Origin of the sequence: Pigmentiphaga sp. NML030171 (assembly GCF_002188635.1) — a bacterium.
GTDB lineage: Bacteria > Pseudomonadota > Gammaproteobacteria > Burkholderiales > Burkholderiaceae_B > Pigmentiphaga > Pigmentiphaga daeguensis.
The window spans coordinates 112,687-169,395 of record NZ_NINX01000033.1; the positions used below are offsets into that span (position 1 = coordinate 112,687).

A 56,709-nucleotide genomic window follows, 5' to 3' on the forward strand; every position below is an offset into this window, starting at 1 on the left:
CGTCGGCCGTCTCCAGGCGCGCCTCGAACCCCATGAAAGCCAGCTTGGCCTTGAGCGCCTCGGCGTCCTCGATCACGCGATAGGCACCGACCTGGAGGAAATAGGTGCCCGACGCCCCCGCCGCCGGGGCGGGTGGCTGGGAAGGCGCGGCCGCCTGCGGCGCGGAAGGTTGCGCGCCCTTCTTGCTCTTGTCGACGTTCTGGCTGGCCAGGAAATCGCCCAGCGGATCGCGGGTGGCCTGCGGCACCGGCGCGGGCGCCGGCTGCGTGGCCGAGGGGCCCGAGGCCGACGGCGCGCCGGCGGGACCATCCTTGCCGTAAAGGCTGCGGTTCGGATCGGGAGCGTTGGCCGGATCGGGCGGCTGCGCGGGCGAGGCCGGCGGCCGGGTTCCCTTGCTGACGAAGGGCACCGGCGCCTTGGTGATGTAGAACGCCACCAGCACGGCCACCAGCAGGCCGACCAGCAATCCGGCCATCAGGCCGAACATGGTGCCGCCCACCGCGCGCTTGGGCGCGGCCTGGCGCTGGGCCGTGCCGGCCGGTTTGCCGCCGCGGGCGGACTTCGTCTTCGCTGTGGAGGCCATGAATCGTTACATCCGTTGCGGAGCGGAAACGCCCAGCAACGCCAGTCCGTTGGCCAGCACCTGCCGGGTCGCCGCCAGCAGCGCCAGGCGCGCCACCTTCAGCGCCTCGTCGTCCACCAGCACGCGCTCGGCATTGTAGTAGGCGTGGAAATCGGCGGCGCAGTCCTTGAGCCAGAAAGCGACATGATGCGGCGACAGATCGTTGGCCGCGAGCCCCACCATGGACGGAAACTCGGCCAGCCGCTGCAGCAGCAGGAACTCCCGTTCAGCCGTCAGCAACGACGTGTCGGCGCGCGCCAGATCGGCCTCGTCGCCACCCCATTGCGCCAGCACGGAACAGATGCGCGCGTGGGCGTACTGGATGTAGTAGACGGGATTCTCGTCGGTCTGCTTGAGGGCGAGATCGACGTCGAACACGAACTCGGTATCGGCGCGGCGCTGGATCAGGAAATACCGCACCGCATCGCGGCCCACCCAGTCGATCAGGTCGCGCATGGTCACGTAGCTGCCGGCGCGCTTGGAGATCTTGACCTCTTCGCCGCCGCGCATGACCTTGACCATCTTGTGCAGCACGTAGTCGGGATAGCCCTTGGGGATACCGACGTCCAGCGCCTGCAGGCCCGAGCGCACGCGCGCCACGGTGCCGTGATGGTCCGAGCCCTGGATGTTGATGGCCTTGGTGTAGCCGCGCTCCCACTTGGTGACGTGATAGGCCACGTCCGGCACGAAGTACGTATAGCCGCCCTCGGACTTGCGCATGACGCGGTCCTTGTCGTCGCCTTCGCCCAGTTCGGTCGTGCGCAGCCACAGCGCGCCGTCCTGCTCGTAGGTATGGCCGCTGGCGATCAGGCGCTGCACGGTCTGCTCGACCCGGCCCGACGTGTACAGGGAGCTTTCCAGGTAATAGTTGTCGAACTTCAGGTCGAAGGCCTGCAGGTCCAGGTCCTGCTCGCGGCGCAGGTAGGCCACGGCGAACTTGCGGATATCGTCGAGGTTCTCGGGATCGCCCGAGGCGGTGACCGGCTCGGCATCGGCCGCCTGCACCGTCTTGCGAGCCAGGAAGTCCGTCGCGATTTCCGAGATGTATTCACCGCGATAGCCGTCGGCCGGGAAATCCGGATGCTCGGGGCCGAAGCCGCGCGCGCGCGCCTGGACGCTGATGGCCAGGTTCTGGATCTGGTTGCCGGCGTCGTTGTAATAGAACTCGCGCGTGACGTTCCAGCCGCTGGCGTCGAACAGCCGGCAAATAGCATCGCCCAGCGCGGCCTGGCGGGCATGGCCGACGTGCAGCGGCCCGGTGGGGTTGGCCGACACGAATTCGACCATCACCTTGCGGCCGTTGGCCGGCGCGCGGCCGAACTCGGCGCCACGCACGCGGATGGCGTCGATCACCGCCTGCTTGGCGGCGGGCGCGATGCGCAGGTTGATGAAACCGGGGCCGGCGATCTCGGCACTCTGGACGAGCGCGTCCGCGCCCGGCAGCGCCAGCAGCGCATCGACGATGGCCTGCGCCAGCTCGCGGGGATTGCGCTTGAGGGGCTTGGCGATCTGCATCGCCACGTTGGTGGCGGCGTCGCCGTGAGAGGCCACCTTGGGCCGCTCGAGCAGCAAGGTGGGCGTGGCTTCGGGGGCGACGGCCTTGACGGCGGCGCCCAGGAGGCCCAGAAGTTGTTCCTGTTGCTCGGGGAGCATGGCTGGAATGATCGCGCTGAATGAAAAACCAAGAGCGGAATGTTAACAGCCGCGGGCCGGAGAGGGGAAAAGCCACGGACCCCGGCGTTCTCTACTGATGCCGCTCTGTCATCGGAGGTGACATATGATGCTTATGGATACCGAATGGCTCCGGTCGGATGGAGAGAGGTGGCGGCCATCGGGTTGCCCGCGCGGACTTCCGCCATAATGGATACCGGTCAACGACACGGGAAAAGCAACGCCATGATCGTCACCTTCAGATCCAAGGCCGCCGGCGAAGTCATCATGCTGGGCGAGCACGCCAGACCGCTGCTGGAACTGGCCGGCAAGATGCCCGAGATCGCCGCGGGCACGCGCGGCGTCTTCACGCCCGAACAATTGCCCGAGGCCATCCGCCGCATCGAGGCCGCGATAGGCGTCGAGAAGGAGCCTCGCTACGACGAGGACAACCCCGAGGAAAAAGAAAAGGCCGCCAGCCACGTCGGCCTGAGACAGCGCGCCTTCCCGCTGCTGGACATGCTGCGCAAGGCGCAGGCGCAGGACGTCAACGTGACCTGGGAAAGCTGAGGAGCCGCCGCATGACCCGACCACCCTGGCAGGACGTCCTGGACTTCTGGTTCCTGCCTCCCGACGATCCCGGCTACCTGAAGCCGCGCCACGTCTGGTTCCAGAAAAACCCCGACTTCGATGCCGAGATCGAACGGCGCTTCCTGCCGCGGATCGAGCAGGCGGTGGCCGGAGGTTTGCGCGAGTGGAAGCGCGAACTGGGCGGGGCGCTCGCGCGCATCGTGCTGCTGGACCAGTTTCCCCGCAACGTCTGGCGCGGCACGCCGCGCGCCTTCGCCGGCGACCCGCAGGCGCTGGCCGACGCGCTGGAACTGATCGACTCGGGCCGCTACCTGCAACTGCCGCCGGTGCAACGGGAATTCGTCTACCTGCCGCTGATGCACAGCGAGAACCCCGGCATCCAGGAACGATGCGTGGCCCTGTACACGACGCTGGCACAGGAACATCCCGCCTCCCAGAACTCGCTGGACTTCGCCATCCGCCACCGCGACATCGTGGAGCGCTTCGGCCGCTTTCCCCACCGCAACGCCATCCTGGGGCGGGCCAGCACGGGGCAGGAACTGGAGTTCCTGAAACAGCCCGGGTCGGGGTTTTGACTAGGACCAGACGAGCCTAGGACGACGCTGGATCCGCACGACCCCGGTGCTAAACTGGCCTCGTCGCTCTCCTCCAAAGCTGACCATGTACGCAGGAACCGGTATGTACAGCCTGAGCGAAGCGGCTCGTTTGATTGACGTCCCTTCGCGGCAATTGAATCGGTGGCTTTTCGGGTACCACTACCAGAAAAGCCAGGGCGACACGCGCTCGCGCTCCTGGTCTCCCCCGCTGTGGACACCGGCGCTATCCACGCAAGAATTCGACGAAAAGGTCATCGGCTTTCACGACTTGCTGGAAGTTCGCTTCGTCCACGCATTCGTCCAGTACGGCGTACCGCTGCTCGTCGTTCGCAAATGCCTGGAGTCCGCCCAGCAGATCTGGGGCGTCAAATATCCATTCACCACGCTGAAATTCAAAACGGATGGCCGAACGATATTTGGCGAAGCGATTCGGCAAGCTGGAATGGACGAAGCGTTGGTGGATCTGCGGAACAGACAGCATGTATTCCGGGAAATCATCAGCCCGTCGCTGTACGCTGGTATCGAGTATCACCAGGACCAGGCGTCCAGGTGGTATCCATTGCTTAAGCGGGAAGGCATTGTCCTGGACCCTTCCCGCCAGTTCGGAAGCCCCATCGTGGAAGCGGCAGGTACGCCAACCGACATCCTGCACGCGTCATACATGGCCGAAGGCGGAAACGAAGAAGCGATCAAGGCAACGGCTGCGATCTACGACATTCAACCGCGTCTTGTCAGATCTGCCGTCAGGTTTGAGGAAAGCCTGAGGCAACGAGTCCATTGAACTTCCTCCTGGACAACAATCTCCCGCCACAGTGGGCTCCCGCGCTTGCCGAAGCGAGCCAGGGAGTCCTGGCCGGCCGCATCGGTGAAGTCTGCCACCTGCGCAGCCGCTTTCCCAAGAACACAGACGACATCGTTTGGCTGCGGACTCTCGGTGAGGAGCGGGATTGGGCCATCCTGTCCGTGGATGCCTTCCGGAAAAAGAATGGCGCGGAGCGGCAGGTCATTCGCCAGTACGGCCTCTCGGTCTTCGTACTGCAATCGAGCTGGTCCAGCCGGAAGTACTGGGACAAGCTGTCGCAGCTGGTCCTATGGTGGCCCCGAATCGTCGATCAGGCCAACACGGTAGAACGCGCCGCGGTCGAGGTCCCCTGGCGCGTCTCCACCCGCTTCAAGCAACTGTAGCGGCTTGGGCAAGGGGCACCCGGCCCCGTGCCTGACCTGATCACACGCTCACTTCGGCAAGCTTGGTCCCCGCCGTCGCGGCCGGCTGCCCGCTGTCTCGGATATGCCGGTTGACCGCGCTCAGCACGGCCTTGAACGAAGCGGTGACGATGTCACTGTCCACGCCCACGCCGAAGCCGGTCGGGGCATCGCCCACCCGCACTTCCACATAGCAGGCGGCGGTCGCGTCGGCGCCCACGCCTATCGAGTGCTCGTGGTAGTCCATCATCCGCATCGGCATGTCCAGCGCCTGCACGAAGGCGTCGATCGGGCCGTTGCCGGTGCCCACCAGGGTGCGCGCCTCGCCGGCGACCTGCACGTCCACCTCGACCCGCACGCCGCCGTCGATGCTGGCCATGCGATGGCGGACGAAGCGATAAGGCTCGTGCTGCTCCAGGTATTCACTGCTGAAGATGGAGTAGACATCGGCGGCGACGACCTCCTTGCCGGTTTCGTCGGTCACGCGCTGGATGGCGCGGCTGAACTCGATCTGCAGGCGGCGCGGCAAGTCGAAACCATATTCCTGCTGCAACAGGTAGGACACCCCGCCCTTGCCGGACTGGCTGTTCACGCGAATGACCGCGTCATAGCTGCGGCCCAGGTCGGCCGGGTCGATGGGCAGGTAGGGAACGTCCCAGACGGCATCCGGCTGGCGCTGCGCGAACCCCTTCTTGATCGCATCCTGGTGCGAACCCGAGAACGCGGTGAAGACGAGGTCGCCCACGTAGGGATGGCGCGGGTGCACCGGCAACTGGGTGCAGTATTCGACGCAGCGGCGCACGTCGTCGATGTCGGAGAAGTCGAGCCCGGGCGAGATGCCCTGGCTGTAGCAGTTCAAGGCCAGGGTGACCAGGTCGACGTTGCCGGTGCGTTCGCCGTGGCCGAACAGGCAGCCCTCGATGCGCTCGGCGCCGGCCAGCACGGCCATCTCGGCCGCCGCGACCGCGGTGCCGCGGTCGTTGTGCGGGTGGACGCTGAGGATGATGCTGTCGCGATTGGCCAGGTTGCGGTGCATCCACTCGATCTGGTCGGCGTAGATGTTGGGCATCGCGCACTCGACCGTGGCGGGCAGGTTCAGGATGATCTTGCGGTTGGGCGTCGCGCCCCAGGCCTCGACCACCGCATCGCACACTTCCTTGGCGAAATCGAGCTCGGACGAACTGAACACCTCGGGCGAATACTGGTAGACCCATTCGGTGTCAGGACGCGCGTCGGTCAACTCCTTGATGAGACGGGTGCCTTCCAGCGCGATCTGCTTGACTTCTTCGCGCGACATGCCGAACACGATGCGGCGGAAGGCCGGCGCAATGGCGTTGTACATGTGCACGATCACCCGGCGGCCGCCCTCGACCGACTCGATGGTGCGGCGGATCAGTTCTTCGCGCGATTGCGTCAGCACCTCGATGGTGACGTCCTCGGGCACCCGGTTCTGGTCGATCAGGCCGCGGATGAAGTCGAAATCCGTCTGCGAGGCCGAGGGAAAGCCGACCTCGATTTCCTTGAAACCGATCTCGACCAGCTTCTCGAACATGCGCGTCTTGCGCTCGCCGTTCATGGGCTCGATCAGGGCCTGGTTGCCGTCGCGCAGATCGGTGCTCATCCAGATCGGCGCCTTGGTCATGCGGCGGTTGGGCCAGCTACGCTCGGAAAAGTCGTAGGCGGGAAAGGGGCGGTATTTCGCCTCGGGATTCTTCAACATGATGGACTGCTCCTGCTACTGCGGACTCGGAATGGACGGATGGACCGTGTGAGTGGCCGAGAGGGGGCTGCCGAACTGCCACGGGGACGCTAGGCCCGGCAACCGATCGGTAGTAGTAGCGAGGAGGCGATGAGGGCGACGATCGCGCGCACGTCGGCACCCGGCGCGGCTTGGCGCAGGGAGGCGGCGGAGCGGATGGCGGATGTGGCCATGGTTGCGATCGTGCTTGGGGAAAAATGCGGATAGATGTGATAGTCAACCACAAATTCGGATTGCTGGCAAGCCGCCTGGGCAAAAACTACGACGCCATCAGGCACCGGCGATGTCGGCGAGATGGTCGGCCGTCCATATGGGGAACGGAGCCTGCGCCCGCAAGGCCAGCAGGTCCGCATCGCCAGTCACCAGGGCCTCGGCCCCGGCGATATGGGCGAGCACGACGAAGACCTGGTCCTTCTTATCACGGCATTCGGGCAGGATCGGCCAGACGGCGGGCAACGTGACAACCTCGGCATACGGAAGAAAATCCGCGAGCAGGTCGTTCTGGTCACTCGCTGACAACCGGAACTTGGGATAAGCCAGGACACGCAGCAATTCATTGGCGGTAGCCCGGCAGACCAGAGGCGCAAGCCTGCCATCCTGCCAGGCCCGACGCATCCAAGCCAGCCGGCCTGAGGTGAACATCAGCGCCGACAGCACGATGTTGGTGTCGAGCACGACGCGACGCGTCATCGCCGTGCCCAAGCAAGGGCCTCTTCGATATCCTGCTCGGTGATGCCCAGTTGCTCCAGCTTGTCACGGACGGCTTGAGCCTGATGGACCCTGACCGGGGTCAATACGATGCGTCCGTTCTCGACCGTTACGTCGAAATAGTCCGTCTCGTCCACGCTGGAGACCGCGGCCTTGGGCAAGGTGATCTGGTTTTTCGATGTCAACTTGGCAAGCATAGGAAACTCCACAAACCAATAATTCTTACTTCCTTACTTGATCATATCAAGGAATCACGCTCTATCTAAGTCCGGGGTAAACCCGGGATACCCCCCTGCCCAACGCCGGTTCACCATCATCCGATAACCAGAAGGAGACTGCCGTGGCAAGCTACCAGGCCTTCCATGCCCGCTCGGTGGACCAACCCGGGCCATTCTGGAGCGAGCAGGCCCGGCTCGTCGACTGGCACGCGCCGGCCGCCCAGCCCCTGGACCTGTCGCATCCTCCCTTCTCGCGCTGGTTCGTCGGCGGACTGACCAATCTCTGCCATAACGCGGTCGACCGGCACCTGGCCGAACGCGGCGGCCAGCCCGCGCTGATCCACGTCTCGACCGAAACCGGCACCGAGTCCGCCTACTCCTACGCGCAGTTGCACGACGAAGTGAACCGGATGGCCGCGGTGATGCAGGCCCTGGGCGTGCGGCGCGGCGACCGGGTGCTGATCTACATGCCCATGATCCCCGAGGCCGCGTTCGCGATGCTGGCCTGCGTGCGGATCGGCGCCATCCACTCGGTGGTGTTCGGCGGCTTCGCCTCGGCCAGCCTGGCCACGCGCATCGACGATGCCCGGCCGACGCTGGTGGTGTCGGCCGATGCCGGATCGCGCGCGGGCAAGGTGATCCCCTACAAGCCCCTGCTGGACGAGGCGCTGCGCCTGGCCTCGCATGCGCCGGCCAGCGTGCTGCTGGTGGACCGGGGCCTGGCGCCCATGTCCTTGCAGGAAGGGCGGGACCACGACTACACGGCGCTGCGCGAGCGGCATGCGCATGCCCGCATTCCCTGCGTCTGGCTGGAGTCGAACGAGCCCTCCTACATCCTCTACACCTCCGGCACCACGGGCAAGCCCAAGGGCGTACAGCGCGACACCGGCGGCTACGCCGTGGCGCTGGCCGCGTCGATGCGCCACATCTTCTGCGCGCAAGCGGGCGACGTGATGTTCACCACCTCCGACGTCGGCTGGGTGGTGGGCCACAGCTACATCGTCTACGGGCCGCTGATCGCAGGCATGACGACGCTGATGTACGAAGGCACGCCGGTGCGCCCCGATGGCGCGATCTGGTGGAAGCTGGTGGAGCAGTACCGCGTCACCCACATGTTCAGCGCGCCCACCGCGATACGGGTGCTGAAGAAGCAGGATCCGGAAACCCTGCGCCGCCATGATCTTTCCACGCTGCGCACCTTGTTCCTGGCCGGCGAGCCGCTGGACGAGCCCACCGCGCGCTGGATACACGAGGCCATCGGCAAGCCGGTGGTCGACAACTACTGGCAGACCGAGACCGGCTGGCCCATGCTGGCGCTGCCGCGCGGAGTGGAGGATCTGCCCACCAAGTTCGGCTCGCCCGGCCTGCCGGTGTACGGCTATCGGCTGAAGATCGTGGACGAACAGACGGGCGAGCCGTGCCCGCCCGGGCGCAAGGGCGTGGTGGCGCTGGAGGCGCCGCTGCCGCCGGGCTGCATGACCACGGTCTGGGGCGATGACGAACGCTACGTCTCCACCTACTGGTCGGGCTTTCCCGGCAAGCTGCTGTATTCCAGCTTCGACTGGGGCATCCAGGACGAGGACGGCTACGTCACCATCCTGGGCCGCACCGACGACGTCATCAACGTCGCGGGACATCGGCTGGGCACGCGCGAAATCGAGGAAAGCGTCTCCAGCCATCCGGACATCGCCGAGGTCGCCGTGGTGGGCGTGCAGGACGCGCTGAAGGGCCAGGTGGCGATGGCCTTCGCCATCGCGCGCAGCGTCGAGCGTGCCGCGACACCCGAAGGTCGCATGCGGCTGGAAGGCGAGGTCATGCAGACGGTCGAGCGCCGGCTGGGCGCGGTGGCCCGCCCGGCGCGGGTGTTCTTCGTGAACACGCTGCCCAAGACACGCTCGGGCAAGCTGCTGCGGCGGGCCATCCAGGCCATTGCCGAAGGGCGCGACCCCGGCGACCTCACCACCATCGAGGACGCCGGCGCGTTGCAGCAGTTGAAAGAGGCGATGTTTCCGCCGGCCTAGCGCTTGGCGGCCGCGGCCAGCGCCTGGCAGAAGGCCCGCGCCGCGGGCCCCGGCGGCGCGTCCACCCGATGCGCCAGATAGGCCTCCGACGCCAGCGAGCTGTCGCGGCCCAGCGCCGACACGGCCAACCGCACCAGCCGGCCCTCGGCCAGGTCCCGCTCCACCTGCCATGCCGGCAGGCGCCCCCAGCCCACGCCCGCAAGGATGAGCTGGTGCTTGGTGTCCTGCGTGTTGACGCGGCAGGTCTGCGGCGAAAGCACGCCGAAGTCCTGTCCCGGCGTCAACGAGGAAGGATCGGCCAGCACGATCTGCAGATGGCCGGCCAGGTCCGCCATCTGCAAGGGCAGGGCCATTGCCGCCAGCGGGTGGGATGCGCCGGCCACCGCCACCACCTCGACCGCCGCCAGGGCTTGCATGGCGATCTTCGGACTGCGAAAGTGCTCGCCCACCGTGATGCCCACGCCATAGCGCCGATCGAGCAGGCCCGACAGCGGCCCGCCCAGCGGCTCGACCGCCAGCCGCACCGCCACGGCCGGGTAGCGGGACCGCATGACGTTCAGGGCCTGCGCGACCCAGGCGATGGGGAACAGCGTATCGACCACCAGCGCAAGCTCGAGTTCGACACCTTCGCCCATGCCTCGGGCCCGCGCACGCATGGCGTCCACGCGCAGCAGAATATCCCGTACGTTGGACAATAGGGCCTGCCCCTCGTGAGTCAGGACAGGGCGATGTCCGCCGCGATCGAACAGCGCGACGCCCAGTTCTCCTTCCATCCTGGCGATGGCATGGCTGACGGCCGACTGCGCGCGCCGCAGCCGGCCGGCCCCCGCCCGGAAGCTTCCCGTTTCCGCCACGGCGGCGAACACACGCATCTGGTCCAGGGTCAGGGCGTCGATCATGATCGATTATTTGGATAGAAAACATCTAAATAATGTCACTTTTGTCGATCGACGGCCAACCCTATGCTGGCAGCCTGACGAACAGGAATGCACGATGCGGGCAAGCCATCAAGACATCGCGGTACGGGAAAAGAACAGCTGGGCGAGTGTCGCGGTCATCGTCGGCAGCGGCGTGGTGCTGGCGCTGCAGGTCGGCAAGGCCTCGATCGCCGCGCCGCTGCTGCGCGCCGACATGGGACTGGACCTGGCCGCCATCGGCTGGCTCACGGCCGTCATCGCCGTGCTCGGCATGCTGGGCGGCATGCCCGCCGGATCGCTGGTGGCGGCCCGTGGCGACCGCCACGTCTTTCTTGCCGGCCTGGGCACCAGCGCGCTGGGCGCGGCACTGGGCGCGGGCGCGCCCGGCTATGCCTGGCTGCTGGCTTCCCGTCTGCTCGAAGGCCTGGGGTTCCTGCTGGTGGTCGTCGCCGGGCCGGCGCTGCTGCAACGCGTGGTCGCCGCCGCACAGCGCGATCTGGCCTTCGCGCTGTGGAGCTGCTTCATGCCCACCGGCATCGCGCTGGCGATGTTGCTCGGTCCCCTGTTCTCGTCCTGGCGGATCTTGTGGTGGAGCAGCGCGGCGCTATCGTTGGCCGCTGCGGCCTCCGTCCTGCTGCTTCCTCCTTCGGCGCGCGGCGCTTGGCGGGGATGGCGCGACACGGGCCGCGACGCGCTGGCGACGCTGCGTGGCCGGGACCCCTTGCTGCTGGCCGCGGGATTCGGACTGTACAGCCTGCAGTTCTTCGCGCTGTTCAATTTCCTGCCCATCCTGCTGACCGAACGGATGAGGATGCCGCTACAGACCGCCGGGCTCCTGGCCGCCGCGGCCACGGCGGCCAACATCGCCGGCAATCTCTGCGCCGGCATCCTGATGGAGCGCGGGGTGGCCAGATGGGCGCTGGTGGCCTGCGGCAGCGTCGTCATGGGCCTGGCGGGAAGCGGGGTCTTCCTGTCCGTGCTGCCCGACGCCGGCAGCTTCGCGCTGTGCATGCTTTTCTCGGCCGCCGGCGGACTGATCCCCGCCACGCTGCTGGCGACGGCTCCGCGCGCGGCGCCCAGTCCGGCCCGGGTGCCGCTGGTGGTCGGGCTGATGATGCAAGGCAACAACCTGGGCCAGGTCGTGGGTCCGGCCGCGGTCGGCGGCCTGATCCAGTCATACGGCTGGCCCGCCGCGGCGGGCATCGCCGGCGTGGCGGGCGTGCTGGCGCTGGCCGTGGCCCTGGGACTACGACAGTCCGGAAGATGAATGGCAGGGACTTGAAATGCGCGCGATCGTCCAGAGATTGGGTTCAGGGGATGCCGCAATCGGGTCCCCGGTGAAACTTGCTGACTATCAGGAGATTCGAGCCATGAACGCTACTTTTTCGCTGGCGCCCTTGTTCCGCCAATCGGTCGGATTCGACCGCTTCAATGACCTTTTCGAGTCCGTCTTGCGCAACGACACGGGCAGCACCTATCCGCCCTACAACGTCGAGAAGCGCGGCGACGACGACTACCGCATCGTGATCGCGGCGGCCGGGCTACGCAACGAAGACCTGGACCTGCAGGTCGAGAGCGGCGTGCTGACCGTGACCGGCGGCCGCCGTGAAAAAAGCGAAGAGGCCGTCACCTACCTGCACCAGGGCATCGCGCAACGCGCGTTCAAGCTGTCGTTCCGCTTGGCCGACCATATCGAAGTGCGCGGAGCGCATCTCGAGAACGGCCTGTTGAACATCGACCTGGTCCGGGAAGTGCCCGAGGCGGCCAAGCCCCGGCGCATCGAGATCGGCAGCGCCGCCCCCGCGCCGCGCGAGCAACCCGCGCTGGCCAACGCCGCCTGACGGCACGGCGGAGCGGCAACGCTCCGCCCTTCTTCCTTACGCCGCTGCATCCCACACGTCGTGGCTGCGCGGCGTATCGATGCGATAGTCCGTATAGGGCCGCTGCAGCAGTTCGGCTCCCAGCCGCCTGGCCGCGCCGACCGGGTCGCGGGGGTCGCGCGCGACTTCGCCCCGGCGATTGCCCGAACCGTGCACATACCCGACGAAGGCCGAATGGCTGTACCGGGCGAATTCCTGCACCTGGTGCACGATGCCCAATCCCGCTCCGGGATAGCTTTCTTCCGAGGCCAGCGTCAGCGCCAGCCGCTTGCCCTGCATGCGCGTCATCACCTCGGCATGATGCGGGTAGGCGGCCGAGTAATAGGCGAACGACCGGTCGAAGAAAGCCTTGGTCTGCGCCGACATTCCGTACCAGTAGATGGGCGTGCAGAACACCACGCCGGCGGCGGGCAGGAACTCTTCCAGGAAGAGTTCGCCGTAGCGATCGGCCGGCAGCCCGGACGCAGGCGTACGGTCGCCCAGGAATCCGCTGATGTAGTCGTCCAGGAAACGCAGGCGTGGGGCAAGTCCCGCCTCCTGCGCGCCGGTCTCGACCGCGCGGGCCAGCAGTGCACTGTTGCCGTCCCGGCGGGGGCTGCCGATCAGGATGAGTATCGAAGAAGATGAGTCCATGTCATGCATTCCCGTAGAAAGAAGTTTCCCGGACTCGCCGGGGATGGAAAGAATGTAGGGGCATGCCGCGGTTATTGGCGAATGAGCTTCTTTCCAATAAGATGAATTAAATTCATCTCCAGGCCGCTAATCCAGTGTTCGCCCGACTGCCTCTGAACGCCCTGCGCACCTTCGAAGCCGCCGCGCGGCTGCGCAGCTTCAAGCTGGCCGCGCAGGAACTGCACGTCACGCCCACCGCGGTGTCCCACCAGATCCGGACGCTGGAGCACCACCTGGGGGTGGCCCTGTTTCAGCGCGAGGCGCGCGGCGTGACGCTGACCGCGCCGGGGGCACGGCTACTGGAAACCGTGCACGGCGCGCTCCTGGACATCGGCCAGGCCATGGACGCCCTGCGGCCGCGGCCCGGCACGGGCGTGGTCACCGTCACCACCACGCATTCCTTCGCCGCCCTATGGCTCGTGCCCCGGCTGGGCCGCTTCTACCAGGAACATCCCGGTTGCGAAGTGCGGCTGGACGCCACCGAGCGCGTGGTCGACCTGTTGCAGGACGCCAGCGTGGACGTGGCCATCCGCTACGGCGGGAACGAGCCGCCGGGCCTGCTGGCACCAGCGGCGCTGGCCGAGTCCTTCGGCGTCTATGGCACGCCGGCGGCCGTCCGCGCGGCCGCCAAGGCCAGGCCGACACTGATCTCGGTGCAATGGCGCGACTCCACCCTGTACGAGCAGGGCTGGCGGCAGTGGTGCGCGGCGGCGGGCCTGCGCTGGCTGGACGGACGGCCGTCCATGCGGCATTACGAGGAAGAGCACTACGCCTTGCAGGCCGCGATCGCGGGCCAGGGGCTGGTGCTGGCGAGCTCGGTCATGGTCTCGGATGCCGTCGGCGCCGGGCTGCTGAAGCCGTTCAAACCGCGAATACGCGTGCCGGGCGACCGCTATACCGTGTTGTGCGCTCCCGGCCGCGAACGCCACCCTCCCGCGCGCGCCTTCCTGGCCTGGATCGAAAGGGAGTTCGCCGGCGCGCGCGACGGCCAGCCGGTCGGCCGGCCGACTCGGTGAAGTGCCAAAATACCGGCATGCGCACCTTTCTTCTCTACGTCGCCACCGCCTTGGCGGAGATCGTCGGCTGCTACCTTCCCTACTTATGGCTGCGGGAAGGGCGCTCGGTTTGGCTGCTGGTTCCCGCGGCGGCCAGCCTGGCGTTGTTCGCCTGGCTGCTGACCCTGCACCCCACCGCCGCCGGCCGGGTCTATGCCGCCTACGGCGGCGTCTACATCGGCGCCGCCATCGTGTGGCTGTGGGCCGTGGACGGCATACGGCCCACCTCGTGGGACGTGGCGGGCGCGGCGGTGGCGCTGGCCGGCATGGGGATCATCATTTTCCAGCCGCGCTAGGAGGTCACAAACTGCTCATCAACGCCCGCCGCAGTTCGTCCTCGCTGCGTCCGCTGCGCGACGCGTAATCCGCCAGCTGGTCCTCGCCGATCTTCCCGACGTTGAAATACTGCGACTCGGGATGGCTGAAGTAGAAGCCGGATACGGCCGCGGCGGGGTACATGGCCAGGCTGTCGGTCAGTTCCATGCCGATGTCCTGGCAGGCCATGACCTCGAACATGTCGCGCTTGACCGTGTGCTCGGGGCAGGCCGGGTAGCCGGGCGCGGGACGGATGCCGCGATAGGCCTCCTTGATCAGCGCCTCGTTGTCCAGGGCCTCGTCCGGCGCGTAGCCCCACAGGTCCTTGCGCACGCGCTCGTGCATGGCTTCGGCGAAGGCCTCGGCCAGCCGGTCGGCGATGGCCTTGAGCATGATGCTGGAGTAGTCGTCGAGCTGTTTCTGGAACTCGGCTTCCCACTTCTCGATGCCCAGGCCGCCGGTGACGGCGAACATGCCGATGTAGTCGGCAATCCCGCTGGACTTGGGCGCGATGAAGTCGGCCAGGCATTTGTTGTCCACGCCTTCGCGCTTGGCGGTCTGCTGGCGCAGGTTGCGCCAGGTGAACAGGACCTTCTGGCGCGACTCGTCGGCGTAGATCTCGATGTCGTCGTCGTTGACGCTGTTGGCGGGGTAGAAGGCCACGACGCCGTTGGCGGTCAGCCAGCGGCCTTCGATCACGCGCTTGAGCAGCGCCAGGCCATCGGCATGGACCTTGCGGGCCGAGTCGCCCACGACCGCGTCGTCCAGGATGGCGGGGAAGGCGCCGTGCAGGTCCCAGGTCTGGAAGAAGGGCTGCCAGTCGATATAGCGCGCGATCTCGGCCAGGTCGAAGTTCTTGAACGTGCGACGGCCGATGAACTTGGGCCGCGGCGGCTGGTAGCCGTCCCACGCGATGGGCGGCTTGTTGGCGCGCGCCTCGGCCAGCGGGATCAGCGGCGTGGCCTTGCGGTTGGCGTATTGCTCGCGCACGCGCTCGTATTCGGTCTTGATCTCGGCGATGTACTGCGCGGCCTGGTCCGACACCAGGTTCTGCGCCACGCCCACCGAGCGGCTGGCGTCGGTCACGTAGATGACCGGGCCTTCGTAGTGCGGCGCGATCTTCACGGCCGTGTGCACGCGGCTGGTGGTGGCGCCGCCGATCAAGAGCGGCAGGTTGCGTTCGCGGAAGTAGTCGTCGCGCTGCATCTCGGCGGCGACGTAGGCCATTTCCTCCAGGCTGGGCGTGATCAGGCCCGAGAGGCCGACGATGTCGGCCTTTTCTTCCTTGGCCTTGGCCAGGATTTCCGCGGCCGGCACCATGACGCCCATGTTGACGACTTCGAAGTTGTTGCACTGGAGCACGACGCTGACGATGTTCTTGCCGATGTCGTGCACGTCGCCCTTGACCGTGGCGATGACGATCTTGCCCTTGGAGCGGACGTCGCCGCCGGCGGCCTCGATCTGGCGCTTTTCTTCCTCGATGAAGGGAATGAGGTGGGCCACGGCCTGCTTCATCACGCGCGCGGACTTCACCACCTGCGGCAGGAACATCTTGCCCGAGCCGAACAGGTCGCCCACGACGTTCATGCCGTCCATCAGCGGCCCCTCGATCACCTCGATGGGGCGGCCGCCGCGTGCGTCCACGGCCTGGCGGGCTTCCTCGGTGTCCTCGACGATGTAGGTGTTGATGCCGTGCACCAGCGAGTGCGTCAGCCGCTCGCCGTAGGGCAGGCTGCGCCAGGCCAGGTCTTCTTCCTTTTTGGCGCCCGAACCCTTGATCGTGTCGGCGAACTGCACCAGCCGCTCGGTGGACGTGCGTTCGTCGCCCGGGTCCTTGCGGCCGAGCGGTTCGGCGCGGTCCAGCACCACGTCTTCCACCAGGTCGCGCAGCACCGGGTCCAGGTCGGCGTACACGCCCAGCTGGCCGGCGTTCACGATGCCCATCGTCAGCCCTTCGCGGATGGCGTGGTACAGGAAGACCGTGTGGATGGCCTCCCGCATCGGCTCGTTGCCGCGGAACGAGAAGCTGACGTTGGAGATGCCGCCCGACACCTTGGCGTGCGGCAGGTTCTGCCGGATCCAGCGCGTGCCCTCGATGAAGTCCACGGCGTAGTGGTTGTGCTCCTCGATGCCGGTGGCGATGGCGAACACGTTCGGGTCGAAGATGATGTCCTCGGGCGGGAAGCCCACTTCTTCCACCAGCAGCTTGTAGGCGCGTCCGCAGATGTCGATGCGGCGCTGGAGCGTATCGGCCTGGCCCTGCTCGTCGAAGGCCATGACCACCACCGCCGCGCCGTAGCGCCGGCACAGCCGGGCCTGGTGAAGGAAGGGCTCGATGCCTTCCTTCATCGAGATCGAATTGACGACGGACTTGCCCTGCACGCACTTCAGGCCGGCCTCGATCACGCTCCACTTGGAGCTGTCGATCATGACCGGCACGCGCGAGATGTCGGGTTCGGAGGCGATCAGGTTCAGAAAGCGCGTCATGCTGGCCTGCGAATCCAGCATGGCCTCGTCCATGTTGATGTCGATGATCTGCGCGCCGTTCTCGACCTGCTGGCGGGCCACGGCCAGCGCCTCGTCGAATTTCTCCTCGCGGATCAGGCGGGCGAACATCTTGCTGCCGGTGACGTTCGTGCGCTCGCCCACGTTGACGAACAGAGTCTCTTCGTCGATGTTCAGCGCCTCCAGGCCGGACAGGCGCATCTTCGCCTCGATCACCGGGGGCTGGCGCAGCGGCAGCCCCGCCACCTTGTCGGCGATGGCGCGTATGTGGTCAGGCGTGGTGCCGCAGCAGCCGCCCACGACGTTGACGAAGCCGGCGCGGGCGAACTCTTCCAGCAGGCGCGAGGTGTCTTCCGGCGTTTCGTCGAAGCCCGTGTCGCTGAGCGGATTGGGCAGGCCGGCGTTCGGATAGACACAGACGAAGGTGTCGCTGATCTTCGACAGCTCGGCGATGTAGGGCCGCATCAGCGCCGCGCCCAGCGCGCAGTTCAGGCCGATGGTGATGGGGCGGGCGTGGCGTACCGAGTTCCAGAAGGCTTCGACCGTCTGCCCCGACAGGATGCGCCCGGAGGCGTCGGTGACCGTGCCCGAGACCATGACGGGCAGGCGCTCGCCGCGCGCCTCGAACACTTCCTCGACGGCGAAGATGGCCGCCTTGGCGTTCAGCGTGTCAAAGATGGTCTCGATCAGGACGAGGTCGATGCCGCCGTCGAGCAGTCCGTTCAACTGCTCGGTATAGGCCGCGCGCAGCTCGTCGAAGGTGACGTTGCGCGCCGCCGGATCGTTCACGTCGGGCGAGATGGACGCGGTCTTGGGCTGGGGCCCCAGCGCGCCCGCCACGAAACGGGGCCGCTCCGGCGTGCCGAACTCGTCGCAGGCCTGGCGCGCCAGCCTGGCCGAGGCCAGGTTCAGCTCGTAGGCCAGTTCGGGCAGCTCGTAGTCGCCCTGGGCGATGGAGGTAGCGCCGAAGGTATTGGTCTCGATGATGTCCGCGCCCGCGGCCAGATAGCCGCGGTGGATTTCCAGGATGACCTCGGGCCGGGTCAGGCTGAGCAGCTCGTTGTTGCCCTTCACGTCCTTGCCGTGGCCGGCGAAGCGCTCGCCCCGGAACGCCGCCTCGTCCAGCTTGTAGCGCTGGATCATGGTGCCCATCGCGCCGTCCAGGATCAGGATGCGCTCGGTCAGGAGGCGCGCGAACTCGGCGCCGCGCGTGTAGGACGAAGGGGGATAGGGAAGGGCGGGGAAAGACATGGACGACACGGGGCCTCGCAGGATCCCTGGCACAGGCCCCTGGGAGGCACGGCCAGCCAGGGGGTGGACTGGCTAACCCGCTATTTTACCAAGGGCAACGAAGGTGCCCCATACTGGCGTCGAATTCAGCGGGCACCGGGAACTGGCGGCTCGAAAGCGCGGATGGCCGGAAGCGGGCCATCGTAGCGTTCGGCCTGGACCGCGGTGAGCTGTCCCGTGCAACCCTGGGCCAGCGAGGACGTGCCCGCGTCGCGCGTCAGCACGTTGGGATTGCCGTGTACGCACAGGGGCGGGCCGTCGTCCTGCCTGTCCGCGGGGTCATACCAGGCCCCGGTAGGCAATTGCACCACGCCAGGCCGAATGTCGGTGCTCAAGGCAGCGCTTGCCAGGCAGGCCCCGCGGCCGTTGGACAGGCGCACGATGTCGCCCTCGCGAATGCCGCGCGCCGCTGCGTCGTCCGGATGCATGGTGCATACCTCCCGGCCATCTCGCTTGGCTCCCGCGCTGTGGCGGCCGAAGTCCAGCTGGCTGTGCAGCTTGGTCGCCGGCTGGTTGGCGACGAGATACAGCGGATGAGCGTCGGTAGGCGCGTCCTGCGGCGCCAGCCAGGCGGGGTGCCCGGGGCAATCGGCATAGCCGAAGCCTGACACCACGGGTGAACTCACTTGCACCTTGCCGCTGGGAGTGGGCAGCGGCGCGCCTGCGGGATCATTGCGGAACGCGCGCAGGATGCCGCCATCGTCTTCGCGCTGTGGCAGTACCAGGCTTCCCTGCCGCCAGAATGTCTCGAAGTCCGGGGCCTCGCCGCCGAGTTCGCGCAGGGCGGCACGGGTCCGCTCGTACAGATGTTCCAGCCACTGGCGGCTGGTGCGTCCCTCGGTGAACGCCTCGTGCGTGCCCAGCCGCCCGGCCAGCGCGGCGAAGATGTCGTAGTCGTCGCGCGCCTGCCCGTTGGGGGGCGCAATGCGATGCATGGCGACGACCAGCGGATCGGTAGGCGTGGCGCCGATGTCTTCGCGCTCCAGGGTCATGGTGCTGGGCAGAACGATGTCGGCATGGCGAGCCGTGGCGGTCCAGGCGATCTCATGCACGACGAAGGTATCGAGCTGGCGGAAAGCCATCGCCAGCCGGGCCAGGTCCTGGTGATGGTGGAAGGGGTTGCCGCCCGCCCAGTACGCCAGGCGGATGCGGGGGTAAGTGCGGGTCTGGCCGTTGTAGGCATAGGACTGCCCCGGATGCAGCAGCATGTCCGCGACGCGCGCCACGGGGATGAAATCCTTCACGCCATTGGTGCCCTGGGGCAGCGCGGCCACCGGCACGGCGTTGCTGCGCTTGCCGTAGTGCGCCAGCGTCCCCAGTGCATAGGCATAGCCTCCGCCAGGCAGGCCGAGCTGGCCGAGCACCGCGGCCAGCACCGCGCCGGCCCATACCGGCTGTTCCCCATGCTCGGCGCGCTGGAGCGAATGCGACACCGTCACCAATACCCGCTTGCCGGGCAGGCTGCGTGCCAGCTCGGCGATTTCGGCGGCCGCGAGGTCGCATTTCGGCGCGGCCCACGCTGCGGACTTGGGCTGCCCGTCGCTCCGCCCCATCAGGTAGTCCTCGAAGCGGTCCCAGCCGTCGCAATACCGGTCGAGGAAGGCGCGGTCGTGCATGCCCTCGGCCACCAGCGTATGCATCAGGCCGAGCATGAGCGCCGTATCGGCGCCCGGCCGGATCGCCAGCCAGCTGGCATCCGCCTCTGCCGGCATATCGCTGCGCAGGGGACTGATGCAGAAGAACCGGCAACCGCGGCGCGCCGCATCGTGCATGGCGCCGCGCTCGACGTGGCGGCTGATGCCGCCGCTGGCCACGCGCGAGTTCTTCAGCGCCATGCCGCCGAAAGCCAGCACCACGTCGGTATGGGCGACGATCTGTTCCCAGGTGACGTTGCGCCGGGCGACTTCGTCCATGCTGCCCAGGATGTGGGGCAGGATGACGCCCGAGGCGCCCGCGCTGTAGCTGTTGACCGAGCGGACGTAGCCGCCCAGCGAGGTATTCAGGAAACGGTGGACCTGGCTCTGGGCATGGTGGAAACGCCCGGCGCTGGACCAGCCGTACGAGCCGCCGAATATTGCCTCGGGACCATGGCTTTGCTTGACGCGGGAAAGCTCCGCGGCCAGGCGGTCGAGCACCTCGTCCCAGGACATGGCCACGAATTCGTCGCGGCCGCGCCTGGCGTCGGGCCCCGGTCCGTTCTCCAGCCAGCCCCGGCGCACCATGGGCTGCGTGACGCGCGCGGGATGGTCCAATGCCCCGGGGAAATTCTCGATGATGGGATTCGGATCGGGATCGTCCGGATGCGGCTGCACGATCAGCCCGCTCCGGTCGAGCCGCGCCTGGAAGACGCCCCAGTGCGCGCTGTGCGGCAGCATGCCCGGTGACGGAAACGCGGTGTCGATGTCGGCCATGGCGCGCCTCAGTCCTGCGGGCCGGTGGCCACGGGGGCGTCGGGCTGCGCCGACCATTCGCTCCATGAACCGGGATACAGCGCCGCGCCGGGGAGGCCCGCCACCGCCTGGGCCAGCAGGTTGTGGCAGGCCGTGACGCCGGAGCCGCATTGGTTGACCCACTGCCGCACCGGCACGCCGCCCGCCAGCGCTTCGAAGTCGCGGCGAAGTTCCTCCGCGGAACGGAACAGGCCGGCGTCGGTGAGGTTGTCGCGGAAGAAGCGATTGCGCGCGCCGGGGATGTGGCCGCCTATCGGATCCAGGGTCTCGTTCTCGCCCCGGAAGCGGTCGGCGGCACGGGCATCCATGATCAGGTATTCACCGCTTCCCAGGCTGGCCCGCAAGGTATCGAGGGAGACGGTGCGGGTCAGCGCATCGCGCAGCGAGAACGTGCCGCTGGCCGCGCGCGCCGGTTCATCGGTCTCGACGGGAAGGCCGGCGGCGCGCCAGGCGGCCATGCCGCCATCGAGCACGGCCGCCGCGCGATGGCCCGCCCAGCGCAGCAGCCACCACAAGCGAGCCGCGAACATGCCGCCGGCGTTGTCATACGCCACGACCTGGGTGTCGTCGTGGGCGCCGAGCGCGCGCATGGCCCGGGCGAAAGAGTCCCGCTCGGGCAGCGGATGGCGGCCATTGGTGCCGGTCTTGGCGCCGCTCAGCACCTCTTCCAGGTCGGCATGGCGGGCGCCGGGAATGTGGCCGCCCTCGTAGAGGCGCCGGCCGGCCCGACGGTCGGCAAGGTCGAAACTGCAATCGACCACCAGCACCTTGGAGCGATCCGCGGACAGTGCCTGCGCCAGTTCGTCGACACCTACCAGGGTTTCGTACTGCATGCTTGCTTCCTTAGTCGGACGGGGATCACAACCCCATCATCTTCATCAGCTCGGGCGTGACCGCTTCGCGGTATTGCTCGATGTCACGGAGCACGTACTCGCGGAACTTGTCCATGGGCACGTCCTTTTCGACTGCCGCATCCTTCCGGATGGCCTCCCGCACGGCGGGATCCTTCAAGGCCATGCCGAGATGATGCGACAGCTTTTCCACCACGGCCTTGGGCGTGCCGGCAGGCGCCGCCAGTCCGTACCATTGCGTCATCGTCATGTTCACGCCCAGCTCCTTGAAGGTGGGCACGTCGGGCAGCGCCGGGCTGCGTTCTTCGCCGGTCAGGGCCAGCACGCGCAGTTGCCCCTGCCTCACCTGGCCGATCAGGGGCGAAGCCGTCGCGAAGAACAGGTCCACCTGCCCGCCGATGAGATCGGCGATGGCGGGCCCCGAGCCCTTGTACGGCACGTGCAGCAGATTGAGCCCGGCCAGCGACTTGATGCGTTCCATGCCGATGTGGGCCGCGCCGCCGGTACCGGTGGACGCGAAGGTCAGCTCCTTCTGCCTGGCGGTCTTCAGCACCTCGGCCGCGCTCTTGTATGACGAGTTGTGGGACACGAACATGCCATGCGGCGCTTCCAGGATGAGGCCGATCATGGCGAAGTCGTCCGGGACCTTGTAACGCAGTTGTTGCGGCTTGAAGGCCGGCGACGCCGCGAAGTTGCCGCTCATGGCCAGGATCAGGGTGTATCCGTCGGGATTGGCGCGCGCCACCTGCTCGGCGGCAATGTTGCCGCCGGCGCCGGGACGGTTTTCCACCACCACGGTCTGGCCCAGCGTCTTGCTCAGGGCCGAAGCGATCAACCGGCCATACAGGTCGCCCCCGCCGCCAGGGGGAAATCCGACCAGCAGCGTGATCGGCCGTTCGGGATAGGCGGCCTGCGCCGCCTGCGGCATGGCAAGCGCGGCGCAGGCGCATGCGAAGGCGCCCGCCGCCAAGGCGGCGCGGCGCGAAACAGTCTTGGTGAACGCCATCGATGATCTCCTTTGGTTCTTTTGTATGTAATAGCGCGGGCGGCTCTTCCTCCTCCGGCCGGTCCGCGCCGTCTCGCGCGTGCCGCCCCTATCCGGCCGCCATCAGGACAGCCGGCCGATCGCCCGATCGGACTGCTCCACCACGCGATCCACGGAGGCGGCGCATTGGCCCAGGTAGCCGGCGGGGTCGGTCAATCTGGCGATCTCCTCGTCGCCGAGGAGCCCCGCCAGGCCCGCGTGCTGGCGCAGCGCCTGCGCGAAGTCGAGCTTGTGCGTGATGCCGTGCATGGACGCTTCATAGATCCATTCGTGCGCCGTCGCCTTGCCTACCCGTTCGCTCAGCGCCAGCATCACGCGTTCGGACAGCAGATAGCCGCGCATCATGTCGAGGTTGCGCGCCATGCCATCGGCGTCCACGCGCAGCCCGGCCAGAAGGTTCTTGCCTTGCAACAGCATCGCGCCCGCGATCAGGAAACACTCGGGAAGCGCCTTCCACTCGACCTTCCAGGCGATACCGTCGCGTTCGCCCTCGCTGACCATCCCCTCGATCATGAGCGCGGCGTTGTAGCGCAGCGGCCGCGCCAACCCCGCCAGGTTCTCGGCCGAGGTGGGGTTGCGCTTGTGGGGCATGGTCGAGGACCCGAGCTTGCCGTCGGAGAATGCCTCTTCCACTTCGGCAAATTCGTTGCGCTGCATGTTGAACAACTCGTTGCCGACTTTCGACAGCGTGGCGCCGATCATGGCGAGCAGGCAGGCGTATTCGGCGAAGCGATCGCGTGCCGGGGCCCAGCTGATCGCGGGCGCGCCCAGCCCGAGCTGGTCCAGCACACGGCGCTCCAGTTCGGGCGCCTGCTCCCCGAGCGACGCCTGACTGCCCACCGCGCCGGCCAGCATGCCGACCATCACGCGCGGCTCGCACGCCTTGAGGCGCTCGAAATGGCGCGTCATCTCGTCCAGCCAGATCGCGCATTTGTGGCCGAAGGTGATGGGCAACGCCTGCACTCCATGGGTGCGCGCGACCATGATGGTGTCCCTGTGCTCGACAGCCAGGCGTTTCAACTCGCCGATCACGGCCAGCACGTCGCGCAGGATCACGGCGTGAGCCTGCTTGACCTGCAGCGCCATGCCGGTGTCCAGCACGTCCTGCGTGGTGGCGCCATAGTGCAGCCATTCCCCGTGCTCCTTGCAGCGCGCCTGGACCTGCTTGAGCGCCGGGACCAGCGAATGCTTGATGCGGCGGATCTCCGCGGACATGGCCGGCAGGTCCAGGCCCGACACATGGGCATGGCGGGCAATCTCCTCGGCGGCCGCGGCGGGAATAATGCCCAGTTCGGCCTGCGACCGGGCCAGGGCAACCTCGAAATCCAGCCATTTCTGCACGCGATTCTCTTCCGAGAAGATCTCGCGCATTTCATCGGTGCTCCACAGGTGCTGGAGCGATTGAATATCGAATACGGATGACGGCATTGCTGTTGTCCTGGCGTCAGTTGGAAGAGGTGGAGCGCGGCAGGAGGCGCCCTGGATTGAAGAGGGAAGCCGGATCCAGCGCATGCTTGATACGCTGCATCAGCGACACGGCCAAGGCCGGTTTGTATTGCAGGAAGGCGGCCTGCTTGAGCCGCCCTATGCCGTGCTCGGCGGAGATCGAACCCTGCAGCTTTGCGACGATGGCATGCACACGGGCGTGCACTTCTTCCTCGACGGCGCGGAAAGCCTCGTCGCTCATGCCGGCCGGCCGGCTCTGGTTGTAGTGCAGGTTGCCGTCCCCCACGTGCCCGAAGCACACGAGGCGTATGCCCGGCACCGCCGCGGCGAGCGCCGCGTCGGCCCGGGCGATGAAGTCGGGAATGCGGGAGACGGATACCGAGATGTCGTGCTTGATCGAGTACCCCTGCAGGCGCTGCGCTTCCGGCACGTGGTCCCGCAGCGCCCACAGCTCCTCTGCCTGCCGGCCGGATGCCGCCAGGACGGCGTCGGTCACGAGACCGCCTTCCATCGCCGCCTCCAGGGCCGCCTCGACCGCGGAAGTCGGATCCATGGCGCTGGACGTCTCCGAGATTTCCATCAGGACCGCCCATGGATACCCGCCCGCCAACGGATCCCGCATCCCATCCAGCGGGTGGGCCAGCACCTGGTCCAACGCCTCGCGGTTGATCAATTCAAACGCGGTCACGCGTTCCCCGACCGCGCCGGTCAGGCTCGCCAGCAGGCCGACGGCCGCCTGGGGATCCGGCACGCTGGCCCATGCGGTGACCACCTTGCGCGGCGGGGAAAAGAGCTTGAACGTGGCCGCCGTGACGATACCCAGCGTGCCCTCTGCGCCGATGAACAACTGCTTGAGGTCGTAGCCGGTATTGTCCTTGCGCAGGGGCGTCAGCAGGTCCAGCACGGAACCGTCCGCCAGCACGACTTCCAGGCCAAGGGTGAGATCGCGCGTATTGCCGTAGCGCACGACCTGCTCCCCACCCGCGTTGGTCGACACCACGCCGCCGATAGTGGCCGTTCCCTGCGAGGCCAGCGCCAGCGGGAACAGCCTTCCCTGGGCGGCGGCGGCTTCCTGGGCGGCCCGTACCGTGCAACCGGCCTCCAGCGTCATGCTGTTGTCCAGCGGGTCGACCCGGCGCACCCGGTTCATGCGGTCGAGGCTGAGCACGACCTCGGTTCCCGAGTCGTCGGGCGTCGATCCCCCCACCAAGCCGGTGTTTCCGCCCTGGGGCACCACTGCCGCGCCGTGCGCGGCGCAGGCGGCCACTACCCGTGCGACTTCCCGGGTATCGGCCGGCCGCACGACGGCGCGCGCGGCGCCAGGGTACCGGCCCCGCCAGTCGCCGCAATAGCGGGCGACGTCCCCGGCGGCGGTCAGCACATAGGGCTCGCCTACAATGGCCGCGAGCGCGGCGGCCAAGGAATCGGAATGCAGGGACATGAAAGCTGCCAAAGGATCAAGGTCCGAAACCACGAAGACGGGACGTCCGGATGGACGGAGAGGAATGAGTCGAGCCGTCTTTCGTTTTATTGAATAAAATAAATTTTATTGAGCAAAACTCTAAGAGGCTTCGAAGCACGTGTCAAGCCAGTCTTCCCCTACTCCCCCCGCCGGCGTCCTGGAACGCGGCATCACCATCCTGGAAAGCTTCGACGCCGACCGGCTGCGGCTGTCGCTGCGCGAGCTGGCCGAACACACGGGACTGGACAAGGCCACGCTGCTCCGGCTGGCGGGCGTCCTGACCAAATCCCGCCTGCTGCACCGGTTCGACAACGGCGACTACGCGCTCGGCCCGGCCCTGCTGCACATGGGCATGCTCTATCGCAGCACCTTCGACCTGGGGGCGCGCATCCAGCCCGTGCTGCGCAACGTCATGCAGGAAACCGGCGAGACAGTCGCCCTCTACGTGCGCGTCGGCGACGACCGTATCTGCCTGTACCGCGAAAATTCATCGCGGGAGGTGCGCCACCATGTCGAAGTCGGCACCCGGCTGCCCCTGGACCAGGGGGGGTCGTCCTCGCATGTCCTGCGCGCCTATACCGGCGGGACGACGCCGCTGGCGGAGGAAATCCGCGCCCGGGGCTATGCCATGACCCGGGCCGAACGCGTCCCCGAGATGACCTCGGTGGCGCTGCCCGTTTTCGACGCGGACAGCAGCTTTATCGGCGCCGTCGTCGTCCTGGGCCTGGCCTCGCGGTTCAACCCCAAGGCGCAGGCTGCGGCGGTGGAGGCGGTCAGGCGCGAGCTGGCCCTGCAGGAATTCGCCTGTCGCCCTCCGGAAGGGTGGCAGCCTCCCGGCGACTGACGCCGCGCTGGAGCCGGCATCGCGCCGCAGGCGCTAGGCGGCCACTCCTGCGCGCAATTCCGCGGTGCCGAACAAACACGGTGGCGGCAGCGCCGGCTCGCCATCGCACGCGGGATCGACAAACGCTTCGCACCAGGCGGCGATCGAGCTGGCCGCCTCGTCGCTCATCGCGGGCGCGAACGCCCGCATGCGGGCCAACATCTGGTTCCAGTCGAACGGATCCTCGGGATCGCCGCGGCGCAGGTCGCGCCGGGCGTATAACCGATTACCGTCGGCCATGACCAGCGTCACCGTACTGGGACGTCGATGGGGGAATTCGCGCTGGAAGGCTTCGTCCGTCCTGATGCGGATGCGGTCGGCCAGGTCGCGCAACGCCGGATCGTCCAACCGGGGAGCCTCCATGTCCTCGATGGTCAGCCGGCCCCTGAGCAGCAATACCGCGAGCACATAGCGCAGGCTGAAGCAGGTCTCGGCCGGCCGGGCGGGCCAATCGACCCCGGCAATCTTCAGTGCGTGGGGAAAGATTGCGACCTCGATTTCGCGGATCGCGCCGATGTCGGGACGATGCGCCGCCAGCAGTTCCTGCGCCGCATCCAAGGGCGTGAACAATTGCGCGCAGCATGGCCACGCCTTGATGGTAGCGGTGTGCAGGCGCAACGGGCCGTCGAGCCCCGCATCCAGCGCATCCAGCGGCCCGTCGCCGGCCAAATTGGCGTACAGCGCCCGTTTGCCCGTGACGAAAGACCGGGCCCCCGGCAAGCCCGCACGCGCCGCCAGGGCGGCCGTCATGCCGTTGCGCACGGCAAATGCCGGATGCAGGGATTTGGACTCCTGGGCATCGTCTTCCATCAGTTGCCAGAGTCCCTGGGCCTGTGTCGCTCCCAGGCCCAGGGCGTGGTGCAGCACGGCCTCCGGCAAGCCCAGCGCCATGGACGAGGCCGCGGCGGCGCCGAGCGTGCCGGCCGTGGCCGTGGCGTGAAAGTTCGCGGCGTGGCGCGTGCCCAAGGCTTCCCCGACACGCAGGGCCACCTCGTAACCGGCAAGGATGGCGTCGGCCATGCGGCGGCGCGTGAGCTGGCCGCCCGAAGCAAACGCCATCACCGGCGACACGGCTACCACCCCAGGATGCAGCATGGCAGCCCGGTGGGCATCATCGATCTCGCGGATATGGGCGATGGCGGCATTGGCAAAGGCGGCTGCCGGAAGCGGCAGCATGGCGCCTCCGAAGACGGGGGTTTCGCCCGTACCGGGGTAGCAATCCGCCGCCAGTGTCCTGAAGCATCCGGCCAGCGGCATCGGCGCCGCCGACCAGCCCGCGGTGAACCAGTCGAGCAATGCCTGGGCCAGCCGCTCGCGGGTGGGCACGTCCAGCGGGGCTTCGCGTAGGCTGGACACGCGGCGGGCCAGCCGGGACTCGGGCAAGGCGGGCATGTTTCGTCATTTTATTGAATGAAATAGATTTCATTCTAGACGAGAAACGGCCCGGCATCCATTCCAGGATGCGCCCCGCCTTAGTGCAGCCGGCCGCCCAGCCGCTTGAACGCGAACGGTTTCATGCCGTCCAGGTTCAGGATGGGCTCGGAACTGGCCCGCACCCGCCGGCGCGCCGGCAGTTCGGGCAAGCGCTGCTCGACGTCGGCCGGGGCTTCGCCGCGCCAGGCGCCCACCGCCGCCTCGACCACCTCGGCGATTTCCTGGCCGCGGTTGTATTGGGCACGCAGCCACTTGCAGTCGCCGCCGTGGGTGAAGATTTCCTCGCGCAGGGCTTCCAGCAGGTCCGCCGTGCCCAGGCGGCGCGCCACCGGCATCAGCCGGTCGAAGGTCATGCGCAGGTGCTCGCTCAGGCGGATGCGGCCGTGGACGGGATCGACGTAGTTGCCGTGCAGCCCGAAGCGGGTGGCCTGGAAGCGGTTGGTCCGGTAGGCCATCCAGGCCTCGGCGCCGGGCGCGGGTTCGTCGGCCAGGACGATGCCCAGCGCCTGCGCGAAGGCCGCCAGTTGGCAGGCCTTCTCGACGGTAAGCGGGGTGTCGCAGACGCGGATCTCGACGGTGCCGAACTCGGGCTTGGGCCGCACGTCCCAGTACAGGTCCTTGATGCTCTCGATCAGGCCCGAGGTCTGCAACTGGGCGAAATAGGCCTCGAAGCCGTGCCAGTCCACCACCTCGGGGGGCAGGTGCCCGCACATGGGGAACGCGTTCAGCGCGTTCAGGCGGCTGCACGCGAACTGCGTGTCGACGCCCTCGAAGTAGGGCGACGAGGCCGACATCGCGATGAAGTGCGGCACGTAGGGCGACAGCTTCTGGGTCATGGCGATCGCGGCATCGCCGCTGGGCACGCCCAGGTGGATGTGCTGGCCGAACACGGTGAACTGGCGGGCCAGGTAGCCGTACATCTCGGACAGGTACTGGAAGCGGGGCGAATCGTAGATGGTCCGGTCATGCCAGCGCATGAACGGATGCGTGCCGCCGCCGGCCACGCGCACGCCGACGGCGTCCGCGGCCTCGACCAGCAGGTCGCGCATCTCGCGCATTTCTTCCAGCAGGCGGGCGGGATCGGTGTGCACCGACGAGTTCAGTTCGATCATGGACCGGGTGATCTCGGGTTTGACCCGGTCCGCATAGGGGTGGTTGGCGATCTGGGCAAGCAGCTCTTCGGCCGCTCCCCGCAGGTCGAAGGTCTGCGGATCGACGATCTGCAGTTCTAGCTCGATGCCCAGGGTGTTGGGCGCGGATGCCGTGAATGCGATGGACTGCATCGGGGTCTCCTTTGGAAAGGTGGCCGGGGTGAGTCATCTACCCGGGGGGCGACGCCGGACGCGCGGAGCGTCGGGGCAGCATCACGTGAAAGAATCGTTGGGCGAGTTTAGCCGCTGGTTGATGACAGATTCCGTAAAATTGACCGATCTTAAGTGTTTCCCCTAGGCTGACACCCGAAAAACCGGGGCCCAGGAGTAAGCATCCACTGACAAATCAGCAAAAACGCGGGAGTGCGGGAGAAACCCGCCGGAGACGCCCAGCCGGCCAAGGGATGGGCGCAAGAGCGAGGCAGGCGGATTGGAAGGTATTCGTGCGTATGCCGCGCCTGCCGGCGCGATGACAGGGGCCATTATAGCCCCATGGAGGAAGAGTATGTGCTTACCGTCCGGCCGGCGCGGAGCGCCGGCCCGGCGGAATCAGTGCAGGGTTACGGGATGGTGCATGTAGACGTCGAACTGGCTCAGGAATTCGTCCACGTCTTCCATCGAAGGTTCGGTGGCGATCAATTCCCGCACCTGGGAGCGGAATTGCTCGGCCGATTCGCCCGCGATGTAGATCTCGCGGCGCGCCTGCTTGTCGACGATTTCGAATCCCCCCGCGGAGGCGCCATCGAGCTGGGCGAACTCCACTACGACATAGTTGGGACTGTTATAGATCATTTCCATGGTCTGGCTCCTGGAGACAGGGGTCTGACCGACCACCTGTTCATTAAGTTGGTGCCTGCGTTTGGAAATCAAGAGGGCCAACCGGATTGATACCGCCTATCGGCCACACCATGCTCGATACCGGCTTAGGGCCCTAACCCTCGTACAGCTTCACCGCTCCTGCAAAACCTGGTCCATTCAATTGCCTGCGCAGCTCGGCGACATGCTGGGCCGCGCTGACCTCTATCCACAGCCGGGCCGGCCGGGATTGCCGGAGCAGCCTCGCCACGGTCACCCGCAGCGGCAGCTGCCCTACGCAACAAACGCACCCGGGCGCCAGCTGTACCAGTTCGACCCCCGGTGGGGCGGACAAAGTTCCCGGCCCGCCCTCCACAATCACCGCCTGTAACCCTTCGCTTACATGAGCCCGCGCCTCTTCCAGTGCCAGACTGCGCGCCTCACGTAAGTAAGCACCAACTAATATCACGACTGGGACCGGCTTCATTTCCGCCAGAATGCCCGGGTGAAGAGGACCAGTACAGCAAACAATTCCAAGCGGCCGATCAGCATGGCGAAGGTGCAGATCCAGGTCTGGGCGTCGCTCAGCACGGCGAACGTGCCTGCCGGACCGACATCCGCCAGGCCCGGGCCGGTGTTGCTGAGGCTGGCCAGGACGGCCGTGAAGGCGGTGACCGGATCCAGCCCCGTGTACAGCATGGCCATGGTCAGCGCCATCAGCGAGGCCCAGTACAACAGCATGAAGGCCATCACCGAGAACACGACCCGGTTGGGCACCGGCAGGCCACCGATGTGCACCGGGTTGATGGCGCGCGGGTGCAGGATGTGGATGAGTTCCCGGCGCGCCTGCTTGACCAGGATCACCACGCGGATCATCTTAATGCCGCCGCCGGTGGAACCTGCGCAAGTGGCGAAGCAGGACAGCACCAGCATCCAGACCGGGGCGAAGATGGGCCAGGTCGAATAGTCGGCGCTGACGAAGCCGGTGGTGGTCGCCACCGACACCGTGTTGAACAGCGCGAAGCGCAGGGCCGTCCAGACCGAGTCATAGTTGCCGCGCTCGAGCAGCAGCGCGGTGATGGCCGCCACCGAGATCGCCAGGACGGCCAGGTAGGCCTTGGCCTCGGTGCTGCGCCAGTAGGGCCCCAGGCTGCGGCGCCGGAAGGCCTGGAAGTGCAGGGTGAAACTGATGCCGGCGATGGTCATGAACACCACGGCCACCAGTTCGATGGCCGGCGAGTCGAAGGCGGCGAAGCTCGCGTCGCGGGTCGAGAATCCGCCCAGGCCGATAGTCGAGGCCATGTGGCAATAGGCCTCGTACCAGTTCATGCCCGCCATCCGGTAGGCCAGCAGGCACAGGACCGAGATCAGCATGTAGATGGCATACAGGCCCTTGGCCGTGCCGGTGATGCGCGGCGTGAGCTTCTCGTCCTTCATCGGGCCCGGCGTCTCGGCCCGGAACAATTGGCTGCCGCCCGCGCCCAGCATGGGCAGGATGGCCACCGCCAGCACCAGGATGCCCATGCCGCCTATCCAGACCAGGGTGCAGCGCCAGACGTTGATCGACGGCGGCAGGTTGTCCAGCCCGGAAAGCACCGTGGCACCGGTGGTCGTGATGCCGGACATGGCCTCGAAATAGGCGTCGGTCATCGACAGCGGCGCGCCGATCTGGTGGTAGTAGAACAGCAGCGGCAGGGTGGCGATCAGCGCCAGCACGCTCCAGACCAGGGACACCAGCAGGAAGCCGTCGCGCGGGGTCAGCTCGCGCCGCTGGCTGCGCGTCGCCAGGCTCAGCAGCAGTCCGGCGATCAGGCCGACGACCATGGCGCGGATGAACGCGTCCCGCGCCCCATCGGAAAAAATGAAGGACGTCGCCAGCGGTATCGCCATCGTCATCGAGAACAGGGCGATGACGAGTCCGAGGACGTGCAGGACCGGAATCAATTTGCGCATGCGGCGGGTCCGGAAGGATCAGAAGAAAGTCGCCGAGACCTGGAACAGCTTTTCCACTTGCGCGATCAGCCGCTGGTGCGCCACGAAGACGATGACATGGTCGTCCGATTCGATGACGGTGTCGTGGTGCGCCATCAGCACTTCATCCTGGCGCACCACGGCGCCGATGGTGGCGCCCTGCGGCAGGTCGATGTCCTCGATCCGGCGGCCCACGACCTTCGAGGATTTGGCGTCGCCGTGGGCGATGGCCTCCAGGGCCTCGGTCACGCCGTGCCGCAGGCGATGGACGGACACCACGTCGCCGCGCCGCACGTAGCGCAGCAATTCGCCGATGGTGGCCTCGGACGGCGAGATGGCGATGTCGATGCGCCCCCCCTCCATCAGCTCGCCATAGCTCTTGCGCCCGATCAGCGCGATCACCCGCCGGGCGCCCATGCGCTTGGCCAGCAGCGACGACATGATGTTGTCCTCGTCGTCACTGGTCAGCGCCAGGAACAGGTCCATCTCGGCGACGTTCTCGTCCTCCAGCAGGTTCTCGTCGGTGGCGTCGCCGTTCAGGATCAGGGACCGGCTGGGAAGCTGGGTGGCCAGGAATTCGCAGCGCTTGCGGTTGCGCTCGATGACCTTGACGTCGCAGTGATCGCTGATGCCGCGGGCCAGCCGCAGGCCGATGTTGCCGCCGCCGGCGATCATGACCCGCTTGACGCGCTTGTCGCTCTCGCGCAGCTCGCGGATGATCTGGCGCACGTGCCGGGTGTTGGCCAGGAACAGCACTTCGTCGCCCGGCTCGATGCGCGTGTCGCCCTCGGGCGGCACCAGCCGGTTGTTGCGGAAGATCGCGATGATGCGGACATCGGCGCCCGGCAGGCGCTCGCGCAGGGTCTGGATGGGCTGGTCCGCCAGCGGGCTGCCGGCGGCGGCGCGCACCGTCACGGCGCAGACGCGGCCGCCGGCGAAGTCCACCACCTGCAGCGCCTCGGGAATGTCGACCAGCTTCTCGATGTAGCTGGTCACGCTGCGCTCGGGACAGATCAGGTGATCGACGTCGAAACCGTCCTCGGCCATCAACTCCTCGTGGTCGAGGAACTCGGACGAGCGCACGCGCGCGATGCAGCGCGGCACGTTGAACACCTTCTTGGCGATCTTGCAGGCGACCAGGTTGCTTTCGTCGGCCGTCACGCAGGAAATGAAGAGATCGGCGTCGGCCGCCCCGGCCTCTTGCAGGGTGGACACGTGGGTGCCGTTGCCCATCAACCCCCGCAGGTCCAGGCGATCCTGCAGCACGGACAGACGGGCGCCGTCGGTGTCGATGACGGTAATGTCGTTGTGCTCGGATACCAGGTTCTCGGCCACGCTGGTCCCCACCTGGCCAGCGCCGAGTATCAGGATTTTCATACGCCTCGTTTACGCGAGAGTTCGATTCCCAGTTGCTTGAGCTTGCGGTACAGGTGGGTGCGCTCCAGTCCGGTCTTGTCGGCCACGCGGGTCATGCTGCCGCCCTCGCGCGCCAGGTGGTGCTCGAAATAGACCCGCTCGAACGCGTCGCGCGCCTCGCGCAGCGGCAGGTCGAGCGACAGGCTCAGCAGGGGCGAGCGCGGCTGGTTGTCGTGCATGGCCACCGCGCCCGCCGAGCGGTCGACGGCCGGCGCGAGCCCGGGGGCGGGCGCACGCATGCCGTCGCCGGTCGTGGGCGGCGCGGGCGCGTAACCCGGCATGGCGGGCCGCGCGGGGGCTTGCGGCGCGGCCGGCTTGGCGCCGGCCCGGCCCCGTTCCAGCGCGCCGGCGATGGTCTTGAGCAGGCGCGTCATCGTGATCGGCTTCTCGAGAAAATCGATCGCGCCGATGCGGGTCGCCTCGACCGCCGTATCGATGGTCGCGTGGCCGCTCATCATGATGACGGGCATGTCGAGCAGGTCCTGGGCCGCCCATTCCTTGAGCAGCGTCACGCCATCGGTGTCGGGCATCCAGATATCGAGCAGGACCACGTCGGGACGATTGGCGGCGCGCAGCGCGCGCGCGGCCGCGGCATTCTCGGCCAGATCGACCGTATGCCCTTCGTCGTAAAGAATTTCCGACAGGAGTTCGCGGATGCCGACCTCGTCGTCAACCACCAAAATTCTGGCCATATCTTTAGAAACCTCTGTTACGCGGACTGCGCCCCCGCAGTCTCGGAAAAACGCGACGCATCGTGTGCAACGTCCGTACCCCCGGCAAGCCGAGTGAATAGTATAGAGACCATTGCCCCTCCTTCGGGCCGGTTGGCAAGATCAATTCTGCCTCCGTGCTCCTCGACGATCTTCTTGACGATGGCCAGCCCCAGCCCCGTCCCCCGCGCCTTGGTCGTGATGTAGGGCTCGAAGGCGCGCTGCAGGATGCGGGCGGCGAAGCCGGTACCCGTATCGGTCACCATGAATTTGATGGACGCGTGCTCGCGGCCGTCGGGCAGCCGCGTCTGGATCAGGCGCGTGCTGACCGAGATGCGGTCGCTGGACGTGGGTCCGGCCGGCGCGCCTTCCCCCGCCTGGCGGGCCGCCTCCTTGGCCTTCTCTTCGATGGAGTCGCGGGCGTTGGCGATCAGGTTGTGGATGACCTGGCGCAGCTGGGTGGCGTCGCCGCGCACGCGCGGCAGCACCGATGCCAGGTCCACCGACAGCGCGATGTTGCCCGTGCCGGCCTTCAGCACGCCGCCCGCCGTGTCCCATCCGTACAGGGTCAGGACCTCGGCCACCAGCTCGTTCAGGTCCAGCAGCTGGTGCTGGGCCGGCGGCGTCCTGGCGTATTCGCGGAAATCATCCACCATGCGCTGCATGGAACTGACCTGGTTGATGATGGTGGTGGTCGAGCGCTTGAGCATGTCGGCGTCGGGCTGCGCGAGCTTGTCGGCCAGCTTGATGGCGATCCGCTCGGCCGAGAGCTGGATGGGCGTCAGCGGGTTCTTGATCTCGTGCGCCAACCGCCGCGCGACCTCGCCCCACGCGACCGCGCGGTTGGCAGAGATGACCTCGGTAATGTCGTCGAACACCACCACGTAGCCCCCACTCGCTCCCGCCACCGGCAGGTGTGATCCTCGCGCGAGCAGGGTAATCGTATTGTCGTCGCCGGTGGGATCGGAATTGTTACCTTCGCGCGCGCCGTCCGCCTCGGCGGCCGGCTGCGGCCGGACGATCTCGAACTGCTGCTGCCAGTATTGGCGCCCGGTGCCCGCCGCCGCGTGCTCGGCGAACGCCGTGCGTATAGTCTGCGCGAAGGCGGTCAGCCCGTCTATGGTCTCCAGCGGCCGCCCGGTGACCGCGCGCAGGTCCACCCGCAGGATCTGCTGGGCGCCGCGGTTCACGGTGGCCACGCGGAAGGCCTCGTCGAACACCAGCACTCCCGACGACAGGTTCGACAGGATGCTTTCCAGATAGACGTTGCTGCGTTCGAGCTGGCGCCGGTTGCTCTCGACCATCCGGCGCGCCTCGTCCAGCTGGCGGGTCATGGCGTTGAACGAGCGGGTCAGTTGGCCCAGTTCGTCGCTCTGGGGCGGTTCGGGAATGGGCCGGTAGTCGCCCACGCCCACCGCCTGCGTGCCCTCGGCCAGGCGCAGCAGCGGCCGCACCATCCGCGACGACAGCGAAAAGGCCGCCGCGATCGCCGCGAACACCGCCAGCAGCAGCGCCAGGGTCAGCGTGATGCCGTACAGCTTGCGCAGGCCCACCCGCGACAGCGACAGCTCCTGGTAGTCGCGGTAGCCGCTCTGGACTTCCTCGGCGTTGCTGGCGATCTGTTCGGGCACGCCCTGCAACAATTGCAGGTAGCGCGACTCGGCGGGCAGCACCCCGGGCAGCTCGAAGCCGCCGACGGGCGCGATGGGCACGATCACGCGCAGGCGCAGGGCGCCGCCATTGGACGTGTCGCGGGTCGTGCCCAACGGCCCCTGCACGCCCTCCACGGTGGTCGGGCTGGCAGTGCTGTTGGCCTCGGCGGCGGCATAGGAACGCGCGATCTTCAGTTGCCGCAGCACCTGCGGCGTGGGCGTCTCCGGCACCAGCGAGCCGTAGGAATTGGTGGACCAGGCGATGACCCGCCCGCTGGAGGTGAACACCATCGCGTCCTGCACCCCGACCTGCTCGCGCAGCCGCGTCAGCGACAGCCCCACGTTCGATTCCTGGTTGTCGCCCAGTTCGATCGACATGGTGCGCGCCTTGGCATTCATCTCCTGGAGCTGCGAGTCCAGCGCCGCCCGGCCGAGATTCAGGCCGGACTCGAGCGCGGTGTCCACCCGCACGTTGAACCACGACTCGATGGAGCGCGACAGGAACTGCACCGACAGCATGTAGATCAGGACGCCGGGCACCACCCCCACCAGCGCGAACGCCAGCGCGAAACGGGAGGTGAGCCGGGCGCCGAACTGTCCACGCCGCAGTTGCCCCATCAGCCTGACGGTCAGCACGACCACCCAGGCGAACAGCGCCAGGGCGATGATGGCATTGAGCCCCAGCAGCAGGCCGTACTGTTGCTCGAGGCGGGAGGAGTTGCCGGTGGACCAGGCCAGCAGGAACAGCAGCAAGAGGGCGCTCACGCCGCCCATGCCCAGGAGGACGCGCAGGAAGCGGTTCAGGATACGCACGCGGCGGGTTCGCATCATTGGGACTCCGTGGGAGGAGTCAGGCCCAGTCCCCCCGGATGCGCGTGGGGCGATCCGCCTGGCGGGACCAGGCCGTTGCCGCCGGCGGAGGCGCCGTTGGCGGGGACGATGGGCGCGGACGGCGACGGGGGCGCCGACTGGGCGGGAACGGATTGCATGGGGGCGGACGGCGCGGCACCGGGGCCGGAACCGGCGGGAGGCTGCACGGCATAAGGCGGCGGCAAGGGCGGCGGCGGCAGGCCGGGCTGGGCGGCGGGGGGCGGCGCGGCACCGGAGCTGGGCGGCGGCGCGGGCTCCTTGCCCAGGCGCACGTTGAATTCCGTCCAGGGCGTCGCGAGCGACCAGTCGCTGCTGTTCAGGGCATTGACCTGGAACGGCTTGGACAACTGGGAGATGTCGAAACGCACGCGCAGCCGGCCTTCGTAGCGGGTGTCGGGATTCAGCGCGTCGCGGTCGCCGATGCGCCAGTTGCGTACATGGCGCACGACCGACAAGGCCTCGACCAGGGATCCCACGGGCAGCGCGAGGTTGCCCGAATGCACGCGCCACTGGCGCGTCAGCGGGTTGTAGACGATGCGCCAGGTCTGGTTCGAGGACAGCACGACCTCGTCGAACCAGTACCAGCGGGGGCGGCGGATCTCGACCTCGACCGAAAAGTAGAGCGGCAATCCGCGCGCGACGGCATCCTCGAGCTGGTTGTTCAGGTCAAGCAGGACATCGGCGCTCAGGAGCAGGTCGCGGCCGCGTTCGGTCACCGTCACGGACTGGACGGCGGGCTCGGATGCCGGGGCTTGGCCGCCCCACAGCAACATCAGGGCGACGACCGGCAGGATCAGGACGCGGCGGAGTCGGAGAATGATCAAACCTTGGCAAACAACGCGTAGAAAAAACCATCGTGCTGCTCGGCCGGCCGATCAGGCTCCGCCTGCGTGAGCAATTGCCCCGGCGCAGGCAGCCGCGCCGCATCGGGGTGCCTGAGCTGGAAAGCCTCGGCTTGCCTGGCCCCCTCCGCGGGAAAAATCGAGCAGGTTGCATAGAGCAATTTACCACCGGGCGCCACCACCTGCCACAAGGCATCGGCAATCCGCGCCTGGAGCGCGGCGGTATTGGCGACATCCCCCTCGCGCCGCAGCCAGCGGATGTCCGGATGGCGCCGGACGATGCCCGACGCCGTGCACGGCACGTCGGCCAGCACCGCGTCGAAGGGCCGCCCGTCCCACCAGGTCTCCAGGTCGGCCACGTCGGCGGCCTGCGTGCGCGCAGACAGGCCCAGCCGCGCCAGGTTGGCATCCACCCGCTCCAGCCTGCCGGCGTCGATGTCCAGCGCCAGCAGGTCGAGATCCGCCAGTTCCAGCAGATGCGCCGTCTTGCCGCCCGGCGCGGCGCAGGCGTCCAGCACACGCATGCCGTCCTTCACCTGGAGCAGCGGCGCCGCCAGTTGCGCAGCGGCATCCTGGACCGACCACCAACCCTCGGCGAAGCCCGGCAACTGCTGCACGGGCCGGGGCTGGGACAGCGCGACGCCCGCCTCGCCCACCGGCAGGGCCTCTACCCCGGCGGCGCGGAAGGCCTCGATCAGCGCCTCGCGGCTGGTGCGGCGGCGGTTGACGCGCAGGACCATCGCCGGCGGCCGGTTGGCGGCGCGCAGCAGCGACTGCCAATGGTCAGGATATTCGATGCGCAGGCGCCGCACCCACCAGTCGGGATGGTTCCAGACGGCTTCGGGGCGGCGGGCGGCGGTCTCCATCAGGCTGTCGCGCTCGCGCAGGAAACGCCGCAGGCTGCCGTTGACCAGTCCCTTGAACGGCGCGAGCGAACGCTGGCCCGCGGCGGCGCGCACGGCCTGGTCCACTACCGTGTGGGGCGCATAACTGACGCCAGCCGCGGCGGCTTCGCGCTCGTCCGCCACCAGCAGCGCGAACGCCGTCAGCAGCAGGGCGTCGAGCAGCGGATCGGCCGGCTTGCGGGGAATCAGCGCCTGCTTGACCGCGCGGGCCAGGCCCAGTTGGCGCATGGCGTGGAAAGACACCGCCTGGGCGGCCGGCCGCAGCGGCGCGGCAACGCGCGACAGCGCATCGGTCAGCGAGACGCCCGCCAGCACGCCCTGGACAGCGCGCGCGGCGGCCAGCAGCACGTCCGACAAGGGCGCCGACATGGGCCCGGAGGCAGGCGGCGCCATCAGGAAAGATCGGGGCTCCAGCCCCGCACGAAGACGTCGACCGGCTGGCGCTTGCCGCCGGCCTTCTGCAATTCGGTCAGGCGCAGGATGCCCTGGCCGGTGGCCAGGTCCACGCCGGCGGCGCCGGCGCGCACGACGCTGCCCGGGCTGGCCGGCGACGCCTCGTCCAGCGCCTCGGCCCGCCATACCTTGACCGGATCGGCCAGGCCGGGCAGCCGCACCGTCGCCCCCGGCACCGGATTGAAGGCCAGGATGCGACGCGCCAGCTCGGCGGCCGGACGCGAGCAATCGAGCGCCGCCTCGGCCTTGTCCAGCTTGGCGGCGTAGGTCACGCCCCGGGCGGGCTGCGGCGTGGCCGGCAGGCCGCCTTCCTCCAGGCGCGCCAGCGCCCGCACGATCAGTTCGCCGCCCAGCACGGCCAGGCGGTCGTGCAATTCGCCGGCGGTCTGGCCCGCCTCGATGGGCAGGGAACCTTCGAGCAGCATGTCGCCGGTATCCAGGCCGGCATCCATCTGCATGATGGTGATCCCGGTCCGCGCGTCGCCCGCCTCGATGGCGCGCTGGATGGGCGCGGCGCCGCGCCAGCGCGGCAGCAGGCTGGCATGGATGTTCAGGCAGCCCAGGCGCGGAATGTCCAGCACCGCCTGGGGCAGGATCAGGCCGTAGGCGGCCACGATCATCGCGTCGGCCCGCGCCGCGCGCAGGGCCTCGTGGGCCTGGGCGGCCTCGTCGGGATACTTGCCGTCCAGCCGCAGGCTGCGCGGCTGCAGCACCGGCACGCCCGCCTCCAGCGCCGCCGTCTTGACCGGACTGGGCGTCAGCTTGAGCCCGCGCCCGGCCGGCCGGTCCGGCTGGGTCAGGACCAGGCCGATCGTATGCCCGGCCCCGATCAGGGCCTGCAGGGCGACTTTTGCGAATTCCGGCGTACCGGCGAAGACCAGATGCATCTAGAGTACCCCCCTACGCGCTTCGCGCGCCCCCCAGGGGACGATGCGAGTGGACCGGAAGGGAAGTCCACCCCCAAGCGGCCTTCGGCCGCTCCCCCTCAAGGGGGCGGCGCTGGCGGACCGGCAAAGCCGGATCCGCGGCACCCTGGATCTGGACTCCCTGCTTGGCGCGCGGCCTTGCACGCCGCTTCCTGCGCGGGCGGGATGGGATTATTGATTGTCGGAGGGGGAATGATACATGGTCCCCCCCTACGCGCTTGATACATGGTCCCCCCCCCTACGCGCTTGCGCGCGCCCCCCAGGGGGCGATGCGGGTGGACCGGCAAAGCCGGATCCACCGCATCCTGGGTCTTCGTGGGGTATCTCGGTGCGAAGCACCGCATGCTTGCTTTGATCTTAGGCGCCGCGGATCCGGCTTTGCCGGTCCGCTAGCGCCGCCCCCTTGAGGGGGAGCGGCCGAAGGCCGCTTGGGGGTGGGCTTCCCTAGACCTTTTCCAGCTTGCGCAGCTTGGTCTTGATGCGGCTTTGCTTGAGGGGGGAGAGGTATTCGACGAAGACCTTGCCTTCCAGGTGGTCGAGTTCGTGCTGGACGCAGACGGCCAGGATGCCTTCGGCGTCGAATTCGTAGCGTTCGCCCTGTTCGTTGGTGGCCTCGACCTTGATGCGGGCGGCGCGCTTGACCTCGTCGTAGATGCCGGGCACCGACAGGCAGCCTTCCTCGTAGACCTGGGTTTCCTCGCTCTTCCAGGTGATGACCGGGTTGATCAGGACGAGCAGGTCGTCGTTGTTCTCGGACACGTCGATGACCACGATGCGCTCGTGGATATCGACCTGGGTGGCGGCCAGCCCGATACCCGGCGCGGCGTACATGGTCTCGGCCATGTCGCGGACGATGCGGCGGATGCGGTCGTCGACCACCGCCACCGGCTTGGCTTTCTTGTGCAGCCTTGCGTCGGGATAGTGAAGAATGGGTAGCAATGCCATGATCGTGTTGCCGTTGCCCCTCGGACAGGGGCCATTTCAGAATAAATGGGGCCGGTTGGCCGGGATCCAAGGGGCAAGATACCACAGCTTCCCGGCGAGTCCGGCCGCCCGCGCGAGGCGGGATCGCGGGGATCCCCGCTATTTATATAGCGGGAGGCGAGCGCCGTCCCTGGCCATTGGACGCGCCGGCGCGCGATCCGTTCAGCGGCGAGGCGGGACATCGATGTCCTGCCCGGGGCTACCCTGCGGCGCCTGCCATGTTTAGATAGCGGCATGCCTCTCGCCCACACTCCGGAAGAACTGTCCGCCTGGCTGCGGCTTACCCTCGAACCCGGCATCGGACCGGCCACCGCGCGCGAACTGTTGCAAGCGGTCGGATTGCCGCAGCGCCTTTACAGCCTGTCCCGCGACGAACTGGCGGCCCTGTTGCCGCCACCGCTGGCCGCGCAGCTGGCCCGTTCGCCGTCGCCCCAGCACGCCGCCACCCTGGAACGCACCCTGCGCTGGGCCGAACACCCCGGCCACCACCTCCTGACGCTGGCCGACGCCGGCTATCCCCGGGCGCTGCTGGCCATCCACGACCCGCCGCCGCTGCTCTACCTGGCGGGCGATCCGTCCCGGCTGTCGCCGCAGGCCATCGCCATCGTCGGGGCCCGCCACGCCACGCCCGACGGCATGGCGAACGCGCGCGCCTATGCCCGCCACCTGGCGCAGCGGGGCTGGTGCATCGTCAGCGGCCTGGCGCTGGGCATAGACACCGCCGCCCACGAAGGCGCGCTCGAGGCCGGCGCCGCCGGCGGCGGCACGGTCGCGGTGGTGGGCACGGGGGTCGACGTGGTCTATCCGCCCCGCAACCGAGGCCTGGCCGAGCGCATCGCCGCGCAAGGAGCCATCGTGTCCGAGTTCCCGCTGGGCCTGCCCGCGCTGCCGCACCAGTTCCCCCGGCGCAACCGGCTGGTGGCCGGACTGACGCAAGGCACGCTGGTGGCCGAGGCGGCCGCACGCAGCGGCTCGCTGATCACCGCCCGGCTGGCGGCCGACGCCGGCCGCGAGGTCTTCGCCATCCCGGGATCCATCCATTCGCCGCTGTCGCGAGGGTGCCACGCCCTGATCCGGCAGGGCGCCAAGCTGGTGGAATCGGCGCAGGACATCCTGGACGAGCTGGGCGCCGGTTCCGGATCCGCAGCGCCGCCGCCGGAACCGGCGCTGCCGCGGGATCCGGTGCTGGCGGGCATGGGCTACGGCCCCGTCCACGTCGACGCGCTGGCGGCGCGCACGGGCCTGGCGGTCCCGCAATTGCAGGCCAGGCTGCTCGAGCTGGAGCTGCGGGGGCTGATCGCCCGGCTCGACGGCGGCCGCTACCAGGCCACGCCCATGCGCTGAATCCCCTTGTGTGCCGCGCACACAACGCATGAGCAGCAAATGCCGGGCAATTTGCCTAGGGATGCAATTCAGCGTACAGTGGATCCAGCCTTACACGCTGACTTATGTTCGAAATTCTCGTCTACCTCTTCGAGAACTACTACACGCCGGAAGCGTGCCCGGACCCGGAAACGCTGGCGCGCAAGCTTGCCGCCGCCGGCTTCGAAGACGATGAAATCGACGACGCCCTGACCTGGCTGTCCGGGCTTGCCGAATCCACTCATCGTTGTGTCGATCTCGCCCTTGTTCCCAGTAGCGGCTGTCGTATCTACGCCGAGGCCGAGTATCGCCAGCTCGGATCGGAAGCGATCGGCTTCATCGCCTTCCTGGAGTCGGCGGGCGTGCTGTCGTCCCCCCTGCGCGAGATTGTGATCGACCGCGCCTTCGCGCTGGGCGAGGCCCCCGTGCCCCTGGACAAGCTGAAGATCATCGTCCTGATGGTGCTGTGGAGCCAGGAAACCGAGATCGACAACCTGATCCTGGAAGAACTGCTGGAAGACGGCAGCGCCCGGCAGCTGCATTAGCCCCCCTACGCGCTGACGCGTGCCCAGTATGGTGAGCCCCCAAGGGGGCCGGGGGTTGTTTTCGATGGAAACAAGTCTTAATCCGGGGCGCTTCGAAAGGCGGAGCCGGCGTTTTTTGGCTTGGTGGGCATAGGCCCGACTTGCGCTGCTTAAAAATCCCCCCGTATCATCCGGCGCTTTGACGCACTATTTGTTCGCGTCGGCTCCGTCAACTGGAAGTCAATGGGCAAAACTCTGATCATCGCCGAGAAACCTTCGGTCGCGCTGGACATTTCCCGCGCGCTGGGCGGGTTCAAGCGCGAAGGCGATTATTTCGAAAGCGACGACTACGTGCTTTCGTCCAGCGTCGGGCACCTGCTCACCCTCGTGGCGCCCAACGATCCGGTCAAGGGCAAGTGGAGCTTCACCCATCTGCCGGTGATTCCTCCCGAGTTCGAGCTGGGGCCGGCCGACAAGCGCTCGGAAGAGCGCCTGCGCCTGCTGGTGCGGCTGATCAAGCGCAAGGACGTGGACGCCCTGATCAACGCCTGCGACGCGGGACGCGAAGGCGAGTTGATCTTCCGCTACATCGCCCAGTACGCAAAGACCAACAAGCCCATCAAGCGGCTGTGGCTGCAATCGATGACGCAGCAGGCCATCCGCGACGCCTTCGCCGACCTGCGCTCGGACGCCGCGCTGCAGCCACTGGAAGCCGCGGCGCGCTCGCGCGCCGAGGCCGACTGGCTGGTGGGCATCAACGGCACGCGGGCGATGACGGCCTTCAACAGCAAGGACGGCGGCTTCTTCAAGACCACGGTGGGCCGGGTGCAGACGCCCACGCTGGCCATCGTGTCCGAGCGCGAGGAGCGCATCCGCCAGTTCGTGCCGCGCGACTACTGGGAAGTGCGCGCGCAGTTCGTCGCCGCCGCCGGCCTGTACGAGGGCCGCTGGTTCGACCCCAAGCACGTCAAGGATCCGCAGGACCCCGAGAAGCGCGAATCGCGCCTGTGGAGCAAGGCCGCCGCCGAGTCGGTCGTGGCGGCCTGCCGCGAGCGCACGGGTTCGGTCACGGAAGAATCCAAGCCGTCCACCCAGTTGTCCGGACTGCTGTACGACCTGACCACGCTGCAACGCGAGGCCAACTCGCGCTTCGGCTTCTCGGCCAAGACCACGCTGGCGCTGGCCCAGACCCTGTACGAACGCCACAAGGCGCTGACCTACCCGCGTACCGACTCGCGCTACCTGCCCGAGGACTACCTGGGCACGGTGCGCCAGACCATGCAGACGCTGGCCGCCAGCCGGCCCGGCTATGCGCCGTTCGCCTCGAAGATCCTGGACAGCGGCTGGGTCAAGCCCAATCGCCGCGTGTTCGACAACAAGAAGGTGTCGGACCACTTCGCCATCATCCCGACGCTGCAGGCACCGCGCGAGTTGAGCGAGGCCGAGGCCAAGCTGTACGACCTGGTGGTCAAGCGCTTCCTGGCGGTGTTCTTCCCGGCGGCCGAATTCCTGGTGACGACCCGGATCACCGAGGTCGCGGGCCACCATTTCAAGACCGAGGGCAAGGTCCTGGTCAATCCGGGCTGGATGGCCGTCTACGGCCGCGACGCGCAGGGCGAGGACGCCAACCTGGTGCCGGTCGCCCCTGGCGAGCAGGTGCGTACCGAGGAAGTCGAGGCCGTGGGCCTGGTGACCAAGCCGCCCGCCCGCTACACGGAAGCGACGCTGCTGTCGGCCATGGAAGGCGCGGGCAAGCTGGTCGACGACGAAGAGCTGCGCGAGGCCATGTCCGCGCGCGGCCTGGGTACGCCGGCCACGCGCGCGGGCATCATCGAAGGGCTGATCAACGAACTCTACCTGCGCCGCGAAGGCCGCGAGCTGGTGCCCACCGCCAAGGCGCGCCAGTTGATGACGCTGCTGTCGGGCCTGGACGTGGACGAGCTGACCTCGCCCGAGCTGACCGGCGAGTGGGAGCACAAGCTGTCGCAGATCGAACGCGGCCAGTTGGCGCGCGAGGCCTTCATGCGCGAGATCGCGCAGATGACCCAGGTCATCGTCAAGCGCGCGAAGGAATACGACCGCGACACCGTGCCTGGCGACTATGCCACCCTGACCACGCCGTGTCCGAAATGCGGCGCCGTGGTCAAGGAGAACTACCGGCGCTACGCCTGCACCGCCTGCGATTTCTCGATCAGCAAGCACCCGGGCGGGCGCACCTTCGAACTGCAGGAAGTCGAGGAATTGCTGGCCAAGCGCGAGATCGGCCCCCTGAACGGCTTCATCAGCAAGATGGGCCGACCCTTCTCGGCCATCCTGCGCATCACCGACGACTACAAGCTGGAGTTCGACTTCGGCCAGGCCGACGAGGAATCCTCCGAAGCCGTGGACTTCTCCGGCCAGACGCCGGTGGGCCCGTGCCCGAAATGCGGCTCGAACGTGTTCGAACACGGCATGAGCTTCGTGTGCGAGAAGTCGGTCGGGCCGCAACGTTCGTGCGACTTCCGCTCGGGCAAGGTCATCCTCCAGCAGGAAATCACGGCCGAGCAGATGGCCAAGCTGCTGACCGAAGGACGCACCGACCTGCTGCAGAACTTCGTCTCCAGCCGCACCAATCGCAAGTTCAAGGCCTTTCTGGTCCGGCAGCCCGATGGCAAGATAGGCTTCGAGTTCGAGCCGCGCCCCGCCAAGGGCGGCAAGGCGGGCGAGGATGCGCCGGCGGCCCGGAAGACGGCGGCAAAGAAAGCCGCCAGCCAGGACGAAGCCGTCGCGGCGCCGGCGAAGAAGGCCCCCGCCAAGAAGGCGGCGGCCAAGAAAGCCGCGCCGCGCAAGACCGCCGCCAAGAAAGCCCCCGCGAAGAAAACCGCCAGGAAGGCGGCCGCGAAGACCTCCAGCTGAGCCGTAGAGCCCAATGACCGTCAAGAAGAAAACGCCCTCACGGGCGCGCAAGTCTCCTGTTGTCGAGCAGCCCGCCGAGGATCGCGTGGACGTCGATCCCGGCCCCGGCGGCAAGCCCTGGTATGTCGTGCGCCGCTCGCGGGTGCATGGAACCGGTGTGTTCGCGGCCCGCAAGATCCCCGCCGGCACCCGTGTCATCGAGTACGCGGGCGAACGCATCAGCGCGGCCGAAGCCGACCGCCGCCACCCGGTCAATCCCGAGGATCCGTACCACACCTTCTTCTTCGCGCTGGAAAGCGGCAAGGTGATCGACGGCGGCAGCCAGGGCAACGATGCGCGCTGGATCAACCACGCCTGCGAGCCCAACTGCGAAGCGGAGGAAACGGACGATGGCCGCGTCTTCATCGTCTCGCAGCATCCCATCGAACGCGGCGAAGAGCTCAATTATGACTACGGCCTGGTCATCGACGAGCGCATCACGCCGACGTTGAAGAAGAACTATCAGTGCTTGTGCGGCGCCGACTCGTGCCGGGGCACGATGCTGGCGTTGAAGCGGCGCAAGAAGAAAGCCTGAGGGCGGGAACCGGGCGGCGGCGCCGCCCGGTCCGGCCGGTCAGTTGTAGTCGCCGACCCGCATCGCCTGGGAGTCGCCGCCGTTGCGGGACACTACCGAGCCGTTCACGACGCGCACCGGATCGCCGCTGCGCCACGGATAGGCCGAGGCGCTATGGAAAGTGCGCACGCTGCCGTCGTCCATCCTGACGGTCATCTCGTACTGCGTCGAGCTGCGCACACGCTTCTCGACCTCGTTGCCCGCGTAGGCGCCGCCCAGGGCACCCAGCACCGTCAGCGCGGTACGGCCGCTGCCGCCACCGAACTGGTTGCCGACCACGCCGCCCACGACACCGCCGCCGACCGCGCCCAGGCCCGTTCCCTGGCCCTGGACCTGCACGGCGCGCACGCTCTCGACCGTTCCGCAGTTGCCGCAGGTGGCCGCCACCGGCCGCGCCGGTTCGCGATAGACCGGGGCAGGGCGGCTGGCGGCGCGCGTCGGCGCGGCACGCTCGGCCGCGGCCTGCTTCGCCGGAGCCGGCGCATGGGCCGAGGCCTTGCCGAAATCCCGGCCACCGGCCGGGGCGGACGCTTCGGTCAGCTCTTGCGTGGGGGCCGACTTGGCCAGCGGCGAGGGCAGCAGTCCGGTCAGGACGCCCACGCCGACGGCGGCCAGGACGATGATGCTGATGGCTGCGGCGGCCACCAGCGGATGCAGCGCGACGGCTCCCCGCATGCTGCGATGCGCGCGCGCGAAGGCGGCGTCGATGGGGATTCGGGAACCGGAAGAAGTACCGGAAAACATGGCGTCACTCCGCTCGTAAGGTTCACGTAAGTTACCTCCAAGCGGCCTTCCATGTTGTTTCGGGGCGTGGCGGGATCTCGCGCTTTCTGTATCGGAATTGACCGAATGTTTCCGCCCCCGGCTGGCAAAGTCTGCCAGAATGGTCCGCATGGAAATCACCCTGACCGAACTCGAGGACGCAATCAATTTCTGGCGCACGCGCAAGCCTTCGACGAGCGAAGCGTGCGTGCTGTGCGCCGAGGCCGCGGCGCTGGCGGGCCCCTATGCCGCCATGATCATGCATCACCTTCCCGCGCTGGACGAGGCGGCCATGCCCGAACCGGCGCGGGCGGCCCTCGCGGCCTGGCGGCAGGCGCGCCAGGCCGTGGCCCGGGTCAAAGGCTGACGCGGGCGGCTTCGGCCGGGGAAGCGACCAGGGATACGGGCGCGAACGCGCCCAGGCTGACCTTCATGGACAGCGCGGCCTCCAGCGTGAACGCACCGTCGGCCACCAGTTCCAGCACCTCTTCCGGCGATACCGTACGCAAGGCGACCACTTCGCCGTCCTGGTTCTCGGGCACGACCTCGGGCCCCAGGACGGTATCGACCACGGTCACGTGCTCGACCTGGTAGCCCTCGGGCAGAACCCGGCGCACGGTGAACTGGCCGCTGCGCCGGCCGTCCTTCAGGTGATGGGGCAACAGGCCGGCCTCTTCCCAGCTTTCCCTGAGCAGGGCCGATTCGGGGGTTTCCGCGGCGCTGACCAGCCCTCCCACGAGGGTATCCCACATTCCGGGATCGGTGGTCTTGGTGAACGACCGCTGGGCGATCCACAACTGCCCGCTGTCGGTCCAGGCGTTCAGGTGGACGGCATGGGTGGCGATGCCCAGGGGCCGCACGGATGCCCGCTCGATCACGCCCAGGACGGTGCCGTCCTCGGCCACCACGTCCAGCAGTTCGTTGCGCCAGCCGTTGAGCCGGCCGGCTTCGGAAAGCGCCGTGGCGACACGCGCCAGCAGCTCGCTGACGGCCTGGGCGCGCCCGGCCGAGGCCGGCGTGCCCGCCAGCTCGGGCAGCAGGTGCACCACGCCGGGTTCCAGCAGTATTTCGCCCGGAAAGGCGGCCAGCCAGCGCGGCACGTCGTGCGCCACCCAGCCGCAATCATGGCCGGCAATGCGCAGTCGCAGGGAGTCCGGCGGGGGATCGACCTGAGCACGAGCCGATATGGAGTCGAATACGTTCATCCAGATATCGTGAATATGCAACACAGCAAGCCCCCATTGTGCCGGAAGTCCGGATGGGACGCCCGGCACCCCGACGTAAGCGAAGGTGAACCCGGTTGCCTCGGGTAAGATGCCGGCGCTCGCACCGCCCCCAAGGAAGAGGAAGACCATGACCGATCACCCCCGTATCTGCATCGTCGGCGCCGGAGCGATAGGCGGCCTCGTCGCCGGACGCCTGGCCCAGGCCGGCAACGACGTTTCGCTGCTGGCCCGCGGCCGCACGCTGGAAGCGCTGCGCCGGCACGGCCAACGGCTCGACTCGGCGGGCAAGCTCGTCGCCTCGCCGGTCCGGGCCAGCGACGACGCCCGGGCGCTGGGCCCGCAGGACGTCGTCGTCATCACCGTCAAGGCACCGGCCCTGCCGGAGATCGCACGGGCCATCCGTCCGCTGGTCGGCGCCGACACGGTCGTGATCCCGGCCTTGAACGGCATCCCCTGGTGGTTCTTCCTGGACGCCGGCCTGCCCCTGGGCGGCACGCGCCTGCGCAGCGTCGATCCGGACGGCGGCATCGAGGCCAGCCTGCCGGCGGACCAGGTGCTGGGCGCCGTGGTCTTCGCGTCGGCCTCGACCCCCGAGCCCGGCCTGACCCTGCACGCCTCGGGCAACCGCATCGTGCTGGGCGAGCCGAAGGGCGGGTCGAGCGAACGCGCCCGCGCCGTGGCCGGGCTGTTCACGCGGGCGGGCTTCGATGCCCCCGCCAGCGAGAACGTGCGCGCCGACATCTGGACCAAGCTGCTGGGCAATGCCTGCTTCAACCCCGCCAGCCTGCTGACGGGCGCCTATACCGACGACATGATCGACGATCCCCGCCTGCACGCCATGTTCGTGGCCATGATGGACGAGGCGCTGGCGCTGGGCACCCGGCTCGGGCTGCCGGCCCAGGTCGAGTCGCGCGACCGCATCGCCTTCACCCGGGGGCTGGGCCACATCAAAACGTCGATGCTGCAGGACGTGGAGGCGGGCCGGCCGGTGGAGATCGACAGCATCCTGGGCGCGCTGGTCGAGACCGCCGCGGCGGCCCGATTCTCCACGCCGACCCTGGATACCGTCTACGCGCTGGCGCGCATGCGCGCCGCGGCCCTGGGGCTGTATCCGGCGTAGCCGGCCCTTGCCCAACTTTTCTATAGGCGAAAAATACCAAAACATCGCTTGAACCCCAGCCGCCCGCGCCGCATCCTGCCACCCTAGATAGAGTAAGCACGGAGAGCCGGCGCACGGCGGCATGCATGTCCATTTCCAGCGAAACCATCAGGTCGGTCACCTCGTCCTTGTACGAGTGGTCGCTGAAGAAAGTCCCGGACGACACCAAGCGGGTGCTGGCCCAGGCGCAGCAGCGCGAGACGGTCCAGCTCGGCAGGCAGACGCTGCGCATCATGCTCGAAAGCGCCGAGGCCGCCGAGTCCGAAAGCCACCTGGTCTGTTCGGACGTGGGCGTGCCCACCTACATGATCCGCGTGGGCACGGGCGTGAGTTTCGAAGGCAACGTACGCCAGGCCATCGTCGACGGCTTCGCCGACCTGGTCGCGCGCGCGGACCCGCCCATCCTGAAGATGGTGACCAATCCGCTGACCCTGCAACGCAGCTACGAGGGCAAGAACATGCCCCTGGTCACCTTCGACATGGTCGACGGCGCGGACTACATGGAGATCGTCTGCGCGCCCAAGGCCATGGGCACGGGCCGCTGGGAAGCCATCGAGACCTTCGTCTACCCGTCGCTGGAGACCATCGAGAAATACGTGCTCGATACCGTGCTCAAGGCCGGCTCGCAGCCCTGTCCGCCCATCGTCGTGGGCGTGGGCATAGGCGGCACCTTCGACTACGCGGCCAAGATGGCCAAGGAGTGCGTCCTGCGCCCCTTCGGCCAGACCAATCCCGAGCCCGTCCTGGCGGCCATGGAACAGCGCCTGCTCAAGGCCATCAACGACACCGGCTTCGGGCCCATGGGCACGGGCGGCGACACCACCGCCATGGCGGTGCACATCGACTATTCGGCCAGCCACGGCTTCATGCCCGTGGCCGTGGCCTTCAACTGCTGGATCAACCGGCGCACCTGTGCCCGCATCTACCAGGACGGCACGGTCGAACGCCTGGAATAGCGGCAACGGAGACGAGCATCGTGAATACCCATCGCCTGACCTTGCCGGCAAGCGCGGACGACATCGCCCGTATCCAGGCCGGCGACCTGGTCTACCTGACCGGCGACATCGTCGTCACCATCGGCCTACCTACGCACCAGCGCATGATCGACTACGCCCGCGAGGGCAAGCCGCTGCCGGTGGACGTGCACGGCGGCGCCTTCCTGCACCTGAGCTCGTACAACCGCGAGAGCGACACGCCCTCGGGCTACGAGGCCCTGTACATGAACCCCACCACCAGCACGCGCTACGACGCGCTCATGCCGCCGCTGATCCGGGCCTACGGCCTGCGCATCGTGGGCGGCAAGGGCGGACTGGGCGAGGAAAGCGTGCAGGCCATGCGCGAGACGGGCTGCATCTACCTGTCCTTCCTGGGCGGCGGCTGCACGCTGCTGGCCCGCGCGATCCAGGAAGTGGTGTCCGTGCACTGGGAAGACTACATCTCGCAATTCCGCCTGGTGACCTTGCGCGTCAAGGACCTGGGCCCCGCCACGGTGGGCATCGACGCCCACGGCAACAGCCTCTACCGACAGCTGCGCGAGAACGTGCAGCAGCGGCTGCCTGGCATTCTCGAAGAACTCGACCGGCACCGCGCGGATTCCACGCACTGAGTGCGGCAATCTTCTTCATTACGACAGATCGGAGACCCCATGAAGAATCATCGACTTCTCGCCTGCGCCACCGCCATCCTGGCCCTGGGCGCCACCGCCGCCCACGCCAAGGACGACGCCGCGTCATGGCCTACCCGGCCGGTGCGGCTGATCGTGCCGTTCCCGGCCGGCGGCAGCACCGACGTGGTCGCGCGCCTGATCGCCGAGCGGCTGGGCCAGAAGCTCGGCCAGCAGTTCGTCGTGGACAACCGTCCGGGCGCGGCCGGCAACATCGGCACCGACCAGGTCGCCAAGGCCTCGCCCGACGGCTACACGCTCACGCTGACGACCTCCGGGCCGCTGGCCAACAACAAGTACCTGTACAAGTCCATGCCGTACGACCCGGCCAAGGACCTGACTCCCATCGTGCTGGTGGGCGAGATCCCGCTGGTGGTCGTGTCCACCGACAAGACCCCGGCCAAGAACCTGAAGGAATTCATCGCGCTGGCCAAGGCCGCGCCGGGCAAGTATTCCATCGGCAATCCGGGCAACGGCACCATCGGGCACCTGGCCTATGAACTGCTGCGGCACAATACCCGGACCGACTTCCTGGGCGTGCCGTACAAGGGCGACACGCCGGCCATGACGGACCTGCTGGGCGGCTCCATCCAGGCCATCGTCGCGCCCATCACGGCCTTCATCCCGCAGATCCAGAGCGGCAAGATGAACGGCCTGGCGGTGACCTCCAAGAAGCGTTTCCCCGGCACGCCCGACGTGCCCACCGCGGTCGAGCAGGGCTTCGACGTCGAGGCCTCGGTCTGGTTCGCCGTCGCGGGCCCCGCCGGCATGCCGCGTCCCATCGTCGACAAACTCAACCGCGAGATCAACCTCGTGCTGAACTCGCCCGAGGGCCGGGCCAAGCTCGAGCAGTTCGGCGCGGTCGTGGGCGGCGGTTCGCCCGAGCAGCTGGATTCGCTGATGAAGGTCGAAAGCGCGAAGTGGAAGCGGATCATCGAGGACGCCAATATCAAGCTGGATTAGCCCCCCTACGCGCTTCGCGCGCCCCCCCACAGGGGGGCGGCACTGGCGGACCGGCAAAGCCGGATCCGCTGTGCCCTGGGTCTTGTGAGTTCTTCTTGGATTGGGGCACGGGTTTTCGGGGTGGTTTCCGCCCCATGGAGTGTTGAATGAGCGGTTTCGTTACGTTGAAGACCGAGGGCATGAGCACCGAGGAGGCCTATCGGCTGATCGTGGGCTGCGTGGCGCCCCGGCCGGTGGCGTGGATCACCACGCAGGATGAATCGGGACGGGTCAATGCCGCGCCGTTCAGTTCGTACAACTACGTGGCGCACAGCCCGCCGATGCTGGCGGTGAACATCGGCTCGCGCAAGGGCGAGTTGAAGGACACGGCACGCAACATCGTCGAGACGCGCGAGTTCGTGGTCAACGTGGCCACGGAAGCGACGCTGGAGCTGATGCATGCGTCGGGCGCGGACTACCCGCCCGAGATCGGCGAGCCCGAGGCGCTGGGCATCGAGCTGGCGCCCAGCACGGTGGTGCGGCCGCCGCGCATTCCCGCCACGCCGATCCAGATGGAATGCCGGCTCGAGCACGTGCTGCCGCTGGGACGGGGCCTGAACACGCTCTACATCGGCGAAGTGGTGGCCTTCCATCTGTCCGAGGCCATATTCAACGGCCGGCACATCGATGCCGTGGCGATGCGGCCCATCGCCCGGCTGGGCGGACCGTACTACGCGGGGCTGGGCGAGATCTTCCATCGGCCGATGCTGCAGGCGCCGCCGATCTGATCCCCCCTACGCGCTTCGCGCGCCCCCCAGGGGGCGGCACTGGCGGACCGGCGGAGCCGGATCCGCTGTGCCCTGGAGACCAACGGGCTGGCGAAGTTGGGGGTTCTTAATTTTGTGACAAGGACATACTGATGACGGGTTCATCTGGGGATTTCAGCCGGTCGGTGCAGGCCGGGACGTTCATCAAGACGGTGTCGCCGCACGTGGTGGAGATACTGGGGACGACGGCGCTGGATTTCGGGGTGCTGGATGCCGAGCATGCGCCGTTCGACCGGGCGGCGCTGGACTTGATGATGATGGCCGGACGGGCCGCGCGCCTGCCGCTTTTCGTGCGGGTGGCCGACTACGAGGCCGCGACCATCCTGTCGACGCTGGACCTGGGCGCGGCGGGCATCGTGGTGCCGCACGTCGACAGCGCCGAGCAGGCGGAACTGATCGTCTCGCGCGCCCGCTACAAGGACGGCGTGCGGGGCTTTTCCAGCTCGCCCCGGGCGGCCGGCTACGGGACCATGACCTACAAGCAGGCCCAGGAAGCGGGCGACCAGACGCTGGTGATGTGCCAGATCGAAAGCGTCGAGGGCCTGGCCAACGTGGAAAGCATCGCCGCCGTTCCCGGCGTGGGCGGACTGTTCGTGGGACGCGCGGACCTGGCCCTGTCCATGGGCCAGGAAGGCTCGCGCAGCCCGGCGGTGCTGGAAGCCACCGCCCGCATCGTCCGCGCGGCGCTGGCCGCCGGCAAGATCGCCGCGATGTTCGTGGCCAACGCCGCCGAGCGCGACGAGTTCGCCGCGCAAGGCGTGACCTGGTTCGTGATCGGATCCGACCAATCCCTGCTGCGCCAAGGCGCGCAATCGGTTGCCGTGGCAGGCGACCGGTCGCACGGCTGACGCGGCTCCCTCTCAAGCAAAGGTGAAGTCCATGACTGTCCAACAACCGCGGCCCGCGACCTATGCCGCGCACTACGACACCGCTCCGCAGCAACAGCAGGCCGGCGCGCGCACCTGGCTGACCCGGGGCGCCAACTTCGTCGTCGCCGTCTCGCAGGTCGAGGCGGGAGCCGTGCTGGCGCGCGAGGCCAACCCCGACGAATACTTCGTCTTCGTGCACACCGGCGGCGCGCGCATCCAGGCGGGTTCCGAGCAGGTCGACGCCGCTCCCGAGACCGTGACCATCGTTCCGCCGGGTGCGAGCCGCGTCGAGGCCACCGCCGCGGGCACCATCGTGCGCGTGTTCTCCAACCGCGCCTCGGACCTGGCGCAGGCTTCGGTCAACCAGGAGATCTACGCCGACGGCGCGCCCGAAGTCGCGCCGCTGGTGCCATGGCCCGATCCCCCCGCCGGCTTCAAGCTGCGCCACTACGTGCTGGCCGAGCACGTGCGGCCCGACAGCAACATGCGCATCTTCCGCAGCACCAACCTGATGGTCAATTTCCTGGCCAAGCGCCTGGTGCCGCGCGACGTGCACAAGCTCAGCCCGCACACCCACGCCGACTTCGAACAGGCCTCGCTGGCGATCCAGGGCACTTACGCGCACCACCTGCGCTGGCCGTGGACGCCGGACATGGACATGTGGAAAGAGGACGAGCACGTCGAAATCGGCAGCCCGTCCGTCACGGTCATTCCCGCGAAGGTGCTGCATACCAGCCGCAACGTCAGCCAGGGCGATTGCTGGCTGATCGACATCTTCGGCCCGCCGCGCATGGACTTCTCCAGCAAGCCGGGACTGGTCTGCAACGCGGACGAGTACCCCATGCCCGCGCCCGCCACGGCCGCCGCGGCCTAGAGCCTGGCGAGGTCCTCCGAGATGCCGCGGGAGACCTCCTGCAACTGTTCCAGATAGCGCTCGACGACCTGTTCGTTGGTGAGCGTGGAGGCGAACCACGTCATGCCGAACGAGGCCACCACATGCTTGCCGTCGAACACCGGCACGGCCAGGGTGCCGGATACCGGGCGCACGGCGGGATCGCGCAGCGCGTAGCCCTGCGCGCGCGTGATCTCTATCATCCGCCTGACCGCCTCCCGGTCCTGCGCCGGCTCGTCCTCGGGGTTCTTCGATTGGCGCAGCAGCGCGAGTATGGTCTCGCGCTCATCCTCTTCGCAGAAGGCCAGGTAGGCCCGGCCGATGGCGCGGCTGACCAGGCTCAGGCGCATGTTGATGGTCGAATGCAGCAGCGACAGCGGCGAATGGGGAATGGTGCTGTAGCGCACCACCATGGCATCGGTATCGAACACGGCGATGGCCAGCGGCCACTTGATGGCCTCGGTCAGCGCGTCCAGGCGCGGCCGGGCCGCTTCGACGATGCGCGGCTCGCTGTGATAGCCCGACGACAGCGTATTGACCAGCGACGTCAGGTAGTACGCCCCGTACTGCGGCGCATGGCGCACCAGTCCCTTGGACGCGAGCGACTCAAGAAGACGTATCAGCGATGGCTTGGGGATGCCCGTCTGCTTGTACAGTACGTCCAGGGTCGATACCGGCTGGCGGTTCAGGGCCTGCAGCAGCTCGATGGCACGGACAACGGCTTGGACGGGCGGAAAGGAAGGCACGCGGACCTCCGTACGGAAAGGACGCCGGCCGGCGATTATCGCATTGCCGGATGCGTTCCAACCTCCGTACGGCCGTCCTGGTGAAAATCAGCGGCGGGCGCCGCCCTTCACGAACACGCGCTTGCCGGTGTCATGCCAGACCGCGCGCTTTTCCTCTTCGGTCAGCAGGACCGAGGCGTCGATCATGCGCTGGACCATTTCCTTGTAGGTGCCCGACGAGGTGCCGATGTCCGAGCCCCACATGATGCGGTCGGCGCCGAACAGGTCGACCGCGCGGCGCAGCACCTGCTCGGCCGGCACGTCGGCCTCGCGGTACTCGTCCAGGTTGATCGAGGTGAACTTGAAGAAGATGTTGTGCTCGTGCGCCAGCTTCTCGAAGCGCTCGTCCAGGCCGAAGTGTTCCTCGGTGGCCTCGGGCTCCAGCAGGTGGTCCAGCACGATGCGCACGTTCGGATAGCGGCGCGCCAGTTCGATGATGGTCGGCACCGACGGACCGCCGCCGCCCACCGCCAGCACTTCCAGGTCGATCACCAGGCCGAACTCCTCGGCCACGTCCCAGGTCTTGAGCGCCTGCGGCGAATTCAGCCACGGCATGCTGCCATCGGGCTGGCGGCCGCCGAACAGGCGCACGCCCGCCAGGCCGTTCTTCTCGATGTAGCTGCGCACCAGGCCCGGCGTGCCGGCATCCTCGGCGTCCAGGATGACCACCGCCGAGAAGATGTCGGGATGGGCGTCGGACGAATCCAGGATGTAGCTGTTGTCGTAGCGGTAGATCATGCGCTTCTGCACGGCCACCGCGCCGTCGACGTTTTCTTCCTTCATCCAGACCAGCATGCGCGCCACGTCGGGCACTTCGTTGATCGGATTGGGGCCGTGCTTGCCGCCCGGCTTGCCGATCACGCCCGGGGCGCGCGGCGGCGCGTCGGCGGCGCGCTTCATGGGATTGCGCGGATAGCGCACCTGGTCATCCGCCACCAAGTGGGCGTGCGAATCGAACAGCAGCGGGCGAGTGCCGGCGGCCGACGGGGCTTGCTTGTCTTGGGTCATATCGAAAACTCTACGTGTTTACAGCGGGACTTTATCGCCAGCCTGCCCCCTCCGCACCCGATATTCTCGAACTTTTCGGTGTCCGAAAACTTGTGGCCGAACAGGAATCGGGCCCATTCAAACAAAAATTTAAAAAAAGCGATTCAAATTTCTGTTTGAATCGCCGATACTACGCCGGACTACTGGATCCTCCATCGTGAACCTGCTCGACGACGACACCTCCACCCGCTCCCGCATCGTGCTGGCCGCCCTGCGCGTCTTCGCCACCCGGGGATTCGAGGCCGCCTCGCTGCGCGAGATCACGTCCGCCGCTCAGGTGAACATCGCCGCCATCCACTACCACTTCGGCTCCAAGGACGCGCTGGTGCAGGAAGTGCTGCGCGTGGTGTCCGAGCCCATCAACCGCATGCGGCGCGAGGCCCTGGCCCGGGTGCCGGCGCACCGCGAACCGACGATGGAAGAAGTCGTGGAAGCGCTGATCGCACCGCCCGTGCGGCTGAGCTTCGACGCCACCGGCGAATGGCGGCTGCTGATCCGGTTGCTGATCCAGGCCCGCGCGGTGCCCCGCGCCAGCACGAACGCCGCGATCTTCGAGCAGTACGACGCGCTGGCGGCCGACTTCGTCGACGCCCTGATGGCCGCCCAGCCGTCGCTGGGCCGCGAGGAAGCCTACTGGCGCTACGCCTTCGCCATCGGCGCCATGATGTACATCGTCAGCGACGCCGACGAGACCTATCACCGCCTGCATCGCATCTCCGGCGGGCTGTGCGACACCGACGACCCCGAACGCATCGTCGCCCAGCTCGTCGCCTTCATCGCCGCCGGCATGCGGGCAGCCGCCCCGGCCGGCACACCGCTGTGACTTCCCTCCGGATACACGACATGACCCGCCGCATCATCGACCTGTCGGTCGCCCTCGAAGACAAGCCCACTT

General features: G+C 67.8%; 53 protein-coding genes (2 of these 53 cut by a window edge). 24 read left to right on the plus strand and 29 right to left on the minus strand.

Annotated elements, in window-relative coordinates; genetic code table 11:
* Both CDO46_RS12760 and argS read right to left on the minus strand, forming a co-directional pair.
* Positions 1-487, minus strand: partial view of an SPOR domain-containing protein gene (locus CDO46_RS12760; RefSeq protein ID WP_243724519.1) — the 5' portion only. Its footprint begins 119 nt before the window's first position; 487 of the gene's 606 nt are visible here — the first part of the coding sequence; it begins with the start codon at positions 485-487; its stop codon lies beyond the left edge, outside the window.
* A 102-nt stretch (positions 488-589) separates the two neighbouring features.
* Entirely contained in the window at positions 590-2,275 is a 1,686-nt protein-coding gene (gene argS / locus CDO46_RS12765; protein WP_087838848.1) for an arginine--tRNA ligase, read from the minus strand.
* A 243-nt stretch (positions 2,276-2,518) separates the two neighbouring features.
* Here argS and CDO46_RS12770 point away from each other — a divergent pair, with 243 nt between their 5' ends.
* From CDO46_RS12770 to CDO46_RS12785, 4 genes are all read left to right on the plus strand, one after another.
* On the plus strand, positions 2,519-2,842 hold the full coding sequence (locus tag CDO46_RS12770) for a DUF1840 domain-containing protein (RefSeq protein WP_087838849.1): 324 nt from the start codon (positions 2,519-2,521) through the stop codon (positions 2,840-2,842).
* 11 nt (positions 2,843-2,853) lie between these two features.
* A complete protein-coding gene (locus CDO46_RS12775) occupies positions 2,854-3,438 on the plus strand; it encodes a DUF924 family protein (RefSeq protein ID WP_087838850.1) in 585 nt (194 codons plus the stop codon).
* 103 nt (positions 3,439-3,541) lie between these two features.
* The gene (locus CDO46_RS12780) at positions 3,542-4,240 is read left to right on the plus strand and encodes a DUF433 domain-containing protein (RefSeq protein WP_243724505.1); all 699 of its coding nucleotides are present in this window, start codon (positions 3,542-3,544) and stop codon (positions 4,238-4,240) included.
* Entirely contained in the window at positions 4,237-4,644 is a 408-nt protein-coding gene (locus CDO46_RS12785; RefSeq protein WP_087838852.1) for a hypothetical protein, read from the plus strand. Before CDO46_RS12780 ends, CDO46_RS12785 begins: the two co-directional genes overlap by 4 nt.
* 40 nt (positions 4,645-4,684) lie before the next feature.
* Here CDO46_RS12785 and leuA read toward each other — a convergent pair whose 3' ends face one another.
* The 4 genes from leuA to CDO46_RS12800 all read right to left on the minus strand — a co-directional run bounded on the left by leuA (position 4,685) and on the right by CDO46_RS12800 (position 7,326).
* The gene (gene leuA, locus CDO46_RS12790; protein ID WP_087838853.1) at positions 4,685-6,385 is read right to left on the minus strand and encodes a 2-isopropylmalate synthase; all 1,701 of its coding nucleotides are present in this window, start codon (positions 6,383-6,385) and stop codon (positions 4,685-4,687) included.
* Positions 6,386-6,471: 86 nt separating this feature from the next.
* Positions 6,472-6,699 (minus strand): hypothetical protein, encoded by a 228-nt coding sequence (locus tag CDO46_RS28030; RefSeq protein WP_132979709.1) that lies wholly within the window; start codon positions 6,697-6,699, stop codon positions 6,472-6,474.
* Positions 6,692-7,111, minus strand: a complete 420-nt coding sequence (locus CDO46_RS12795; RefSeq protein WP_087838854.1) for a putative toxin-antitoxin system toxin component, PIN family — start codon at positions 7,109-7,111, stop codon at positions 6,692-6,694. The genes CDO46_RS28030 and CDO46_RS12795 overlap by 8 nt, the downstream gene beginning before the upstream one ends.
* The gene (locus tag CDO46_RS12800) at positions 7,108-7,326 is read right to left on the minus strand and encodes an AbrB/MazE/SpoVT family DNA-binding domain-containing protein (protein WP_087838855.1); all 219 of its coding nucleotides are present in this window, start codon (positions 7,324-7,326) and stop codon (positions 7,108-7,110) included. The genes CDO46_RS12795 and CDO46_RS12800 overlap by 4 nt, the downstream gene beginning before the upstream one ends.
* 95 nt (positions 7,327-7,421) lie before the next feature.
* Between CDO46_RS12800 and prpE the strand changes: the two genes are divergently transcribed.
* Positions 7,422-9,368, plus strand: coding sequence for a propionate--CoA ligase (prpE, locus tag CDO46_RS12805; RefSeq protein WP_087838856.1), 1,947 nt, complete (start codon positions 7,422-7,424; stop codon positions 9,366-9,368).
* On the opposite strand, the gene CDO46_RS12810 is transcribed toward prpE, so the two are convergent.
* Entirely contained in the window at positions 9,365-10,267 is a 903-nt protein-coding gene (locus tag CDO46_RS12810; RefSeq protein WP_087838857.1) for a LysR family transcriptional regulator, read from the minus strand. The genes prpE and CDO46_RS12810 overlap by 4 nt on opposite strands.
* Before the next feature lie 94 nt (positions 10,268-10,361).
* Here CDO46_RS12810 and CDO46_RS12815 point away from each other — a divergent pair, with 94 nt between their 5' ends.
* Together CDO46_RS12815 and CDO46_RS12820 are read left to right on the plus strand one after the other, a co-directional pair.
* A complete protein-coding gene (locus tag CDO46_RS12815; RefSeq protein WP_087838858.1) occupies positions 10,362-11,552 on the plus strand; it encodes an MFS transporter in 1,191 nt (396 codons plus the stop codon).
* 103 nt (positions 11,553-11,655) lie between these two features.
* The gene (locus CDO46_RS12820) at positions 11,656-12,126 is read left to right on the plus strand and encodes an Hsp20 family protein (protein WP_087838859.1); all 471 of its coding nucleotides are present in this window, start codon (positions 11,656-11,658) and stop codon (positions 12,124-12,126) included.
* Positions 12,127-12,162: 36 nt separating this feature from the next.
* On the opposite strand, the gene CDO46_RS12825 is transcribed toward CDO46_RS12820, so the two are convergent.
* A complete protein-coding gene (locus tag CDO46_RS12825; RefSeq protein ID WP_087839099.1) occupies positions 12,163-12,798 on the minus strand; it encodes a flavodoxin family protein in 636 nt (211 codons plus the stop codon).
* A gap of 134 nt (positions 12,799-12,932) precedes the next feature.
* Between CDO46_RS12825 and CDO46_RS12830 the strand changes: the two genes are divergently transcribed.
* Together CDO46_RS12830 and CDO46_RS12835 are read left to right on the plus strand one after the other, a co-directional pair.
* Positions 12,933-13,853 (plus strand): LysR substrate-binding domain-containing protein, encoded by a 921-nt coding sequence (locus CDO46_RS12830; protein WP_087838860.1) that lies wholly within the window; start codon positions 12,933-12,935, stop codon positions 13,851-13,853.
* A gap of 17 nt (positions 13,854-13,870) precedes the next feature.
* The gene (locus tag CDO46_RS12835; RefSeq protein ID WP_087838861.1) at positions 13,871-14,188 is read left to right on the plus strand and encodes a YnfA family protein; all 318 of its coding nucleotides are present in this window, start codon (positions 13,871-13,873) and stop codon (positions 14,186-14,188) included.
* 4 nt (positions 14,189-14,192) lie between these two features.
* Here the strand turns inward: CDO46_RS12835 and metH are convergent, their stop codons facing one another.
* The 6 genes from metH to CDO46_RS12865 all read right to left on the minus strand — a co-directional run bounded on the left by metH (position 14,193) and on the right by CDO46_RS12865 (position 25,235).
* Complete coding sequence (gene metH / locus CDO46_RS12840; RefSeq protein ID WP_087838862.1) at positions 14,193-17,963, minus strand: methionine synthase; 3,771 nt, start codon at positions 17,961-17,963, stop codon at positions 14,193-14,195.
* 125 nt (positions 17,964-18,088) lie between these two features.
* Positions 18,089-20,413, minus strand: a complete 2,325-nt coding sequence (locus CDO46_RS12845) for a molybdopterin-dependent oxidoreductase (RefSeq protein WP_087838863.1) — start codon at positions 20,411-20,413, stop codon at positions 18,089-18,091.
* 8 nt (positions 20,414-20,421) lie between these two features.
* Positions 20,422-21,285 carry a sulfurtransferase gene (locus CDO46_RS12850; RefSeq protein ID WP_087838864.1) on the minus strand — a complete coding sequence of 288 codons (864 nt, stop codon included), beginning with the start codon at positions 21,283-21,285 and terminating at the stop codon, positions 20,422-20,424.
* Between the two features lie 25 nt (positions 21,286-21,310).
* Complete coding sequence (locus CDO46_RS12855; protein ID WP_087778255.1) at positions 21,311-22,309, minus strand: tripartite tricarboxylate transporter substrate binding protein; 999 nt, start codon at positions 22,307-22,309, stop codon at positions 21,311-21,313.
* Positions 22,310-22,411: 102 nt separating this feature from the next.
* A complete protein-coding gene (gene purB / locus CDO46_RS12860; protein ID WP_087838865.1) occupies positions 22,412-23,776 on the minus strand; it encodes an adenylosuccinate lyase in 1,365 nt (454 codons plus the stop codon).
* A 16-nt stretch (positions 23,777-23,792) separates the two neighbouring features.
* Positions 23,793-25,235 carry an FAD-binding oxidoreductase gene (locus CDO46_RS12865; RefSeq protein WP_087838866.1) on the minus strand — a complete coding sequence of 481 codons (1,443 nt, stop codon included), beginning with the start codon at positions 25,233-25,235 and terminating at the stop codon, positions 23,793-23,795.
* 139 nt (positions 25,236-25,374) lie between these two features.
* Here CDO46_RS12865 and CDO46_RS12870 point away from each other — a divergent pair, with 139 nt between their 5' ends.
* Complete coding sequence (locus tag CDO46_RS12870; protein WP_087838867.1) at positions 25,375-26,100, plus strand: IclR family transcriptional regulator; 726 nt, start codon at positions 25,375-25,377, stop codon at positions 26,098-26,100.
* A 33-nt stretch (positions 26,101-26,133) separates the two neighbouring features.
* Here the strand turns inward: CDO46_RS12870 and CDO46_RS12875 are convergent, their stop codons facing one another.
* From CDO46_RS12875 to def, 11 genes are all read right to left on the minus strand, one after another.
* Positions 26,134-27,531 carry an MmgE/PrpD family protein gene (locus CDO46_RS12875; RefSeq protein ID WP_087838868.1) on the minus strand — a complete coding sequence of 466 codons (1,398 nt, stop codon included), beginning with the start codon at positions 27,529-27,531 and terminating at the stop codon, positions 26,134-26,136.
* An 80-nt stretch (positions 27,532-27,611) separates the two neighbouring features.
* Positions 27,612-28,856 (minus strand): YbdK family carboxylate-amine ligase, encoded by a 1,245-nt coding sequence (locus CDO46_RS12880; RefSeq protein WP_087838869.1) that lies wholly within the window; start codon positions 28,854-28,856, stop codon positions 27,612-27,614.
* Between the two features lie 417 nt (positions 28,857-29,273).
* The gene (locus CDO46_RS12885; RefSeq protein WP_087838870.1) at positions 29,274-29,522 is read right to left on the minus strand and encodes a DUF3567 domain-containing protein; all 249 of its coding nucleotides are present in this window, start codon (positions 29,520-29,522) and stop codon (positions 29,274-29,276) included.
* Positions 29,523-30,002: 480 nt separating this feature from the next.
* Entirely contained in the window at positions 30,003-31,472 is a 1,470-nt protein-coding gene (locus CDO46_RS12890; protein WP_087838871.1) for a TrkH family potassium uptake protein, read from the minus strand.
* A gap of 18 nt (positions 31,473-31,490) precedes the next feature.
* A complete protein-coding gene (gene trkA / locus CDO46_RS12895) occupies positions 31,491-32,867 on the minus strand; it encodes a Trk system potassium transporter TrkA (RefSeq protein WP_087838872.1) in 1,377 nt (458 codons plus the stop codon).
* On the minus strand, positions 32,864-33,598 hold the full coding sequence (locus CDO46_RS12900; protein ID WP_087838873.1) for a response regulator: 735 nt from the start codon (positions 33,596-33,598) through the stop codon (positions 32,864-32,866). Before CDO46_RS12900 ends, trkA begins: the two co-directional genes overlap by 4 nt.
* A 17-nt stretch (positions 33,599-33,615) precedes the next feature.
* Positions 33,616-36,072, minus strand: a complete 2,457-nt coding sequence (locus CDO46_RS12905) for a PAS domain-containing sensor histidine kinase (RefSeq protein ID WP_087839100.1) — start codon at positions 36,070-36,072, stop codon at positions 33,616-33,618.
* A 23-nt stretch (positions 36,073-36,095) separates the two neighbouring features.
* Positions 36,096-36,962, minus strand: a complete 867-nt coding sequence (locus CDO46_RS28760; RefSeq protein ID WP_303395832.1) for a DUF4390 domain-containing protein — start codon at positions 36,960-36,962, stop codon at positions 36,096-36,098.
* Positions 36,959-38,278, minus strand: coding sequence for a 16S rRNA (cytosine(967)-C(5))-methyltransferase RsmB (gene rsmB / locus CDO46_RS12915; RefSeq protein WP_087838874.1), 1,320 nt, complete (start codon positions 38,276-38,278; stop codon positions 36,959-36,961). The genes CDO46_RS28760 and rsmB overlap by 4 nt, the downstream gene beginning before the upstream one ends.
* Complete coding sequence (gene fmt, locus CDO46_RS12920) at positions 38,278-39,225, minus strand: methionyl-tRNA formyltransferase (RefSeq protein ID WP_087838875.1); 948 nt, start codon at positions 39,223-39,225, stop codon at positions 38,278-38,280. The genes rsmB and fmt overlap by 1 nt, the downstream gene beginning before the upstream one ends.
* A 483-nt stretch (positions 39,226-39,708) precedes the next feature.
* Positions 39,709-40,209: a peptide deformylase gene (gene def / locus CDO46_RS12925; protein WP_087838876.1), complete on the minus strand. Its 501-nt coding sequence runs from the start codon at positions 40,207-40,209 to the stop codon at positions 39,709-39,711.
* 273 nt (positions 40,210-40,482) lie between these two features.
* Here def and dprA point away from each other — a divergent pair, with 273 nt between their 5' ends.
* The 4 genes from dprA (at position 40,483) to CDO46_RS12945 (ending at position 45,603) form a co-directional block, all read left to right on the plus strand.
* Positions 40,483-41,592, plus strand: a complete 1,110-nt coding sequence (gene dprA / locus CDO46_RS12930; protein ID WP_087838877.1) for a DNA-processing protein DprA — start codon at positions 40,483-40,485, stop codon at positions 41,590-41,592.
* 104 nt (positions 41,593-41,696) lie between these two features.
* Positions 41,697-42,155 (plus strand): DUF494 family protein, encoded by a 459-nt coding sequence (locus CDO46_RS12935; RefSeq protein ID WP_087838878.1) that lies wholly within the window; start codon positions 41,697-41,699, stop codon positions 42,153-42,155.
* A gap of 222 nt (positions 42,156-42,377) precedes the next feature.
* Positions 42,378-45,029, plus strand: coding sequence for a DNA topoisomerase III (locus tag CDO46_RS12940; protein ID WP_087838879.1), 2,652 nt, complete (start codon positions 42,378-42,380; stop codon positions 45,027-45,029).
* A 13-nt stretch (positions 45,030-45,042) separates the two neighbouring features.
* A complete protein-coding gene (locus CDO46_RS12945) occupies positions 45,043-45,603 on the plus strand; it encodes an SET domain-containing protein (RefSeq protein ID WP_087838880.1) in 561 nt (186 codons plus the stop codon).
* A 39-nt stretch (positions 45,604-45,642) separates the two neighbouring features.
* On the opposite strand, the gene CDO46_RS12950 is transcribed toward CDO46_RS12945, so the two are convergent.
* On the minus strand, positions 45,643-46,386 hold the full coding sequence (locus CDO46_RS12950; protein ID WP_243724503.1) for a glycine zipper 2TM domain-containing protein: 744 nt from the start codon (positions 46,384-46,386) through the stop codon (positions 45,643-45,645).
* Positions 46,387-46,534: 148 nt separating this feature from the next.
* Here CDO46_RS12950 and CDO46_RS12955 point away from each other — a divergent pair, with 148 nt between their 5' ends.
* Complete coding sequence (locus tag CDO46_RS12955; RefSeq protein WP_087839102.1) at positions 46,535-46,771, plus strand: DUF3717 domain-containing protein; 237 nt, start codon at positions 46,535-46,537, stop codon at positions 46,769-46,771.
* On the opposite strand, the gene CDO46_RS12960 is transcribed toward CDO46_RS12955, so the two are convergent.
* On the minus strand, positions 46,761-47,609 hold the full coding sequence (locus CDO46_RS12960; RefSeq protein WP_087838881.1) for an NUDIX hydrolase family protein: 849 nt from the start codon (positions 47,607-47,609) through the stop codon (positions 46,761-46,763). The genes CDO46_RS12955 and CDO46_RS12960 overlap by 11 nt on opposite strands.
* Before the next feature lie 148 nt (positions 47,610-47,757).
* On the opposite strand from CDO46_RS12960, the gene CDO46_RS12965 reads away from it, so the two are divergent.
* The 7 genes from CDO46_RS12965 (at position 47,758) to CDO46_RS12995 (ending at position 53,964) form a co-directional block, all read left to right on the plus strand.
* Positions 47,758-48,750 carry a 2-dehydropantoate 2-reductase gene (locus tag CDO46_RS12965; RefSeq protein WP_087838882.1) on the plus strand — a complete coding sequence of 331 codons (993 nt, stop codon included), beginning with the start codon at positions 47,758-47,760 and terminating at the stop codon, positions 48,748-48,750.
* Positions 48,751-48,875: 125 nt separating this feature from the next.
* Complete coding sequence (locus CDO46_RS12970; RefSeq protein WP_087838883.1) at positions 48,876-49,745, plus strand: fumarate hydratase; 870 nt, start codon at positions 48,876-48,878, stop codon at positions 49,743-49,745.
* A gap of 20 nt (positions 49,746-49,765) precedes the next feature.
* Entirely contained in the window at positions 49,766-50,395 is a 630-nt protein-coding gene (locus CDO46_RS12975) for a fumarate hydratase C-terminal domain-containing protein (RefSeq protein ID WP_242621344.1), read from the plus strand.
* Positions 50,396-50,434: 39 nt separating this feature from the next.
* Positions 50,435-51,415 (plus strand): tripartite tricarboxylate transporter substrate binding protein, encoded by a 981-nt coding sequence (locus CDO46_RS12980; protein ID WP_087838884.1) that lies wholly within the window; start codon positions 50,435-50,437, stop codon positions 51,413-51,415.
* A gap of 146 nt (positions 51,416-51,561) precedes the next feature.
* On the plus strand, positions 51,562-52,182 hold the full coding sequence (locus CDO46_RS12985) for a flavin reductase family protein (protein WP_087838885.1): 621 nt from the start codon (positions 51,562-51,564) through the stop codon (positions 52,180-52,182).
* 131 nt (positions 52,183-52,313) lie between these two features.
* On the plus strand, positions 52,314-53,069 hold the full coding sequence (locus CDO46_RS12990) for an HpcH/HpaI aldolase/citrate lyase family protein (RefSeq protein ID WP_087838886.1): 756 nt from the start codon (positions 52,314-52,316) through the stop codon (positions 53,067-53,069).
* Between the two features lie 31 nt (positions 53,070-53,100).
* On the plus strand, positions 53,101-53,964 hold the full coding sequence (locus CDO46_RS12995) for a hypothetical protein (RefSeq protein ID WP_087838887.1): 864 nt from the start codon (positions 53,101-53,103) through the stop codon (positions 53,962-53,964).
* Here the strand turns inward: CDO46_RS12995 and CDO46_RS13000 are convergent.
* Positions 53,961-54,728 carry a DNA-binding transcriptional regulator gene (locus CDO46_RS13000; protein WP_087838888.1) on the minus strand — a complete coding sequence of 256 codons (768 nt, stop codon included), beginning with the start codon at positions 54,726-54,728 and terminating at the stop codon, positions 53,961-53,963. The genes CDO46_RS12995 and CDO46_RS13000 overlap by 4 nt on opposite strands.
* An 87-nt stretch (positions 54,729-54,815) precedes the next feature.
* On the minus strand, positions 54,816-55,775 hold the full coding sequence (locus CDO46_RS13005) for an amidohydrolase (RefSeq protein WP_087838889.1): 960 nt from the start codon (positions 55,773-55,775) through the stop codon (positions 54,816-54,818).
* A gap of 196 nt (positions 55,776-55,971) precedes the next feature.
* On the opposite strand from CDO46_RS13005, the gene CDO46_RS13010 reads away from it, so the two are divergent.
* On the plus strand, positions 55,972-56,637 hold the full coding sequence (locus tag CDO46_RS13010) for a TetR/AcrR family transcriptional regulator (RefSeq protein WP_165963138.1): 666 nt from the start codon (positions 55,972-55,974) through the stop codon (positions 56,635-56,637).
* 20 nt (positions 56,638-56,657) lie between these two features.
* A protein-coding gene (locus CDO46_RS13015; protein ID WP_087838891.1) for a cyclase family protein crosses the window boundary here: on the plus strand, positions 56,658-56,709 show its beginning. The gene runs 734 nt beyond the window's last position; the window shows 52 of its 786 coding nt (coding positions 1-52); its start codon is at positions 56,658-56,660; the stop codon falls past the right edge of the window.

Coding starts and splice junctions, on each gene's coding strand:
- CDO46_RS12995 (WP_087838887.1), top strand. CDS start 53,101: ATGACTGTCCAACAACCGCGGCCCGCGACCTATGCCGCGCACTACGAC.
- purB (WP_087838865.1), bottom strand. CDS start 23,776: ATGCCGTCATCCGTATTCGATATTCAATCGCTCCAGCACCTGTGGAGC.
- trkA (WP_087838872.1), bottom strand. CDS start 32,867: ATGAAAATCCTGATACTCGGCGCTGGCCAGGTGGGGACCAGCGTGGCC.
- rsmB (WP_087838874.1), bottom strand. CDS start 38,278: ATGGCGCCGCCTGCCTCCGGGCCCATGTCGGCGCCCTTGTCGGACGTG.
- CDO46_RS12845 (WP_087838863.1), bottom strand. CDS start 20,413: ATGGCCGACATCGACACCGCGTTTCCGTCACCGGGCATGCTGCCGCAC.
- CDO46_RS12825 (WP_087839099.1), bottom strand. CDS start 12,798: ATGGACTCATCTTCTTCGATACTCATCCTGATCGGCAGCCCCCGCCGG.
- CDO46_RS12800 (WP_087838855.1), bottom strand. CDS start 7,326: ATGCTTGCCAAGTTGACATCGAAAAACCAGATCACCTTGCCCAAGGCC.
- CDO46_RS12770 (WP_087838849.1), top strand. CDS start 2,519: ATGATCGTCACCTTCAGATCCAAGGCCGCCGGCGAAGTCATCATGCTG.
- CDO46_RS12935 (WP_087838878.1), top strand. CDS start 41,697: ATGTTCGAAATTCTCGTCTACCTCTTCGAGAACTACTACACGCCGGAA.
- CDO46_RS12955 (WP_087839102.1), top strand. CDS start 46,535: ATGGAAATCACCCTGACCGAACTCGAGGACGCAATCAATTTCTGGCGC.
- CDO46_RS12810 (WP_087838857.1), bottom strand. CDS start 10,267: ATGATCGACGCCCTGACCCTGGACCAGATGCGTGTGTTCGCCGCCGTG.
- CDO46_RS12820 (WP_087838859.1), top strand. CDS start 11,656: ATGAACGCTACTTTTTCGCTGGCGCCCTTGTTCCGCCAATCGGTCGGA.
- CDO46_RS12960 (WP_087838881.1), bottom strand. CDS start 47,609: ATGAACGTATTCGACTCCATATCGGCTCGTGCTCAGGTCGATCCCCCG.
- def (WP_087838876.1), bottom strand. CDS start 40,209: ATGGCATTGCTACCCATTCTTCACTATCCCGACGCAAGGCTGCACAAG.
- CDO46_RS12880 (WP_087838869.1), bottom strand. CDS start 28,856: ATGCAGTCCATCGCATTCACGGCATCCGCGCCCAACACCCTGGGCATC.
- CDO46_RS12850 (WP_087838864.1), bottom strand. CDS start 21,285: ATGCAGTACGAAACCCTGGTAGGTGTCGACGAACTGGCGCAGGCACTG.
- CDO46_RS12950 (WP_243724503.1), bottom strand. CDS start 46,386: ATGTTTTCCGGTACTTCTTCCGGTTCCCGAATCCCCATCGACGCCGCC.
- CDO46_RS13005 (WP_087838889.1), bottom strand. CDS start 55,775: ATGACCCAAGACAAGCAAGCCCCGTCGGCCGCCGGCACTCGCCCGCTG.
- CDO46_RS12835 (WP_087838861.1), top strand. CDS start 13,871: ATGCGCACCTTTCTTCTCTACGTCGCCACCGCCTTGGCGGAGATCGTC.
- dprA (WP_087838877.1), top strand. CDS start 40,483: ATGCCTCTCGCCCACACTCCGGAAGAACTGTCCGCCTGGCTGCGGCTT.
- fmt (WP_087838875.1), bottom strand. CDS start 39,225: ATGCATCTGGTCTTCGCCGGTACGCCGGAATTCGCAAAAGTCGCCCTG.
- CDO46_RS12780 (WP_243724505.1), top strand. CDS start 3,542: ATGTACAGCCTGAGCGAAGCGGCTCGTTTGATTGACGTCCCTTCGCGG.
- CDO46_RS12795 (WP_087838854.1), bottom strand. CDS start 7,111: ATGACGCGTCGCGTCGTGCTCGACACCAACATCGTGCTGTCGGCGCTG.
- CDO46_RS12940 (WP_087838879.1), top strand. CDS start 42,378: ATGGGCAAAACTCTGATCATCGCCGAGAAACCTTCGGTCGCGCTGGAC.
- CDO46_RS12970 (WP_087838883.1), top strand. CDS start 48,876: ATGTCCATTTCCAGCGAAACCATCAGGTCGGTCACCTCGTCCTTGTAC.
- CDO46_RS12985 (WP_087838885.1), top strand. CDS start 51,562: ATGAGCGGTTTCGTTACGTTGAAGACCGAGGGCATGAGCACCGAGGAG.
- metH (WP_087838862.1), bottom strand. CDS start 17,963: ATGTCTTTCCCCGCCCTTCCCTATCCCCCTTCGTCCTACACGCGCGGC.
- CDO46_RS12855 (WP_087778255.1), bottom strand. CDS start 22,309: ATGGCGTTCACCAAGACTGTTTCGCGCCGCGCCGCCTTGGCGGCGGGC.
- CDO46_RS12980 (WP_087838884.1), top strand. CDS start 50,435: ATGAAGAATCATCGACTTCTCGCCTGCGCCACCGCCATCCTGGCCCTG.
- CDO46_RS12885 (WP_087838870.1), bottom strand. CDS start 29,522: ATGGAAATGATCTATAACAGTCCCAACTATGTCGTAGTGGAGTTCGCC.
- CDO46_RS12775 (WP_087838850.1), top strand. CDS start 2,854: ATGACCCGACCACCCTGGCAGGACGTCCTGGACTTCTGGTTCCTGCCT.
- CDO46_RS12965 (WP_087838882.1), top strand. CDS start 47,758: ATGACCGATCACCCCCGTATCTGCATCGTCGGCGCCGGAGCGATAGGC.
- CDO46_RS12865 (WP_087838866.1), bottom strand. CDS start 25,235: ATGTCCCTGCATTCCGATTCCTTGGCCGCCGCGCTCGCGGCCATTGTA.
- CDO46_RS12900 (WP_087838873.1), bottom strand. CDS start 33,598: ATGGCCAGAATTTTGGTGGTTGACGACGAGGTCGGCATCCGCGAACTC.
- CDO46_RS12890 (WP_087838871.1), bottom strand. CDS start 31,472: ATGCGCAAATTGATTCCGGTCCTGCACGTCCTCGGACTCGTCATCGCC.
- CDO46_RS12990 (WP_087838886.1), top strand. CDS start 52,314: ATGACGGGTTCATCTGGGGATTTCAGCCGGTCGGTGCAGGCCGGGACG.
- argS (WP_087838848.1), bottom strand. CDS start 2,275: ATGCTCCCCGAGCAACAGGAACAACTTCTGGGCCTCCTGGGCGCCGCC.
- CDO46_RS12815 (WP_087838858.1), top strand. CDS start 10,362: ATGCGGGCAAGCCATCAAGACATCGCGGTACGGGAAAAGAACAGCTGG.
- CDO46_RS12945 (WP_087838880.1), top strand. CDS start 45,043: ATGACCGTCAAGAAGAAAACGCCCTCACGGGCGCGCAAGTCTCCTGTT.
- CDO46_RS12875 (WP_087838868.1), bottom strand. CDS start 27,531: ATGCCCGCCTTGCCCGAGTCCCGGCTGGCCCGCCGCGTGTCCAGCCTA.